Here is a 55,111-nt window from a genome sequence, read left to right on the forward strand (position 1 = left end):
GTCGATCAGTCGGCGTCCACGCTGGCCACCCGCCGCGACAGAGAGCGCCTGGGCGACGTCGTAGATGGCGTCTTCTTCCTCCAGCGGATCGAGGCCATGTTCCAGGCTGCCGAGCAGCCTGCGGGTCGCGATGTTGAGGCGAAGATCGTTGGACAGCCCGCCTTCAATGAAGGGCAACGGCTTACCGCCCAGTACTTGCTGGATCAGCGATGGCTCTATGTACGACATCCGGTAGCGGAAGCCGTCGCTTGTCCCGGCCTCACCATCATGGACCTCGTCCGGGTGCAGCACGATGGTGCCGCCCGGCTGGCTATGACGTTTGCTGTGCCGATAATTGAAGCTCTGGACACCGGAAAGGGTGAAGCCGATGGCATAGGTGTCATGTCGGTGGGTGGTGTAGCCATGCCCACTGAAATAGGCCTCGATGCGTTCCAGTCTCCTCGATTCAGGCGCGCGCATCAGCCAATCGCGACGGCTGCTTGATTGAGTCATGGGCAACGACCTCTCGCTGTTGTCCGCACACGATACCTGTCTGGTGCCTCGTGCAGCAAAAAACTCCAGCGTGAGCAAAGCTGCTCGTCTAGCTGAGCAGCTTTTCGAGGTGTGCCCGTGTCCGGCTTCAGATCTCCTTCACCGGCGTCTCGCCATGGGCGCTTTTGATCAACCCGATAACATGCAGGCAATCCGCCTTGTTCACGTAGGATTCACCACTGGCGATGGTTTCATGATTGCCGGCCCTCAAGCGCCAGCGCCATTGGCCTTGTCCGGTGTTCGGGGTACCTCGGGTCTGTCTGTAGATCTCAAAATACATCGGTTCGCTCCCTGCGATTTACTGATTCAAGGCATGTTTCGTACATGTCGTCGCAAGCCTAGCCAAGCTGAAAGTTTTCGCTATTGGGAAAACGTTTCCAATGATTGTGAGATATTTCAGAAAATTGCAGCACCTGCTCAAAACGCGAACCAGGAGCCATGGATGAATCGCAACGAACTGCGCAAGGCCGACATCAATCTGATGGTGGTTTTCGAAACGCTGATGCTCGAGCGCAACGTGACACGGGTAGCGGAGAAACTGTTCCTGGGCCAACCGACCATCAGTTCGGCGCTCAACCGTTTGCGCACGCTGTTCAACGACCCGTTATTCATTCGCGTCGGTCATCGCATGGAGCCGACTGCCCGGGCCGAGGAAATCATCCAGCACCTGTCGCCGGCCCTGGATTCGCTGTCGGTGGCCTTGAGCCTGACCCATGATTTCGATCCCGCCAGCAGCACCATGACGTTTCGCATCGGCCTGTCCGATGACGTGGAGTTTGGCCTGCTGCCGCCGCTGTTGCGCAGCTTGCGCCAGGAGGCGCCGCAGATCGTGTTCGTGGTGCAGCACGTCGACTATTGGCGCATCCCCGACCTGCTGGCGTCCGGCGACATCACTGTCGGTATCAGCCAGACTCGCGGGTTACCGGCCAACGCCAAGCGCAAGCTGCTGCGGCACATCCAGCCCTGCGTGTTGCGGGCCGATGCCTCGGACACGCCGTTGACCCTGGACGAATACTGCGCGCGGCCACACGTGCTGGTGTCCCATACCGCCAACATCGCCGGGTATGCCGATGAATGGCTGGCGGAAATCGGTCGCAAGCGCCAAGTGGTGCTGTCGGTGCCGCAGTACAGCGCATTGCCGGCGCTACTGGCAGGCACGGACCTGATCGCCAGCCTGCCGGACTATACCGCCACCGCCATGGCTGCTTCCGGCCAGTTGTTCAGCGAACCTTTTCCCTTCAAGACGCCAACCCTGGACCTGTCCATGGTCTGGCTGAGCCACGTCGACAATGACCCGGCCGAGCGTTGGCTGAGGTCCCGTCTGGAGGCGTTCATGAGTGAGCGCGTGGGTCCGATGGGCGAAACAAAACCTGCCTGAAACAGCAAAGTCGAGGTATGGTTGCGGCGGCTGTCATCTCAAGATCATATTTTCGAATTGGAGTCGAACACATGCCTCACCTGCACATGGAGTACACCGCCAACCTGACTGAGCTGAACGCCGACGTCGCGCTGTTGCGCCTGAACAACGCGCTGGTAGCGTCCGGGCAGTTCGCCGCAGAGTTCGACATCAAGAGTCGGGCCGTGAAAATCGAGACCTTTCGGGTCGGCACTGGCATCGGTGAGCGGGGGTTCGTGCATGTGAAACTGGCGCTGCTAAGCGGTCGTTCGCCGGAAATCAAGAAACAACTGGCAGACAATCTGCTGGCCGTGGTCCAGGAGCTTGGTCCGTGGCCGGCCGGGGTCAGCGTGCAGTTGTGCGTGGAGATTCTAGACATCGACCGTGGTCCTTACGCCAAGGCGGCCATCGGTCTTTGAAATACGGTGTGCACACGCCGTGGATCGATTAGGCGATGGCTGTTTGAAGTGGCCACTTAAATAATAATTTAACAGCAACTTTTTCACGAAAAATTGATGGCGGGCTATCTAGAGTTTGTGTTGCCGTAGGAAATGAATTTTTCACATTTACTGCGCCAGCCTTATAAAGAACGTTCAGGAAGTCCTCGCCATCATGTCAACTGTTAAAGCCGTGCGCCCCGAGTGGGTGACGCTGATCGCCAGTGCGTTTCTACTAGTGGGCTTTAATCTGGTGCTCTGGCAACACCTGCTCATGATCACCGCATCGGACGGTCACGGAGTTTTGCTGTGCCTGGCCTTTGGCGTGATGGTGTTCTGCGCGTTCAACCTGGTGCTGACGCTGCTGGCGTTCCGTCCGCTGCTCAAGCCTGTGCTGACGCTGCTGTTTCTGATCAGTGCCGGCGTGGCGTATTTCATGGCCCAGTATGGGGTCTTGATCGACGCCGGCATGTTGCGCAACTTCGCCGAAACCAATGCCACGGAAGTGCGTGGCTTACTGTCAATAAAATTGTTTGGCTATCTCTTTTTATTGGGCGTGCTGCCAGCCTTGCTGTTGTTCAAGACCCCCGTAAACTATCGTCGCTGGCCCAAGGAATTGTTAAGTAAGTTGATTGTCGCGGTGGTCTCGGCGGCCGTGCTCGGTGGGGTTGCATTGATCAACTACCAGGGCCTGTCTTCGTTGTTTCGCAACCACCACGAGTTGCACTTGATGGTCGTGCCAAGCAACTACATTGGCGCGTCGATCGGCTACTTGCGCGAGCAGGTCGCGTCGGCCAAGCAACCGTTCATTGCCTTGGGCGAGGATGCGAGCCGGAATCCCGCCTGGCAGACCCATGGGCGAAAATCCCTTACCGTGCTGGTCGTGGGGGAGAGTGCCCGGGCCGAAAACTTCGGCATCTTGGGCTACACCCGCGATACCACGCCGCAACTGGATAAAGAGGCGGGGCTGATCGCCTTCACCGACGTACATTCCTGCGGCACCGAAACCGCCGTGTCGGTCCCCTGCATGTTTTCCAACATGGGGCGCAAGGACTACGACGCCAGCAAGGCGAGGAACGAAGAGGGCCTGCTGGACGTGCTCAAGCGCGCCGGGCTGGAGGTGATCTGGCGGGACAATCAGTCCGGCTGCAAAGGCACCTGCGACCGGGTCACGGTGCAAGATGTGAGCAATCTCAAGGACCCGACCCTGTGCGCCAACAGTGAGTGCCGCGACGAGATTCTGCTCCAGGGCCTGCAGCATTTCATCGACACCCTCGACAAGGACACTGTGCTGGTATTGCACCAGATGGGCAGCCATGGGCCGGAGTACTTCAAGCGTTATCCCAAGGAGTACGAGCATTTCACTCCGGTGTGCGAAAGCAACGCGCTGAACAATTGCAGTCGCGAAAGCATCGTCAACGGTTACGACAACACCTTGGTGTACACCGATCACGTGCTGTCGACGCTGATCGATCTGCTGCGCGCCAATCAGGACAAAGTCGACACCGCGATGCTGTACCTGTCGGACCATGGCGAGTCCTTGGGCGAATACAACCTGTTCCTTCATGGCACGCCGTACATGCTGGCCCCGGAGCAACAGAAGCACGTGGCGATGCTGGCCTGGTTTTCCGACAGCTACCAAAAGTCCTTCGCCGTCGATACCCATTGCCTGCAACTGAGTCGGGACAAACCCCTGAGCCAGGACAACCTGTTCCATTCGATGCTTGGGCTGCTGGAGGTCAACAGCAAAGTCTACAACCAGGATCTCGACTTGTTCGCCAGCTGTCGCGGTGCGGTGATTGACGGTGTGCTGGCCCGGAAATAATGCCTACACCTTTTTTTCACGCAGCGTTGTTTAACCTGTTCTTCAATCTTTCTTCATGAGCTGTGAGCATGCCCCGGCAATCCCCATCCACTGTCGAGCTTGAGTTCGCCAGGCAGCATGACCAGGAGCATGCGCAAATTTGCCGTCAGCCGGCGCCTCGCCGCTTGCGCCTGGCGTTCTGGCGTGACGAGCAGTTGGTGCGCAACGCCTTGAAAGTGGCGGGTGAGCCTGGGCTGGTGCTGGACGTGGCGTGTGGGGCGGGGCGGTTCTGGCCGGTGTTGGGCGAACATGCCAACCGGGTGATCCTGGCGGCGGACCCGTCGCCAGGCATGCTTGAGCACGCCCGCAGCCATCATGAAGGCGCATTGCTCGAACGGGTCACGACTTTCCCGAGTTCGGCGTTTACCCTCGGCCTGTCAGCCAATGCGGTCGACTGTATTTTTTGTTTGCAGCTGTTTCTGCACGTCAAGGCCAGCGAGCATCGCCTGGCCTTGCTGCACGAATTTCATCGGGTCAGTCGCGACACGGTGATTGTCTCGGTCCAGATCGAAGGGCCTCTCAAGCTCGGCAAGCCGACACTGCGGGGCCTGGCCGATAAGGGCGACGTCGAAGCGCAGTTCATCGAGGCCGGATTCACCGTGCTGTGGCACCAGGATTTCCTGCCGGGTTTCGCGATGAAGCGAGTTTACGTATTACGCAAGGCCGGTTAACTCTGGATGTAGGACTATTCTTGCGTTTGCGCAGGCGATTTCTCTCAAGCTCTTGCTCCGTAGATGCTCGCAACCGCCGACGGCGATATATACTGCGCGCCATTCTTCAAGGGAGAGCCGTGTGGCCATCGATATTCACTGGATTCGCGACAACGATAGCCTCGGTCAGTTTTGCGCCGAATGGCAAGCGTTGCCATTCGTCGCCCTCGACACCGAATTCATGCGGGTCGACACTTTTTATCCGATTGCCGGCTTGCTTCAGATCGGCGACGGCAAGCGCGCCTACCTGATCGATCCCTTGGCCATCAATGACTGGAAACCCTTGGCCGCGCTGCTGGAGAACCCGGCGGTGCTCAAGGTGTTGCATGCCTGCAGCGAGGACTTGGAAGTCCTGCTGCGCCTGACCGGCAGCCTGCCCGCGCCGTTGTTCGACACGCAATTGGCCGCCGCCTACTTGAACCTTGGTTTTTCCATGGGCTACTCGCGGTTGGTGCAGGAAGTACTGGCCATCGAACTGCCCAAGGGCGAGACCCGTTCCGACTGGTTGCAACGGCCCTTGTCCGAGACGCAAATCAGCTACGCCGCGGAAGATGCGGTGCATCTGGCGGAAGTTTTCGTACAGCTGCGCCCGAAACTTTCCGACGACAAGTACGCCTGGGTGCTAGAGGACGGCGCCGAACTGGTGGCCAACCTGCGTCGCGAAATCGACCCGTACGAGGTGTACCGCGAGGCCAAGCTGGCCTGGAAGCTGTCCCGTGCGCAACTGGCCGTGCTGCGCGAGCTGTGTGCCTGGCGCGAGCGCGAAGCGCGGGCCCGTGACCTGCCGCGCAATCGCATCATCCGTGAGCATTCACTGTGGCCCCTGGCCCGCACGCAGCCGGATAATCTCGGCGCGCTGGCGAAGATCGAAGACATGCATCCGCGTACCGTGCGCCAGGACGGCGAATTTCTGCTGGACCTGATCAAACGTGCGGCCAGCGTGCCCCCCGAGCAATGGCCACCCGCCGTGCCCGAGCCACTGCCCATCGAGGCGTCGGCGCTGCTCAAGCGCCTCAAGGCGCTGGGGCAGGCCGAAGCCGAGCGCCTGGGCATAGCGCCGGAGCTGATGCTGCGCAAGAAAACCCTCGAAGCCCTGTTAAAAAGCGGCTTTCCCGAGGGTCCTTACCAATTGCCCGATTCGCTGCGTGGCTGGCGCCGCGAGTTGATGGGCCAGGCCCTGCTCGACAGCCTGGCCACCGCCGGAGAACAGCCTTGAAACGTATCTGCTCCATCTATCGAAGCTCGAAGAAAAACGAGATGTACCTGTATGTGCTCAAGAGCGATGCCTTGAAGCGTGTGCCGGAGCCATTAATGGCGGCATTCGGCAAGGCGATCCATGCCTTTGACCTGGTGCTGAGTCCCGAGCGGGAGCTGTCTCGGGAGGACATCAACAAGGTGCTGGAAAATCTCGACACCCAGGGTTATCACTTGCAAATGCCACCGGCCGAAGACGAGTACATCGAGCATTTGCCGGAAGAGTTGCTGCGACGCAACGACCCGATCTGACACTACCCAGGCGCCGGTCTCGGCGCCTCTTGAAACATTGAAACGATTTGGCGATGGTCCGTAGGGACGGAGCGATACTCTGTCAGCGGCCGTCTGCACTGTTTTTGAAAGGTTAGATTCATGCGCGTTCTGATTGCCGAACACGACCACGCGGTGTATGCCCAGCTTCTGCGCCAAGCTGCACCCGATATCGAAGTGCTGACCAGCGGCGATTCCGCCGAGTTGTCGCGGCTGGCCGCGGACTGCCCGGTCTGGCTCGGCCAGCCTGATCTGTTGGCGACGCTGTTGCGTCAAGGCCATCAACCCCGTTGGTTGCAATCGACCTGGGCAGGCATCACGCCGCTGCTGGCCGAGGGTTTGACACGCGATTACCGACTGACCCGCGCCGTCGGTATTTTCGGCCAGGTAATGGCTGAGTACGTGCTGACCTACATGCTGGGCCATGAGCGCGAAGTGCTTGCGCGGTTGGTCAGCCAAGTGGAGCGCAAGTGGGACAACCGCCAAGGGCAAAGCCTGGCAGGACGCAAGGTGCTGATTGTCGGGACCGGTGATATCGGTCAGTGCGTGGCGCAGTTCCTGGTGCCGTTTGGCGTGCAGTTGTACGGCATCGCCAGCGAAGCCCGGGAGCTGGCGCCGTTTGTCGAAGTCGGCGCGCTGGAAGATTTGCCACGCCTGGTGGGCGAAGTGGATTACGTGATCAATCTGCTGCCGAACACCCCGAACACCCATGACATCTATGATGCGGCGCTGTTCAAGCATTTCAAACCCACCGGGCTGTTTATCAATGTCGGCCGTGGCGTGGCCGTGGTCGATGCAGACCTGGTGCAAGCCTTGAAAGAAGGGCACTTGGCCGGCGCGGTGATCGACGTCTGCCGCCAGGAGCCATTGCCGCAGCGCCATCCATTCTGGACCGCGTGGGGCCTGCTGCTGACCGGTCACAGCTCGGCTCCGACCTCGCCGCCGATGATGGTGCAACTGTTCCTGGAAAACCTGCGGGCCTATGAGGCCGGTGATGGGTTGCGTGGGGAAGTGGATTTCAATCGGGGCTATTGAAACCCACCCCGATCAAAGGGTGGAAGCACCGTATCTACTTCAGTGCGCGGGAGCCCTTGTGGCGAGGGAGCTTGCTCCCTCGCCACGGGTTCGGCGGGCTCCTTACAGAGTGAAGTCGCCTTCGGCCACCAGCTCGCTCAACGGCCGGCGCGGGCTTGGGACTTCCCGGGCCTGGAGGTAGTCGGCCAGGGTGGATTTGTCCCCCAGCTTGCCAATCGCCACGGCGGCGGAACGTGATGACGCAACCTACGTCCCGGCGCCCGGCCTGACAAGCCCCTGTTACCGGCAGTCGCCAATGCTTGGCCTCGGGAGGTCCCGGCACTAGACTGTCGGCCTTTTCACCACGTGATGTTGATGCCCGAGCCATGGCCGCCAAAGTCGAACCGTTCTGGATACGCAAAACCCTCGATCAGCTCGATCCCCAGGAATGGGAATCGCTGTGCGACGGCTGTGGCCTGTGCTGCCTGCAAAAGCTCGAAGATGAAGACGACAACAGCGTCTACTACACGCGCATCGCCTGCAAACTGTTGGACCTGAAGACGTGCCAGTGCACCGATTATCCCAATCGCCGCGACTTTGTCCCGGACTGCATCCAGCTCACGCCGGGCAAGGCCGATGAGTTCAAATGGTTGCCGCCGACCTGTGGCTATCGACTGGTCAGCGAGGGCAAGGACTTGCCGCTGTGGCACCATCTGGTCTGCGGCGATCGGGACGCTGTGCACCACGAACGCATTTCCCAGTCGGGGCGCATGCTGGCCGAAGGCAGGGTGGCTGAAGACGATTGGGAAGATCACCTGATTTTCCGCGCAGGCTGAATCCAACGACATCGCACCACAGGGAGCGCCCATGGCGGCAGGATTGAAATGGATGCTGGCGGCTGCACTGCTGGCGTTGTGCGGGCCGCTGTGGGCGGCGCAGAAAGTCGACCTTGATTATCACGTTCACTTGTTGCCGCAGAGCGATCAGGCCGAAGTGCGCCTGACCCTCGCGCGGGGCTCGGCGGTGCGCAGCCTGGATTTCGATCTCGGCGACGAAGGCCGCTATAGCGATTTCAAGGCGGACGGCCAATGGCAGCTCACCCCCGGCCACGGCTCGCGAGGCGTTTGGCGTCCAGCCGCCGACAAGGCGAGCCTGACCTACCGCGTGCGCATCAGCGAATCGCGCAAGAACGGTTCTTTTGAGACCCGCATGTCCCCGGGATGGGCCTTGCTGCGCGGCGACGACCTGGTGCCGCCGGCCAAGCTGGATCAGCAGGACGGCATCGAGTTGGTGTCGCGCCTGGAGTTCGAACTGCCCGTCGGCTGGAAGAGCATCGAGACGTCCTGGCCGCGTATCGGCAAGCAACGCTTTCGCATCGATAACCCTTCGCGCTTGTTCGACCGGCCCACGGGCTGGATGCTCGCCGGCAAGCTCGGCAGCCGCCGCACGCGCCTGGGTGAGACCGAGGTCACCGTCGCTTCGCCCCAAGGCCAGGGCATGCGGCGGATGGACGTGCTGACGCTGCTGACCTTCGTCTGGCCGCAAGTGCAGGCAGCGCTGCCGCGTCATCCTGCCAAGCTGCTGATCGTCGGTGCGAGCGACCCGATGTGGCGGGGTGCCCAGGCCGGTCGCGATTCGGTTTACCTGCACAGCCGTCCACCGCTGGTCAGCGAACGGGGCAGCAGCCCGCTATTACGGGAATTGGTCCAGGTACTGGCGCGCATCAACGACCACGATCGTAGCGACTGGATTGGCGAAGGGTTGAACGAGTATTACGCCATCGAACTGCTGCGCCGCGCTGGCGGTATGAGCGATGAGCGTTATCAGGGCCTGAATGATCGCCTGGTCCGGGACAGCAAGGGCGTCACAACCTTGCGCGGCGAACAGGTGAGCCCTGCAATGGTGGCCAAGGCGGTGCTGTTGTTGCAGGAGCTGGACCGCGAAATCCGCCTCAAGACGCGCAACAAGCGTTCGCTCGATGACGTGCTACAGGGCGCGATGCGGTTGGAAACGGTGGATACCGAGGAGTTTGTCCAGCTCAGCGAGAGCATTCTTGGCGAACGTTCCACCGCGCTGGACACTCGGTTACTTCAGTAATTTCGCTTCATCGGTCGCACAGCCGAGATCAGAGCCCAGCCTTCGGCGAAACCAGCGAATCATTTCCGGTAACGGTGGCTGTATCGGTCGCGGCCGTTGCATTGGCCTTCATGCGCGACAACTCATCGCCCGCCTGTTCGATCCGGGCGCGGGCCTCGTGCAGATGCTGACGATTCCTTTCCAGCATACTCTTGGCCGAGCAGTGTCCGGTGATGCCGCGGGCCAGGGCCATGCCGCCGATTGCCAGTTGAGCCAGGCCGAACACTCCGCCGCGGCGCAGGCCCTTGCCCATCATCAGCACCCCACCGGCCAGTGAACCAATGCGCTCCCAGCCGTGTACGTTTTGCGGGGTACGGGATTGAAAAGGGGTGGTCTCAACCGGCCCGAACGGATTGTTATCGCTCATGATCTGTCTCCAGTGTGGGGATTTGTATAAAGCTGACTGCCAGAGCGAATCCGTCGTTCCATCAATTTCGCGCCGGTCAGCGGAATTGCGGACCCGAGCGCGTGTTGTTGCCTTTGGCCATGCGGTCGTACAACACGACATTGACCGTGGCCGCCAGGTTCATGCAGCCGTTGGTGGGGATGTAGATCACGTCTTCGCACCAGTCGCGGATGTCTTTGTCCAGCGAGCCGTCTTCCGGGCCGAAGATATACAAGGCGCGGTCCGGGTGCGTGTATTCGGGCAGCGGCCGGGCGCCTTCCACCAGCTCGACGGCCACCGGTACGCAGCCAAGGGGCAGGATCTTCTTCAGGTCGTCGATGCCGATCAGCGGGATTTCGTAGTGGACTTTCTTGGTGTCGGTGACGAAGTCGGCGGCGCGTTCATAACGCTTGCCCGTGTAGAACACCGACGCCACGCCGTAGCAACCGGCGGCGCGCATCACCGAACCGACGTTTTCCGGTGACTTGGGGTTGAACAGACCGATGCAGCTGTAGCGTTTGTTGGCCACGGACGGGGTGCCTTTGAGAAAAGGCGCGATTATACGGGGAATGCCGTTCACTTACGAAAAACGATACGCCTGTGGCGAGGGAGCAGGCTCCCTTGCCACCCGATGGCCTGCTACTCGTCTTTTTTCATCAGTCCGGCCAGTGCGGCGAAGGGGTTATGGGTCGCCTTGGCGATCTTCGGCGTGCTCAGGGAGCCCTCGCCAAAGTATTGCTGGTCGGTATAACGCGAGTGCTCGTTGTCGTGGCAGTACAAGCACAGCAGTTCCCAGTTGGAACCGTCCTGCGGGTTGTTGTCGTGGTTGTGGTCGCGGTGGTGAACGGTCAGCTCGCTCAGGCGCTTGCCGGAAAACTCACGGGCGCAGCGGCCGCAGACGTGGGGGTACATTTTCAGGGCTTTGTCGCGGTAGCCCATTTCCCGGTCGCGCTGGGCGTCGGCAAGGATGCGGTCCAGCTTGGCAGTGTTGGACGGTGGGGTGGACGAACTCATGGGTTCACCTTTGTAGAAAAGACTGATGACGGTTGGACAGAGTTTAGCTCAGCCCTTGAGCTTCTCGGCAATCCAGATGGTGTGGCGGGTGCCTTTGTTGCCGTGGGCGAAGACTTGCACCTCTTCAGCCTTGAAGCCGGCCTTCTTCAGCTTGTCGGAAAACTGCCGGTCAGCACTGGCCGACCACACGGCCAGCACGCCCTTGGGCCGCAGGGCTTTGGCGCAGGCGGCCAGGCCACCGGCCGAATAGAGCCAGCTGTTGGCTTTCTGGGTCAGGCCTTCGGGGCCGTTGTCGACGTCCAGCATGATTGCGTCGAAGCCCTGGGGCTCGGCTTGCAGTACCTTGGCGACGTCTTCCATGCGGATCACCGTGCGCGGGTCCGACAGCGGCCGTCCGGCCTTTTCGCCCAAGGGGCCGCGATTCCACTCCACCACGCCGGGAACCAGTTCGGCCACCACCACTTCGGCGCTCTTGCCCAAATGCTTGAGGGCCGAGGCGAGGGTGAAGCCCATGCCGAGCCCCCCGATCAGCACGCGCGAGCCAGGACGGCCGGCGACCTTGCGGCAAGGAATCTCGGCCAGGGCATCTTCGGAACCGTGCATGCGCGTATTCATCAACTGCCCGCCGTCACCGCCCTGGATCTTGATGACGAAGTCTTCGCCATACTCGAACAGGCACAGGGCACCGCCGTTGTCAGGGATAGGGGTGGTGTCGAGTAGAACGAAACGTTTCATGGAAATCTCATGGGAAGGGGCAGACTTGCCCGGTAGGGACTAGCCTCAAAGCAGACAATAGCCATGGAGCCATTGATGAAGTGCAGCATTCTAACGGCCATTGCCCTGGCGGCGCTCTCGATAAGTTATGCACAGGCCCAGCAACCGACGATTCCGGTATCGCCGCCGAGCATTCCCGGTTCGCCCGGCACCGCCACGCCCATGCCGTACCCGCCGGTCGCGCCCAGCGGCGTACCCAAGGCCGGCCCCGGAAGTGGCGGCCCGCCCTTGTTGCCACCGATCGAAATGCCCAGGCCGCCGAAGGACCAACCGATACCGGGCCTGGAACCTAAGCCGCCGAAGGCCAAGTCGCCTGGAGGCTAGACCTGCTGCGAGAGCAATTGCCCGTCGGCCATGCGCAGGCGCTTGGACAGGGAGACGGCGAGGGCGCGGATGATCTTGGCGGCAATCTTCGGCGCGTCGTTGAGCATTTTTTCCAGGGAGTCCTTGCCCAGGTTCAGCAACTGGCAATCAGTGGCTGCAATGCAACTGGCCGAGCGCCGTTCGCCGTCGAGCACGGCCATCTCGCCGAACGCCCGGCCGCTGCGCAGTGTAGCGATGGTGACGGGTTGGCCGTCAGGGCCGGTTTTCTGCACGGCGACCTGGCCGGTATGGAGGATACACATGAAGCTACCGGCATCGCCCTCGCGAAAAATCGCTTCGCCTTGGGCGATGGTGCTGACGCTGAAATAGCCCGCCGCCGCCGCGAAGTCGACGGGCAGCAATTGGTCGAACAGGCCGCAGTCCATCAGCCAATCGCGAATCTGGTTGTTCAGTAAAGTCGGTTCTGACATGTCGTCACGGTCTTTTTCTTGTGTTTACAGGGTCAACCTGGCCTGGGAGAGAACAGATGGGATGCCAGGCCAATGGAGCTAAGACCCGGCCATCCCACAGAGTTCCTCAGGCCCGTCCCAAAACCTTCAGCACAAACGCATATTCGAGCGCTACGTCACGCAATCCCTGGTAGCGACCGCTCATTCCACCGTGGCCGGCGCCCAGTTCGGTCTTGAGCAGCAGCGGGTTGTCATCGGTCTTGGTGGCCCGAAGTTTGGCCACCCATTTCGCCGCTTCCCAATATTGCACGCGGCTGTCGTTGTAGCCGGCGATCACCAGCATCGCCGGATACGCCTGGGCGCGAACATTTTCATAGGGGGCGTAGGCCCTGATCCGATCATAGACCTGCGGCTCTTCGGGATTGCCCCATTCGTCGTATTCCGTGACGGTCAGCGGCAGCTCGGGGTCGAGCATGGTATTGAGCACATCGACGAACGGCACTTCGGCAACTGCCACCTTGAACAGCTCGGGGCGCTGATTGAGCACCGCGCCGATCAACAGGCCACCGGCGCTACCACCGCTGATTGCCAACTGATCGGCCGTGGTGAAACCCTCGGCGATCAGGTGTTCGGCGCAGGCGATGAAGTCGCTGAAGGTGTTGTGTTTGTGCTCTTGCTTGCCGGCGCGGTACCAGGCTTCTCCCAGCTCGCCGCCGCCGCGTACATGGGCGATCGCAAACGCCACGCCACGGTCCAGCAGGCTCAGCCGCGCGTGGGAAAACCACGGGTCGAGGCTCTCGCCATAGGCGCCGTAGCCATACAGATACAGCGGCACCGGCTGGCCGAGGGCTTCACGCTTGACCACCAGGCTGATGGGCACCTGCGTGCCGTCCGGTGCGGTCGCCCAGAGCCGCTGGCTAACGTAGGCATCGGCGTCAAACGGACCCAGCACCGGGGTTTGCTTGAGCACGACTTGTGCGCCGCTGGCCAGGTCTAGCTGACGGATTTGCGCCGGACGGTTCAGGGCCTCGTAGCGCAGGCGAATCCGCTCGCTGACGAATTCCAGGCTGTTCTGCACATGCAGGCTGTAGGCCGCGTCCGGCAACTGCACCCGATATGCCGGCAAGCCATGTGGATGAACTTCGATGGTCGGCAGGCCGCCTTCGCGCAGGCTCAACGTCATTGCGCTGGCGTTCAGGCTCAGGCCATCGATCATCACTGTGTCGCTGTGGGGGATCAGGTTCTGCCAGTCGGCCTCGGTCGGCGCTTCGCCCGTATCGGCGGCCTGGTACAGCGCGTAATTGATGCCGTCGCGGTTGCTGCGGATGAACCAGGTCCACTGACCGTCGAGCAAGCCGTGATCGACATCATATTCATGGTGCTCGACCCGTGGCGCCAGGCAGGTAAACGGCAGTTGCGGTTGCGTGGCGTCCAGCACCCAGATCTCGCTGGTGGTCTTGCTGCCCAGGGACAGGATCAGCTGGCGCTCCGAACTCGAACGGTAGCAGTGCAGGAAGAAACGCCCGTCCGGCTCATGGAACACCTCTTCGGCGGCGGTGCCGTCCAGGCGATAGCGCAGCAGCTTGTGCGGGCGATGGGTGTCGTCCAGTTCGCCAAAGAACAGCGTCAGGCTGTCGTTGGCCCAGGTCATGCTGCCGTCGCAGTTTTCGAAGGAGAGTTCGCTGACCTTGTCGTTGGACAATTCCTTCACGAACAGGGTGTAGATCTCATCGCCCGTGGTATCCAGGCTGTAGGCCAGGCGCTGATGGTCGGGGCTGATGCTGAACGCACCCAGGGAAAAGAACCCGCCGCCGGCCAGCGCGTTCGGGTCCAGCAAGAGTTGTTCATGAGTTTCATCGACGGTCAGGCTGTCGTCGGCCGGACGCGGGCAGCGGTAATGGCGCGGATATTCGTCACCGGCCGTGGTGCGCGTGTAATACAGGTACGGGCCCCAGGGCGAGGGCAGGGACAGGTCGGTCTCGAGGATCCGTCCCTTGATTTCCTGGAACAGCGTTTCGCGCAATTCGGCCTGATCGGCGAGTCGGGTTTCCTGATAACGGTTTTCGGCCTTGAGGTATTCGAGCACGGCGTCGGTGTCGCGCTCCTGCAGCCAGGCATACGGGTCGACACCGGCGTCCTTGCGGGCAATCGGTGCGTCGGGAACGTGGGCGGATAGGGGCATGAAAAAATTCTCGGGCTGGATACGAAAAGGGACAAGGGGCCGGCGGCGTCAGTTCTGTTGCCGGACCGAAAAACTCACCACGCCAGCCAAGGGGCAGACGCCGGGGCAGCCTGACGAGCGAAAAGCCGTTACTATAAGCGCCTCTTTGCCTGCCTTGCCATGGACACCATGACCGAGAACGACTATCTGATTGCCTGGGGCCTCTACGCCTTCGCCGCCTTGGGCTGCCTGCTGGTATGGATGCGCATGACCCGCTTCATGTGGCGCTGGTTGCGCGAGCCGCTGCGGCTGTTGATGGCGGTGCTGCTGTTCAGCCCGACCATCGTCGACCCGGTGAAGGAAAAGGTTGCGCCGGCGCTGGCGATTGTCGCCCTGGATGTGCTGTTCAAGGTTGGCAACAATCTCTGGCGCGCAGCGTCGGACCTGCTCATGTACGGCATGATCGCCTTCGGCCTCTACCTGATTGTCGTGCTGATCCGCTTCCCTATCGAACGTGCTTCAAAGGCCCGCAAGGAGCGAGCTGCCGCCGCGAAAGCCGCTGAGGCAGCCGAGCCTGACGACGAACCGCCGTTCGGCGTCGCCGGCGATGACCGCTACGGTCGCCCGCCCGTGCCGAGCAACCCTCAGCGTTCGCGTATCGAACCGCGCCTGTAGCCAGGCCTCCCATTCCTTTGAGGGTTCGAGCATGTGTGAATTATTGGGCATGAGTGCCAATGTGCCGACCGACATCGTGTTCAGTTTCACCGGTTTGATGCAACGCGGGGGCAAGACCGGACCGCATCGCGATGGCTGGGGGATCGCCTTCTATGAAGGCCGCGGCTTGCGCCTGTTCCAGGACCCGGCCGCGAGCAGCGAGTCGGAAGTGGCAAACCTGGTGCAGCGATATCCGATCAAGAGCGAAGTGGTGATCGGGCACATCCGCCAGGCCAACGTCGGCAAGGTCTGTCTCTCCAACACCCACCCGTTCGTGCGCGAGTTGTGGGGGCGCAACTGGTGTTTCGCCCACAACGGCCAGCTCGCCGATTTCCAGCCGGGTGTGAGCTTCTACCGCCCCGTGGGCGATACCGACAGCGAAGCGGCTTTCTGTGATTTGCTCAACCGGGTGCGCCAAGCCTTTCCGGAACCGGTGGACGTGGAGCATTTATTGCCATCGTTGATCGAAGCCTGCAGCGAATATCGCAGCAAAGGCGTGTTCAATTGCCTGCTCAGCGACGGTGACTGGCTGTTCTGCTATTGCTCGACCAAACTGGCGCAGATCACCCGGCGCGCGCCGTTCGGTCCGGCGCGGCTCAAGGATGTCGACGTGATTGTCGATTTCCAGGCCGAAACCACGCCCAACGACGTGGTCACGGTGATTGCCACCGAACCCCTGACTGAAAACGAAACCTGGACCCGCTACGAACCGGGCCAATGGAGCCTGTGGCGACGCGGTGAATGCGTCAGCCACGGTCGGACCGAATAAGGACGTCACGCTATGTTGCTCAGTTATCTACGGTTGGTGTTGTTCGCGGTGGGCCTGCTGGTCGGGGTCCAGGTGCCAGGCTTTGTCAGCGACTATGCCAAGCGGGTCGAGGCTCACCTGATCGAGGCGCAAACCGGGCTCCAGGGTTTCCAGGGCACCGCGAATCAGTTTTTCAAGGGCGACATGCAAGCCCTGGTAGCGCATTACCGCGCCAGCGAAGACCCGATCTTTCGCAGCGATGCCGACAGCCTGAACACCTTGCTGGTGCGTCAGCAGGCGTTGGACAAGCAATTCCAGGCGATGCAAGGCCCGTGGTACATCCGCCTGCTGCAAGTGGCCTTGGCCGCCGACCCGGACATCCGCAAGGAAACCTGGAACGGCTACAGCTACCAGATCCTGCTGACCCCCGAGGCCATGATCTGGGGCATCAGCGGTGCCCTGTTGCTGTCGTTCGGCCTGGAATGCCTGTTCCGGTTGATCGACTGGGTCGTGCTGGGCGGCAAGCGCCTGCGCCAGAGCCGGCCAATCGAAGAGCGCGACCTGCGCGGGCTCTGACAGCGCTTTTCGTGGCGAGGGAGCTTGCTCCCGCTGGGCCGCGCAGCGGCCCCAAAACCAGACGCTGCGCAGTGTCAGGCTGATGATGCCCGGCCGTTTTGGGTCTGCTTCGCAGACCAGCGGGAGCAAGCTCCCTCGCCACAAAAGCGGTCCGCCTTTCCTGGCGATGCTCCGCCCAATCAAATTTTTCTTATGACCCGGCCAAGGTTTTATTCGTTGGACGGGATCGGCTGCGCGCTCAAGAATCGGGGCAACGGTCTCCACGCCAGCGTCGTCGAGACTCACAACAATAAAACCGTGGAGAACCACCATGAGTGCACCCGACACGCTCGGCGTCCCCCAGCCGCAGGCCCGTTCCGGCCCGTTCGACTGGTACCGCAACATCAACCAGCAGGAACGGCGCACGTTCTGGAGCTGCAAGATCGGTTATGCCCTGGACGGCATGGACACGCAAATGCTCAGTTTCGTGGTGCCGACCCTGATCGCCATGTGGGGCATCACCACCGGTGAAGCGGGGCTGATCCACACCAGCACGCTGATCGCTTCGGCCATCGGCGGTTGGGTCGCGGGTATTCTCTCGGACCGCATCGGCCGGGTGCGCACCTTGCAACTGACGGTGTTGTGGTTCGCCTTCTTTACCTTCCTCTGCGGCTTCGCCCAGAACTACGAACAGTTGTTGATCGCCCGCACATTGATGGGTTTCGGCTTTGGCGGCGAGTGGACCGCCGGCGCGGTGTTGATGGGCGAGGTGATCCGCGCCAAGGACCGTGGCAAGGCGGTGGGCATGGTGCAATCGGGTTGGGCGCTGGGCTGGGGCATGACGGCGATTCTGTATGCGCTGTTGTTCTCGGTCTTGCCGCCGGAAGACGCTTGGCGCGCGTTGTTCATCCTCGGCATCGTGCCGGCGGTGTTCGTGATTTTCGTCCGCCGGTTGGTCAAGGATCCGGAAATCTACAACCAGACCAAGGCCCGACTGACGCCGGAGAATCCGGCCAAGTTCTACGAGATCTTTGCCCCCGGCATCCTCTTCACCACCATCCGGGCTTCGCTGCTGACGACAGGCGCGTTGGGCGGTTACTACGCGATCACCTCCTGGCTGCCGACATTCCTGAAAAACGAGCGAGGTTTGAGCGTGCTGGGCACCGGCGGATACCTGGCGATGGTTATCGTCGGTTCCTATGTGGGATACGTTATCAGCGCGTACTTGAGCGACATCCTCGGTCGCAAGAAAAACTTCGTCCTGTTCGCCGTCGGCTCATTCACGATCGTGCTGCTGTACACCCAAGTGCCGGTGAGTAATACCGTGATGCTTTGGCTGGGCTTCCCGCTGGGTTTCTTCGCTTCGGGAATGTTCAGCGGCATGGGCTCGTTCCTTACCGAGTTATTCCCGACCCGCATCCGGGGCTCGGGCCAGGGTTTCTGCTACAACATTGGCCGGGCAGTGGCGGCGCTGTTCCCTCTGTTGATTGGTATTCTCAGCCAGAAGGTGCCATTGAGCGTCGGTATCGGTGCGTTCGCGGCGGTGTCCTACGGAGTGGTGATCCTCGCGGCCCTGAGCCTGCCGGAAACCCAAGGCAAGCAGTTGGAAGCCGAGTAACTGATAACCTGTGGGGCCAAATGCCCCATAGCTAAAAAGAAAGAGCCTACAGGAGCGTTCACCGTGAACCGCCTGCTATTGAATTGCGACATCGGCGAAAGCTTCGGCAACTGGACCCTGGGTCTGGACGCCGAGGTGATGCCCTTTATCGATTGCGCCAACATCGCCTGCGGCTTCCATGCCGGCGACCCGAGCATCATGCGCAAGACCGTCAGCCTGGCCCTGAGCCATGGCGTACGGATCGGCGCGCACCCGGCCTATCAGGATCTGGCGGGCTTCGGCCGACGTTCCATGGCCTATGGCGCCCAGGAATTGCAGGACCTGCTGCACTATCAGGTCGGCGCCCTGGACGGTATCTGCCGCGCCCAAGGTGGTCGGGTCAGCTACGTCAAACCCCACGGCGCGATGTACAACGACATGATGGCCAACCCGGCGCAACTGCGCGCGGTAATCCAGGCAGTCGCCGCTTATGACCGGCAATTGCCGTTGATGCTGATGGCGACTCGGGACAACAGCGCCGCCCAAGCCTTGGGCGATGAGTATGGCTTGACGCTGTGGTTCGAGGCCTTCGCCGACCGAGCCTATGACAGTGCCGGTCACCTGGTTTCCAGGCAATTGCCCGGGGCGGTGCATCACGATCCCGAGATCATCATCGGGCAGGCCCTGACCATCGCCCGCGGCGATGCGCTAACGGCCAGCGATGGCAGCCCCTTGAATCTGCACGCCAACACCTTGTGCGTGCATGGCGACAACGCCAGTTCCGTAGCCGCCGTGCAGCGTATCCGCCAGGCCCTGGATGGGCAGAACGCGCCATGAAGCCGCGCTTGGAAGTGGTGGCGGTGGACTGCCTGATGGTTCGCCTGTTCGATGAGATCGCCGAGACCAACATGCCGTGGATGCTCGCCGCCAGCGAGCGTTTGCGTGAGGTTTTTGCCGGCGACTTGATCGACCTGGTGCCGTCCTACACCACGCTGATGGTGCATTACGATTTGCTGGCCCTGACGCCGACCCAGGCTCGCGAGCTGATCGGCGAGGCGCTGAACAATCTTTCGCCGGACGCCGGCTCTGTCGGTCAATGCCATGTGTTGCCGGTGTGGTACGACCTTAGCGTCGGGCCTGAGCTGGTCCTGCTATCGAGCCGCAGCGGGTTGACGGTGGAGCAAGTGATCCGTCGCCACACCGAGCGTGAGTACCAAGTGTTTGCCCTGGGTTTCGCGCCGGGCTTCGCCTTCATGGGGCTGGTTGACGAAGAACTGGCCGCGCCGCGCCTCGATACGCCGCGCAAGCGGGTGGCAGCGGGCAGCGTGGGCATCGCCGAGCGCCAGACCGCGGCGTACCCGGTGGTCTCGCCCGGCGGCTGGAACCTGATCGGTCGCACCCCGGCCAGACTGTTCGACCGTGAGCGCGACGGCTACAGCTTGATGCGACCCGGCGACACGGTGCGTTTTGCCGCCATCGATCACGCTGAATTCATCGCCCTGGGCGGCGACGACAGCCCGTTGGAGGTCCAGGCATGAGTCGTTTGTTGATCGAGGCCAGCACACCGCTGTGCCTGTTGCAGGACACCGGCCGTTTCGGCGTAAGGCACTTGGGCGTGACCCAGGGCGGGGCGGCGGACTGGCTGTCGATGAGCTGGGCCAATTGGATGTTGGGCAACGCGCCCGACGCGGCGGTGGTGGAAATCACCCTCGGCGGCTTTACCGTGGTGGCCGAGGAAGATTGCGTGCTGGCGCTGGCCGGGGCTGATCTGGGCGCGCGGGTGGATGGCCAGGCGGTGGCGTCGTGGCGGTTTTTTAGCCTGCGCCGAGGCCAGACCCTGGCGCTCACCCAACCGGTGCTTGGCGCCCGGGCTTACCTGGCGGCGCCCGGCGGGTTCGACGCGCCCGCGGTGCTGGGCAGCCGGGCGACGGTGGTGCGCGAAGAACTGGGTGGCCTGGATGGGCGGGGGCGGGCGTTGAGTCGCGGCGAACACTTGAGTTATTCAGGCGCGGCGACGCCTCGGCCCATGCCGTACGCGCTGATTCCAGATTTTCAACAAGCGCAGCCGCTGGACCTGATCCTCGGCGCGCAGAATGGCGCGTTCAGTGGACGCAGCCTGTTCGATGCGTTCAACACTGCGTGGACGCTGGACAGTCGCGCCGATCGCATGGGCATGCGCTTGCTGGGCACGGCGCTGGAATATCAGGGGCCGGCGATGATTTCCGAGGGCATTCCGCTGGGGGCCGTGCAGGTGCCGCCGGACGGCCAGCCGATCGTGCTGCTCAACGATCGGCAAACCATCGGCGGCTATCCGCGCCTGGGCGCCCTGACACCGCTGTCCCTGGCCCGGCTGGCGCAATGCCTGCCGGGGGCGCAGGTGCAGTTGCGGCCGGTGGTGCAGGAGGTTGCGCATCGGCAGCAGGTTGAATGTCTTCAGGCGTTCTTGAGGGGTTGAAAAGCTTCGCGATCCGCCGGGGTCGCGAAGAGACATCACTGGCGCGAAGTGCTTATTTGGAGAGAAACCGCATCCCTTCTTCCAAGCCTCGCAAGGTCAGCGGATACATCCGGTCTTCCACCAACTCCCGCACGATGTTGGTCGAGGCGGTATAACCCCAGGTGTCCTTCGGGTACGGATTGATCCAGATGAGCTTCTTGTATTTCTCCATGAAGCGCTGCATCCACACATAACCGGCTTCTTCGTTCCAGTGCTCGACGCTGCCGCCGGCCTGGGTGATTTCGTAAGGGGCCATGGCGGCGTCGCCGATGAAGATTACTTTGTAGTCGGCGCCGTACTTGTGCAGCAAGTCCTGGGTCGATGTGCGCTCCGAGGTGCGGCGCAGGTTGTTCTTCCACACCGATTCGTAGACGAAGTTGTGGAAGTAGAAGTACTCCAGGTGCTTGAACTCGGTCTTGCAGGCCGAGAACAGTTCTTCGCAGATTTTCACGTGGGCATCCATCGAGCCGCCGATGTCGAACAGCAGCAAGAGCTTGACGGTGTTGCGTCGCTCGGGGCGCATCTGGATGTTCAGCAGGCCGGCGTCCCGGGCGGTGTGGTCGATGGTGCCGTCGATGTCCAACTCTTCGGCCGCACCTTGGCGAGCAAATTTGCGCAGGCGTCGCAGGGCGATCTTGATGTTGCGGGTGCCCAGTTCGACCTGGTCGTCGAGGTTCTTGTACTCGCGCTGGTCCCAGACCTTCACGGCCTTGCCCTGGCGCTTGCCGGCGTCGCCGACACGGATGCCCTCGGGGTTGAAACCGCCGGAGCCGAACGGACTGGTGCCGCCGGTGCCGATCCACTTGTTGCCGCCAGCGTGGCGTTCCTTCTGTTCCTCCAGGCGCTTCTTGAACTCTTCGATCAGTTTGTCCAGGCCACCGAGGGACTGGATTTGAGCCCGTTCTTCATCGGTCAGCGAGCGCTCGAACTCCTTGCGCAACCAGTCTTCGGGAATCAGCGCCTGGAGGTGATCGTCGAGTTTTTCCAGGCCGTTGAAGTAGGCGGCAAACGCCCGGTCGAATTTATCGAAATGCCGTTCGTCCTTCACCAGGATCGCTCGGGACAGGTAGTAGAACTCATCCATGTCGGCAAAGATCACCCGCTGTTTCAGCGCGTTGATCAGGTCCAGCAATTCACGCACCGACACGGGCACCTTGGCGGCGCGCATCTCATTGAACAGGTTTAGCAGCATGGCAATCGCCCTCGCTCTTGTTAGACGAAGAGGATCAGCGAGTGCCGCGACGGCTCATGAACGCCAGGCGTTCGAGCAATTGCACGTCCTGCTCGTTCTTGACCAGGGCACCGGCCAGCGGCGGAATGGCCTTGGTCGGATCACGCTCGCGCAGCACCGCTTCGCCGATGTTGTCGGCCATCAGCAGCTTGAGCCAGTCCACCAGTTCGGAGGTGGAAGGTTTTTTCTTCAGGCCCGGCACCTTGCGTACGTCGAAAAACACGTCCAGCGCTTCGCTGACCAGGTCTTTCTTGATGTCCGGGTAATGCACATCGACGATTTTTTGCAGGGTGACGCGGTCGGGGAAGGCGATGTAGTGGAAGAAGCAGCGGCGCAGGAAGGCGTCCGGCAGTTCTTTTTCGTTGTTGGAGGTAATGATGATGATCGGGCGCTGCTTGGCCTTGATGGTTTCGTCGGTCTCGTAGATGTAGAACTCCATCTTGTCGAGTTCCTGGAGCAGGTCGTTGGGGAACTCGATGTCGGCCTTGTCGATCTCGTCGATCAGCAGGATTACCCGCTCCTCGGATTCAAACGCTTCCCAGAGCTTGCCTTTCTTCAAGTAGTTGCGCACGTCATGGACTTTGTCTACGCCCAATTGCGAGTCCCGCAGGCGGCTGACCGCGTCGTACTCGTACAAGCCCTGGTGAGCCTTGGTGGTTGACTTGATGTGCCAAGTGATCAGGCGCGCGCCGAAGGACTCGGCCAGTTGTTCGGCAAGCATGGTCTTGCCGGTGCCCGGTTCGCCCTTGACCAGCAGCGGCCGCTCCAGGGTGATGGCTGCGTTCACGGCCAGTTTCAGGTCATCGGTGGCCACGTAGGCGCGGGTGCCTTCGAACTTCATCGGTATTTCCTCGAACGGTGTCGCCGGCCCGGCGAGGCAAGGCGCGCGAAATAGATATCGTGCCCGACTATAACGCGAGCCCCCGCCGACTGTGAACGCAGACGCTGTATTCAGTCTCTGAATGGGGCGTCACATGTTGACTCAGTCTCGGCCGCTTGCCAGTATTGCGTATCGCCAATTTGGCGATACAGTTCCGGATTCATACTTTTCTAACGGTCAGCCGCACTTGTGGCGAGGGAGCTTGCTCCCGCTCGAGTGCGCAGCGCTCGCAGGCTTTTAGGGCCGCTTCGCGGCCCAGCGGGAGCAAGCTCCCTCGCCACAAGTGCGCTACACGTAAGCCATGTGTTGGTCGTTGGACTGGGTCAGGGCTCATCAGGCGCAACTGCTGGAGGATTGGCAACGATGCTACCCATGAAACGACCGCGGCTATTGGCCGTGCAGCCTTTATTACCGTGCATTCTCGAACTGACTTTTATCGATGGTCAGCAACTGACGCTGGACCTGAGCGCCGATGTGCAACATTTTCCGGGCCTGCGACCTTTGCTGGAGGAGGGCGCGTTTGAAGGCGCGGTGCTGGGTGACGACGGCTGGAGCGTCGAGTGGCCGGCGCTGGATATTCAGATCGGCGCCGACACTTTGTACCTGGATGCGCTGGCGCAGAATGCAGAAGATGAAAACACCCGCATCTTCATCAGTTGGCGCGCCCGCACCGGCTTGCCGTTGAACCAGGCGGCCGAAGCGCTGGGGGTCAGCGCCCGTAGCATCAGCCGCTACAGCAGTGGCCGCGAGGCGGTGCCGCGTTCGCTGGCCCTGGCCTGCCTGGGCTGGGACTCGCTGCAACGCACCACAGCCGTAGCGGCGGCGGAGCAGAGCGGCCGCTACACCGTCACCCGCAAGCCTTAATCCTCGGACGGTGGCGGTTGCTCGTAGCGGGCGCTGAAGGCCTGGACAAAACCGTTGCGCAGGATCTGCAGGAAGGCTTCGAACGCACCTATGTCCTGTTGGTGGACGTTGCCGCTGAGTTCCACGCGGGTGGCAAACTGGTTTTTGCGCTGGTTCTTGAGGGCCGTTTCACCCCCTCCGACCAACGCTTCCCAGACGGAGCGGAAGATGTTCTTGTTTTTGTTTTCCACGTCCTGCTGCCAGTCGAACACATCCACGTCGCGCAGCAGCGGCTTGATATAGCCGCTGAGCTTGGCGTTGTTGGCTTCGGCTTCGACCACCAGGTCGCCGTGGCCGGCGTTGAAGTCAAACTTGCCGTAGGCCGCGGCGAAGTCGTTCAGTCGTTTGAGTTCGATGTTCCTGGCCCGCAGGCGGAAATCGAAGTCCTCGAAGTCGCTCAGCGGGTCGAACGTGGCCTGGACTTCCAATGGCGCGTGTTCGGCCACCAGGGCCTTGCCCTCGAAGCGGGCGTCGCGCTTGCCTTCGGTGTCGACCACATTGGTCAGGTTATGGAGAGTGGCATTCACGTTGGTGGCTCGCAGGTTGACCGGCGGCTTGGAGTTGAAGTTGCGGAAGGTCACCTTGCCATCGTTGATCCGCACCTCGTTGAGGGTGATGGGCATCAGCTTGCTCAACTGCTCGCGCCAGTCGGTGCCTTGGCCGGTCTGGGAGTCTTGTCGGTTGGCGCCACCGTCGACGAAATTGACTTCGGGATGGGCGAACTCCACCTCGGCCACGACCGCGTGGTCATGCCACAGTGAGTGCCAGCTCACGGACAAGTCGACCAGTGGCGCATCGACGAATGGCACCGGGACCTTACCGTCAACCTTGACGATTCGCAGGCCGTTGATCCGATAGGCACCGCGCCAGAGGGCCAGGTCGACATCGGTCACTTGACCACGGTAACTGCCCATGTCGGCCAGTTTGTCGTTCAGGTAGTTGCGCACCAGATAAGGCAAGGCGAAATGCAGGGCCACCAGTAGCGCAACGATGGCGACGAAGGCCCACAGTGGCCAGCTGTATCGACGCTTCATGTCAGTAGTCTCCGTTGTTAAACCATTGACTGTTGTCACAGCGGGAACGTTCGGTGCAACTGGACGCCCTTTGGCAACAGGCTTACCTTAAAGCGCTAAATTCCCTCTGCATTAAGGACCCGGTCATGAGTCGTATATACGCTGACAACGCCCATTCCATCGGCAATACGCCGCTGGTGCAGATCAACCGCATCGCCCCTCGTGGTGTGACCATCCTGGCCAAGATCGAAGGGCGCAACCCGGGCTATTCGGTCAAGTGCCGGATCGGCGCGAACATGATCTGGGACGCTGAAAGCTCGGGCAAACTCAAGCCTGGCATGACTATCGTCGAGCCAACCTCGGGCAACACCGGGATCGGCCTGGCGTTCGTGGCGGCTGCCCGTGGCTATAAACTGATGCTGACCATGCCGGCGTCCATGAGCATCGAGCGGCGCAAGGTCCTCAAGGCCTTGGGCGCGGAACTGGTGCTCACCGAGCCGGCGAAAGGCATGAAAGGCGCCATCGAGAAAGCTGCCGAAATCCTCGCCAGCGACCCGTCGAAGTATTTCATGCCGCAGCAGTTCGATAACCCGGCCAACCCGGCCATCCACGAGAAAACCACCGGTCCGGAAATCTGGAACGACACCGACGGCGCCGTCGATGTGCTGGTCGCGGGCGTGGGGACCGGCGGAACCATTACCGGCGTTTCGCGGTATATCAAGAACACCTGCGGCAAACCGATCCTGTCCGTGGCGGTAGAGCCCGAAGCGTCGCCGGTGATTACCCAGGTGATGGCGGGGCAAGAGATCAAGCCCAGTCCGCACAAAATCCAGGGGATCGGTGCGGGTTTCGTACCGAAGAACCTCGATCTGTCGATCGTGGACCAGGTCGAGCGGGTCACCGACGATGAGTCCAAGGCCATGGCCCTGCGCTTGATGCAGGAAGAGGGGATTCTCTGCGGCATCTCCTGCGGCGCGGCGATGGCAGTGGCTGTGCGCCTGGCGGAAAAACCGGAAATGCAGGGCAAGACGATCGTGGTGATCCTGCCGGACTCGGGCGAGCGCTACCTGTCGAGCATGCTGTTCAGCGACTTGTTTACCGAGCAGGAGACTCAGCAGTAACTGAGCGCCGGTTTAACGGGGAATTTTAGCCGAAAGAGCAGGCTCTTGTGGCGAGGGAGCAAGCTCCCTCGCCACAAGAAGCATCTCGCCCATTTGGAAGGCAGATTGGGATTCGTTCGGTGCGTCAGCCAAGGTTCAGCTGACGCATGTTAACAAGGGCTTTGTTGCGTAATCCTCAACAGTGAATGTCGCGTCTGTCGATGTTTCATCTGGACGAGGATATTTAACATGGCTTGCCGCCGCGTCGGGCTGATGGCGCTGCGCAATTCAAACAAGGAGTTGAAAGAAATGACCGTTTCGTTTGTCGCCAAGGCCTCGGTGTTGCTGCTGTTCCTGGGCAGTACGCTGTTTGTGCATTTGCGTGGCAAGGCGCGTCTGCCGGTGTTGCGCCAGTTCGTCAATCACTCCGCGTTGTTCGCCCCCTACAACGCCTTGATGTACCTGTTTTCCGGGGTGCCTGCCAAGCCGTACCTGGATCGCAGCAAGTTCCCCGAACTGGATGTGCTCAAGGACAACTGGCAGGTGATCCGCGACGAAGCCATGCACTTGTTCGACGAGGGTTACATCCGCGCCGCGGAGAAAAACAACGACGCTGGTTTCGGTTCGTTCTTCAAGAAGGGCTGGAAGCGTTTCTACCTCAAGTGGTACGACAAACCGCTGCCTTCGGCACAGCTGTTGTGCCCCAGAACCGTCGAGCTGGTGAATCGGATCCCCAACGTGCGAGGCGCGATGTTCGCGCTGCTGCCGGGCGACAGCCACCTCAATCCTCATCGCGATCCGTTCGCCGGGTCGCTGCGTTATCACTTGGGACTGTCCACGCCCAATTCCGACGATTGCCGGATCTTCGTCGACGGGCAGATCTATGCCTGGCGCGACGGCGAAGACGTCATGTTCGATGAAACCTATGTGCACTGGGTCAAGAACGAAACACCGCAGACTCGCGTGATCCTGTTCTGTGATGTTGAGCGGCCCCTGAAAAATCCGCTGATGACTCGCTTCAACCGCGCCATCAGCGCCTTCCTCGGACGCGCCACCGCACCGCAGAACCTGGACGATGAGCACGTCGGCGGCATCAACCGGGCCTATGCCTGGAGCAAATCGCTCAGCGACTGCATCAGCGGCCGGGTCAAGCAATTCAAGCGCAAGCACCCCAAGGCCTACCGGGTGATGCGGCCCGTGCTGGCGGTGGCCGTGTTGACGGCGCTGGGCTATTGGTTGTTTGTTTAAACATTGCGTAGTTCATAGGACGCTGGTTATAGTCAGCGCTCTCCGGGTTTTCGAACCCACCTTCCAAGAGATCGGCTCATGCCTGCATTCCCTTTCACCGCGGTTGTGGTTCCAGCGTTCGACGCTGGCGTCGTGCCGTGCGGGAACCCGCCGCCTGAGCAGATCGGTCAATACCCCCCACCTGTCAGTCGCTCTTCGGTGTACGCCTGCGTATCACCGCCGGGTGTTGGCGTTCAGGGCTGACCGGCAACGGCTGCCGTTCCCTGTGCCCGCCTGAAAAAACGACTGGATTTCAGCTTCGGCTGAGTTGGCTTTTTGCCTGACTACAGGTGGTTTTCATGTTTTCCTTTTCCAAAAACGCCTTATTGGCGACGGCTTCCACGAGCCTGTTCGTTTTGCTGTGGAGCAGCGGGGCGATCTTTTCAAAATTGGGCCTGGCCCATGCGTCACCGTTCGCTTTCCTGCTGATCCGTTTCGCTATCGCCCTGTGTGCGTTGGTGCTGTTGGTCCCGTTGCTGAAGTTCAAGCTGCCACGGCCCGGCAAGCCGATGCTCTATGCGGCGGTGACCGGCCTGGTGTTGTTGGGGGCCTATCAGATTTTCTATCTGCTGGCGCTGCAACTGAACGTTACCCCCGGCGTGATGGCCACGCTGATGGGTGTGCAGCCGATCCTCACCGTGGTGCTCATGGAGCGTCAACGTTCCTGGCAACGGATGTTCGGCCTGGCGCTGGGCTTGGTTGGACTGGTGATGGTGGTGTACCAAGGCATCGGCCTGGCGGGCATGTCCCTGGCGGGGATGCTCTGTGGGTTGCTGGCGCTGGTGAGCATGACCGCGGGTTCGATCATGCAGAAGCGCATCACCGACAATCCGCTCGGCACCCTGCCGGTGCAATACCTGGCCGGGCTCATCCTGTGCGCGGTGTTCGTGCCGTTCCAGCCGTTTCACTTCGAACACAGCATGGGTTTTATCGTGCCGGTGCTGTGGATGGGGCTGGTGGTTTCGGTGCTGGCGACCCTGCTGCTGTATCGGCTTATCGCCCGGGGCAACCTGGTCAACGTGACCAGTCTGTTCTACCTGGTGCCGGCGGTGACAGCGATCATGGACTACCTGGTATTCGGCAACCGGCTGGCGTTGTTGAGCTTGCTGGGGATGGTGCTGATTATCATCGGCTTGGTGTTTGTATTTCGTAAGAGTCGCTAGCTGATTCCTGTCGGACCAATGCCATCGCGAGCCTGCTCGCGATGGCATTTTCAGGTTCGCCGAAAGACTAGCGGGCAGAAATCTCAACCGGTTTCGCCGCTCCAGGCTTGAGCACCAGCCACAACGCCGCGGCAATCAACACTCCGCCATACAGGTGCGCCATTCCCAACGGTTCATCCAACAACAACGCCCCCCATAGCACGCCGAACGGCGGGATCAGGAAGGTCACGGTCATGGACTTGACCGGGCCGATGGAACTGAGCAGGCGGAAATAAAGAATGTACGCCAGCGCTGTGCACACCAGCCCCAATCCGAGCAGCGAAAGCCAGACGCTCCAACCGCCCCAACTGGCCGGTGGTTGGCTGATGACGCTGTAGCCAAACAGTGGCAGCAGAAAAACCGTGGCGCCAAACATACTGCCCAAAGCCGACAAGCGACTGTCCAGCCCACCTTGGTGATCGAGCCAGCGACGGGTGAGGAAACCGGCAAAACCGTAGCAGGTGGTGGCGAGCAGGCAGGCGAGGGCGCCCATCAGCAATTGCAGGTCGAAGGCCACCGGGCCGGCGCCGGTCAGGATGCCGACGCCAAAGAGCCCAAGGAACACGCCGCTGACCTTGGCCAGGGTCAGTTTTTCGCTGAAGAACAACCCGCCGATCAACACCCCCATCAGCGGTGTGGTGGCGTTGAAGATCGCCGAGTACCCGGCCGGCAGGACTTGTGCGGCCAGGGAATAAAAGGTCGCCGGAATGCCTGAGTTGATCAGGCCCAGCACCATCACGATTTTCAGTTTGCCGCGGAAATTCCAATCGATACGCATCAGCGCGAGGATCACCAGCAGTCCGACGAAGGCGATGGAAACGCGAAAAAACGCCGTGGGAATCGTGCCAATTACCGGAGCGATAATGCGCATGAAAAGGAAACTCGCCCCCCAGATGGCGGCCAGTGATAGCAAACGCAAGATATCGACGGGGTTCACGGGGATTTCCTTCCTTGATGGGGTCGCAAGTGTCGCCGCCCCCAAGACCAATGGCAATGGTTGCGTTGCCGCGCAATTGGCCTCTAAGCTCAGTCGCCAATAACAAGCATGACCCGCCGAGGTTTTCCCTATGTCGCAGCCATGGCCCGCCACCGATATCGCCCGTTCGATCCTCGACGGCTTCGACGATTATCGTGAGCATTTCCGGCAAATCACCGACGGTGCCCGTGCCCGGTTCGAGCAGGCGCGGTGGCAAGAGGCGCAGACGGCTTCGGCGGCGCGCATCAGCTTGTACGAAGAAAAAGTCTTCGAAACCGTGGCCAGGCTGCGCGAGGCCTTCGCTGCCGATGCCCTGATGGATGTCGGTTGCTGGCCCCTGGTGAAAAGCGCCTACATCAGCCTGATCGACCTGCGCTTCGACGATGAGTTGTCCGAGACCTGGTACAACTCGATCTTTTGCGGCCTGTTCAGTCATGACCTGATCAGCGACGGCACGATGTTCATTCACACGACCCGGCCGAGCCTGCGTCGTGCCCGCGCCGCCCAGACTCGTACCTATAAACCCGAAGGGCAGCTGGACAAGATGCTGGCGCAGATGTTCGCCGATTATCGCTTCAGCGAAGACTACGCCGACCTGCCCGGCGACCTGAAACGCCTCGAAACCCAACTGCGCGACAACCTGCCGGACTGGGTTTGCAAAGACCCCGAGCTGACGGTGGAATTGTTCTCCTCGGTGCTTTATCGCAACAAGGGCGCTTACCTGGTGGGGCGCATCTACACCCGGGACGACCAATGGCCGCTGGTGATTCCTTTGCTGCACCGCGAAGGCCGGGGTATCCAGATCGACGCGCTGATCACCGATGAGGCGCAGGTGTCGATCATCTTTTCCTTCACCCGTTCGTACTTCATGGTGGACGTGCCGGTGCCAGCGGAATTCGTCGGCTTTCTCAAGCGCATCCTGCCGGGCAAGCACGTTGCCGAGCTGTACACATCCATCGGCTTCTACAAGCATGGCAAGTCGGAGTTCTACCGGGCCTTGATCAATCACCTGGCGAACACCGACGACCAGTTCATCATGGCACCCGGCGTGCGCGGCATGGTCATGAGCGTGTTTACCCTGCCGGGCTTCAACACCGTGTTCAAGATCATCAAGGACCGGTTTTCGCCGTCGAAAAACGTCGACCGGGCCACGGTCATCGAGAAATACCGGCTGGTGAAAAGTGTCGACCGGGTCGGGCGCATGGCCGATACCCAGGAGTTCGCCGATTTCCGCTTTCCCTTGAGCAAGTTCGAGCCAGCGTGCCTGGAGGAACTGCTGGAGGTGGCACCGTCCACGGTGTCGGTGGACGGCGACACGGTGTTGGTCCGCCACTGTTGGACTGAACGCCGGATGACGCCGCTGAACCTTTACCTGGAAAACGCCAACGAAGCCCAGGTGCGCGAGGCGCTGGAGGATTATGGCCTGGCGATCAAGCAGCTGGCGGCCGCCAACATCTTCCCTGGCGACATGTTGCTCAAGAACTTCGGCGTGACCCGCCATGGCCGCGTGGTGTTCTACGACTACGATGAAATCTGCTTCCTGACCGAAGCCAACTTCCGCCACATCCCCCAGCCGCGCACGCCGGAAGACGAAATGGCGTCCGAGCCCTGGTATTCCATCGGGCCGCTGGATGTCTTCCCCGAGGAATTTCCACCCTTCCTGTTCGCCGACGCCGGACAGCGCAAGCTGTTCGATCAGTTGCATGGCGAGCTGTACAACGCCGACTACTGGAAAAGCCTGCAAGAGGCGATTCGGGCTGGCAAGGTAATCGACGTGTTCCCGTATCGGCGCAAGGACCTGGACAACGAATAACTCGGCGGCTGAACGAATCCCCCGTGGCGAGGGAGCTTGCTCCCGCTGGTGTGCGAAGCGCACCCCGGCGATTTGATGACCGGCGTTAAATCCAGGCGCCTGCTTCGCAGTCGAGCGGGAGCAAGCTCCCTCGCCACAAAAGCGCTAGCGCTCGGCGTCCTGGACACAAATCTGCGACAATCGCTCCCTTGCACAAACCGACGACCCTTGCGTACCTGATGACTGACCAAGCCCCCGCTATCGACAAACTGTTGAAAAACCTCGATCACGCCATGCTCGCCGACCGTAACCGGTTGCGGCGGCAGTTGTTCGAGCTGCGCAAGAAGCCCGACGAGACCAAGCTGGCCCAGTGGGTGACGCGCATGCAAGCGTCGTGCGATCAGGTGTTGGCGCGCAAGGCGAGCCTGCCGGTGATTCGCTACGACGACAATTTGCCGATTGCCGCCAAGCGCGACGAAATCAAAGAGGCGCTGCTCAAGCACCAGGTGTTGATCATCGCCGGCGAGACCGGCTCGGGTAAGACCACGCAGTTGCCGAAGATCTGCCTGGAAATCGGTCGCGGCCAGCATGGCTTGATCGGCCACACCCAGCCGCGCCGGATCGCTGCCCGCAGCGTGGCGAGCCGCGTGGCCGACGAGCTGGGCACTCCGTTGGGCGCGCTGGTCGGTTATCAGGTGCGGTTCGAGGACCAGAGCGATGCCAACACCCTGATCAAGTTGATGACCGACGGCATCCTGCTGGCCGAAACCCAGAACGACCGCTACCTCGAGCGCTACGACACGATCATCGTCGACGAAGCCCACGAACGCAGCCTCAACATCGATTTCCTGCTCGGCTACCTCAAGACCCTGCTGCCGCGTCGTCCGGACCTGAAGGTCATCATCACTTCGGCGACCATCGACCTGGAGCGCTTTTCCAAGCACTTCGATGATGCGCCGATCGTCGAAGTCTCGGGCCGCACCTTCCCGGTGGAAACCTGGTACCGCCCGCTGACCCTGGAACAGGACGAGGAGGGCAACCGGGTCGAAGACGACTTGACCGTCGACCAGGCGATCCTAGCCACCCTCGATGAAATCGCCGCCTACGAACGTAGCGAGCGCCGCAGCCCTGGCGATGTGCTGGTGTTCCTGCCGGGCGAGCGGGAGATTCGTGACGCCGCGGACATGCTGCGCAAGGCCCAGCTCAAGCACACCGAGATCCTGCCGCTGTACGCACGCCTGTCGCCGGCCGAGCAACAGCGGATTTTCCAGTCCCACCCAGGTCGGCGCGTAGTGCTGGCAACCAACGTCGCCGAAACCTCGCTGACCGTGCCGGGCATCCGCTACGTGATCGACAGCGGCACCGCGCGCATCAGCCGCTACAGCTATCGCGCCAAGGTCCAGCGTCTGCCCATCGAAGCGATTTCCCAGGCCAGCGCCAACCAGCGCAAGGGTCGCTGCGGGCGGGTCGAGCCAGGGATCTGCATTCGGCTGTACAGCGAAGAAGATTTCCTTGGCCGACCGGAATTCACCGACCCCGAGATCCTGCGCACCAACCTGGCAGCGGTGATCCTGCAGATGCTGCACCTGCGCCTCGGCGAGATCACCGACTTCCCGTTCATCGAGCCGCCGGACGGCAAGGCCATCAGCGACGGTTTCAACCTGCTGCAAGAGCTCTCGGCAGTGGACCGCAACAGCCAGTTGACGCCGTTGGGTCGGCAGTTGGCGCGGCTGCCAGTGGACCCGCGCATGGGCCGCATGCTGCTGGAAGCGGCAAAACTGGGCAGTTTGCAGGAAGTGCTGATCGTCGCCAGCGCCATGTCGATCCAGGACCCGCGCGAGCGCCCGCCGGAACGCCAGCAAGCGGCCGACCAGGCCCACGCTCAATGGAAGGACGCGGACTCGGACTTCGCCGGGCTGGTCAATCTATGGCGCGGTTTTGAAGAGCAGCGCCAAGCCCTGACGGCCAGCCCGCTGCGCAATTGGTGCCGGAAGAATTTCCTCAATTACTTGCGCCTGCGCGAGTGGCGCGATTCCCACCGCCAGTTGAGCCTGATCTGCCGCGACATGCAGCTGAGCCTCAACAAAGATCCGGCTGATTACCCGAAGCTTCACCAAGCGGTGCTCTCGGGCCTGCTGAGCCAGATCGGCCAGAAGACCGAAGACGGCGATTACCTCGGCGCTCGTCAACGGCGTTTCTGGGTTCATCCATCGTCGGGCCTGGGCAAGAAGCGTCCGCAGTGGCTGATGACCGCCGAGTTGGTGGAAACCACCAAGCTGTACGCGCGCATGGTGGCGAAAATCGAACCGGACTGGATCGAACCGCTGGCCGGGCACTTGATCAAGAAAAACCACTTCGAGCCCCATTGGGAGAAGAAGCGCGGGCAAGTGGTGGCGTACGAGCAGATCACCTTGTTCGGCCTGATCGTCGTCGGTCGCCGGCCGGTGCATTACGGGCCGGTGGACCCGGTGGTGTCCCGTGAACTGTTCATCCGCGAAGCGCTGGTGCGCGGCGAGATCCAGTCCAAGGCCAAGTGCCTGAGCGCCAACACCCGCCTTTTGGAACAACTCGACGAACTGGAAGCCAAGGCGCGCCGGCGAGATATCCTGGCGGACGAGGAAACCCTCTTCGCGTTCTACGATGCGCGCCTGCCCGCGGAGATCCACCAGACCGCGACCTTTGATAGTTGGTATCGGATCAACAGCCAGAAAGATCCGCAATTGCTGATCATGCGTGAAGAAGACGTGCTGGCGCGCGAGGCCAGCGAGGTGACGGCCGCTCAATACCCCGACACCTTGCGCGTCGGCGAGCTGACCTTGCCGTTGAGCTACCACTTCGAGCCCAACCACCCGCGCGATGGTGTGACCTTGCGCGTGCCGGCGCCACTGCTGCCGATGTTGCCGCCGGAGCGCCTGGAATGGCTGGTGCCGGGGATGATCGAGGCCAAGTGCATCGCCCTGGTGCGCAACCTGCCCAAGGCCTTGCGCAAGAACTTCGTGCCGGTGCCGGATTTCGTCAAGGCCGCGCTGCAACGCATGACATTCGCCGAGGGCTCGTTGCCCCAGGCGCTGGGACGCGAGTTACTGCGCATGACCGGCGCGCGGGTCAGCGACGAAGCCTGGACCGAAGCGGCGCAGCAGGTGGAGAGCCACCTGCGCATGAATCTGGAAATCGTCGATGGCCAGGGCAAGTTCCTCGGCGAAGGACGTGACCTGGCCGAGCTGACGGCGCGTTTTGCCGAAGCCAGCCAGGCCGCGTTGGCCGTACCGCAAACGGCGAAAAGCCAGGCGCCGGTGGAGGCGAAAGTCTTTGCGCCGGTGGCGGAGAAAACCCAGCAGAAGATCGCCGGGTTGTCGATGACGGTGTATCCGGCGCTGGTGGAAGAAGGCGGCGTGGTCAAGGAAGGGCGCTTCCCAACGCCGGCCGAAGCCGAGTTCCAGCACCGTCGCGCCTTGCAGCGCTTGCTGATGCAGCAACTGGCCGAACCGGCGAAGTTCCTCCGTGGCAAGCTGCCAGGCCTGACGGAGCTGGGCCTGCTGTACCGCGACTTGGGCCGCATCGACGGCCTGGTGGAAGACATTCTGCTCGCCAGCCTCGACAGTTGCGTGCTCGAAGGCGAGCCGAGCCTGCCCCGTGACGGCGCCGCACTGGCGGCCCTGGCCGAGCGCAAGCGTGGCGGCTGGACCGAACACGCCGAACGCCTGGCGAAGCTGACGCTGGACATTCTCAAGCTCTGGCACGGCCTGCAAAAACGCTTCAAAGGCAAGATCGACCTGGCCCAGGCCGTGGCCCTGAACGATATTAAACAGCAGCTCAGCCACTTGGTGTATCCGGGTTTCGTACGTGAAACCCCGCATCAGTGGCTCAAGGAACTGCCGCGCTACCTCAAGGCCGTCGAGCAACGCTTCGAGAAACTCGGCAGCCAGGTGCAGAAAGACCGGGTCTGGAGTGGCGAGTTGTCAAACCTCTGGGCGCAATACCAGGCCCGCGCGGGCAAACACGCCCAGGAAGGCAAGCGCGATCCGCAGTTGGAGCTGTATCGCTGGTGGTTGGAAGAATATCGGGTGTCGCTGTTCGCCCAGCAGTTGGGCACCAAGGTGCCGATTTCCGACAAGCGCCTGGGCAAGCAGTGGGGACAGGTGGAACCCTGAATGAATTCGGTTAGCGCGACCGATCCTATTTCATAGGGACGGCCAGGGAGAATGGGCCAAACGCCAGCGTTTATGGCAAACTTCGCGCCTATAAATGCCGGTCCCGTGGTTTTGAGCTTCAAGGCCACGGGCGGATCGGAATAAAGCGATGCCTGGGCTGCTTCCCCTGGATGGGAAAAGTCCCTTTGCGTATTGGTACGTCGGTGCCAATACTTTCTGCCTGAACAGATCAGAGAAACGACCATGCATAACGTCGTCATCAGCGGCACCGGCCTGTACACCCCGGCCAACAGCATCTCCAACGAAGAGCTGGTGCAATCTTTCAATACCTATGTCGCGCAGTTCAACGCCGACAACGCCGAGGCCATCGAACGCGGCGAAATCCAAGCATTGACCGAATCCAACGCGGCGTTCATCGAAAAGGCTTCGGGCATCAAGAGCCGTTTCGTGATGGACAAGGAGGGCATCCTCGATCCGCAACGCATGACGCCGCGCCTGCCTGAGCGTTCCAACGACGAGTGGTCGGTGCTCTGCGAAATGGCCGTAGGCGCCGCGAAGCAGGCCCTTGAGCGCGCCGGCCGCACCGCTGCCGACATCGACGGCGTGATCGTCGCTTGTTCCAATCTGCAGCGTCCTTATCCGGCCATTGCCATCGAAGTCCAGGAAGCCCTGGGCATCGAAGGGTTCGGCTTCGACATGAACGTAGCCTGTTCTTCGGCGACCTTCGGCATCCAGGCCGCGGCCAACAGCGTGCAACTGGGCCAGGCCCGGGCGATCCTGATGGTCAACCCGGAAGTCTGCACCGGTCACTTGAATTTCCGCGACCGCGACAGTCATTTCATCTTCGGCGATGCGGCCACCGCGGTAATCATTGAGCGCGCGGACCAGGCGACATCGCCGTACCAGTTCGACGTGGTCAGCACCAAGCTGCTCACCAAGTTCTCCAACAACATCCGCAACAATTTCGGCTTCCTCAACCGCGCGGCGGAAGAGGGCCTCGGCACCCGAGACAAACTGTTCGTCCAGGAAGGCCGCAAGGTGTTCCGTGACGTCTGCCCGATGGTGGCGGAACTGGTCGGCGCTCATTTGGCGGAAAACCAGCTGAACGTCGGCGAAGTGAAGCGTTTCTGGCTGCATCAGGCCAACCTGAGCATGAACCAGCTGATCGTGCGCAAGCTGCTGGGGCGCGAGGCTAGCGAAGAGGAAGCCCCGGTGATCCTCGACCGCTACGCCAACACCAGCTCGGCCGGTTCCGTGATTGCATTCCACATGTATCAGGATGACCTGCCCAGCGGCTCGGTCGCAGTGCTCAGCTCGTTTGGCGCCGGCTACTCGATTGGCAGCGTGATCCTGCGCAAGCGGTGACCTGAACTGCTCGATCTACCCGTGGTGAGAGCGCTTGCTCTCACCACGATGGCAACCTGATTTCTCCGCCAACGCTCTAGCTTGCCGCTTGCAGCTCACCTCTCGAAGCTGCCCTTCAGTTATTCCGATTCGAAGTAAAAAGTTCCGCTGTCATAAAATCTTTATGTGATAGCAACTTGCCTGACACACCCCGTCGCCAAGATCCCCTCCCAACACCAGCGGGCCCAGTTCCGCGTGTTTTCTAACGCATAGACTACCAACTAGGGGAATTCTTCGATGATCCGTAAGCACTTCGCAGGTGTTGCCGCCAGCGCACTGGCAATGGCAGTAACCGCCCAGGCTTTCGCCGGCACCGTCACCACCGATGGCGCCGATATCGTGGTCAAGACCAAGGGCGGCCTTGAGGTCGCTACCACTGACAAAGAGTTCAGCTTCAAGCTCGGCGGTCGTTTGCAGGCTGACTACAGCCAGTTCGACGGTATCTACACCGACAATGGCGACAAGGCCGATGCCGCTTACATCCGCCGCGGCTTCCTGGAGCTGTCCGGCGTGCTGTACACGGACTGGGCCTACACCATCAACTACGATTTCTCCCACAACAGCGGCGATTCCGACAACGGTTACTTCGACGAAGCGTCCCTGGCCTACAACGGCTTCAAGCCGGTGTCGATCAAGGTCGGTCGTTTCGACCCGGACTTCGGCCTGGAAAAAGCCACCAGCTCCAAGTGGGTCACCGCGCCCGAGCGTAACGCCGCCTACGACCTGATCGACTGGGCGAACGGCCACCAGAACGGCCTGGGCCTGCAAGCCTCCGGCGTCTTCGCCGATTCGTTCTACGCGTCGGCCGGTGTATTCAGCAAAGACACCGACGACACCGACGGCAACAGCATCAAGCAGGCCAACGGTCGCTTCGTGTTCGCCCCGATGCACGAAGCCGGCAACGTGCTGCACTTCGGTTTGAACGTGGCCTCCCGCGACGTTTCCGACACCGCATTCGACGCCCGTTATCGCTCCCGTCTGGGCATGCGTGGTGTCGAGACCCTGGGTGGCAACGACGCCGGTCCTAACGGTAACCGTCCGGTCCTGGGCGGCGCCAACAACTCGCCGGCCGGTTCCTACGACACCGATACCGCTTTCGGCCTGGAAGCCGCGTTCGCCATGGGTCCAGCCTCGATCCAAGGTGAATACATCACCCGCAAGACCAAGGCTGACAGCGACGCCTTCGAAGACCTCAAGGGCCATGGCTTCTACGTGCAGGGTGCCTACACCATCACCGGTGAGTCCCGTGGTTATAAAATCGGCAAGTTCGATTCGATCAAGCCTCAGAACAAATCCATCGGTGCCTGGGAAGTGTTCTACCGCTTCGACAGCATGACCGTCGAAGACGACAACATCACCACCGCCACCGCGACCCGTGATGTGGGCGATGCCGAAGCCAAGGTGCACAACCTGGGCGTCAACTGGTACGCCAACGAAGCGGTGAAGATCTCTGCCGCCTACGTCAAGGCCAAGACCGACAACGTGACCAACGTCAACGGCGACGACGACGGCAAGGGTGTGGTGGTACGTGCCCAGTACGTGTTCTAAATCGCTTTGACTTGATACACCGCTCCACTTTCATCTGTTACAGCTCCTTTCGACCCCGCCACTGGCGGGGTTTTTTTTAGCCCGCACGGTCCGAATCGGCGATACTCGCCCCATCACCTGGATCACGGGGAACTGCATGCCGCTTCACGTTCTGGACAGTCTGTCCGCCATCGCGCCACATGAGTGGGACGCGCTGGTGCCCGCCAATCAACCTTTCTTGCGCCACGCCTTTCTAAGCGCCCTCGAAGACAGCGCCAGCCTGGGCGCGCATTCCGGTTGGCAGCCCGAGCACCTGTTGCACATCGAAGAGGGACGCTTGCTGGCGGCCTTGCCCAGTTATCGCAAGTGGCATTCCTACGGTGAGTATGTGTTCGATCACGGCTGGGCCGATGCCTGCGCCCGGGCCGGCATCGAGTATTATCCCAAGCTGTTGACGGCGGTGCCGTTCAGCCCGGTCAGCGGTCCGCGGTTGTTGGCGGCGTGTGTGGAGGATGGCTTGGAATTGCTCGGCAGCCTGCCGGGTTATCTGGAAATCGAAGCGCTCTCCAGCGCCCACATCAACTTCACCGATCCTTTCACCGACGCGGCGCTGGCTGGGCAGGAGGGCTGGCTGCAGCGGATCGGTTGCCAATACCACTGGCAGAATCGCGGTTACCGGGACTTCCAGGATTTCCTCGATGCGCTCAGTTCCCGCAAGCGCAAGCAGATGCGCAAGGAACGCGAGCAAGTGGCGGGGCAGGGCATAGAATTCGAGTGGCTTGAAGGCCATCAACTGGACGAGGCGCAGTGGGATTTTGTCTACGCCTGCTACGCCAACACCTACGCAGTGCGACGGCAGGCGCCGTACCTGACCCGGGCGTTTTTCAGCCTGTTGGCCGAGCGCATGCCCGAGGCCATTCGCGTGGTCCTGGCCAAGCAAGGTTCGCGGCCGGTGGCAATGGCGTTCAGTCTGGTGGGGGGCGACAGCTTTTATGGGCGGTACTGGGGATGCTTGGCGGAGTTCGACCGCCTGCACTTCGAAACCTGTTTCTACCAAGGCATGGACTATGCGATAGCCAACGGTTTGCAGCGCTTTGACGCCGGCGCCCAGGGTGAGCACAAGTTGATCCGCGGCTTCGAACCGGTGATTACCCGCTCGTGGCACTACTTGCGTCATCCGGGCCTGAAAGCGGCTGTGGCGGATTTCCTCATGCGCGAGCATGAAGGGGTGCTGGCGTATGCCGAAGAGGCGAAAGCAGCACTGCCTTATCGGCAGTGCTGAGGTTGCTAATGGTCATTACAACACCCTGTGGCGAGGGAGCAAGCTCCCTCGCCACAGGTTTTGTGCAGACTCCGGGCTCAGTCGATCCCCACAAATCCACCCGTCTGGTGCTGCCAAAGCCGCGCATACAACCCGCCATGGGCCAGCAGTTCTGCATGGCTGCCGGTCTCGGCGATGCGGCCGTTTTCCAGCACCACCAGGCGATCCATCCGGGCGATGGTCGAGAGGCGGTGAGCGATGGCGATCACGGTCTTGCCTTGCATCAGCGTCTCGAGGCTTTCCTGGATCGCCGCCTCGACTTCCGAGTCCAGCGCGGAAGTCGCTTCGTCCATGATCAGGATCGGCGCGTCCTTGAGCAGCACCCGCGCGATGGCGATGCGCTGGCGCTGGCCGCCGGAAAGCTTCACGCCGCGTTCGCCCACATGGGCGTCGAAACCGGTGCGGCCTTCGGCGTCCGATAGCAGCGGGATGAACTCATCGGCGCGGGCCTTGTGCACCGCTTCCCAGAGTTGCGCATCGGTCGCGTCGGGCTTGCCGTAAAGCAGGTTGTCGCGAATCGAACGGTGCAGCAGCGAGGTGTCCTGGGTGATCATGCCGATGCGCTCGCGCAGGCTTTCCTGGCCGACGTGGGCGATGTCCTGGCCGTCGATGAGGATGCGCCCGCCTTGTACGTCGTAGAGGCGCAGCAGCAGGTTCACCAGCGTCGACTTGCCCGCGCCGGACGGGCCGATCAGGCCGATTTTCTCGCCTGGCTTGATGATCAGGTTCAGGTCGCCGATGACGCCGCTTTTCTTGCCATAGTGGAAATCCACATGCTCGAAACGCACCTCGCCCTGGGCCACGGCCAGCGGCTTGGCCTCGTCGCGGTCGGTGACGCTGACGGGCTGGGAGATGGTCTGCAGACCGTCCTGGACCATGCCGATGTTTTCGAAGATGCCGGTGACCACCCACATGATCCAGCCGGACATGTTGACGATGCGAATCACCAGGCCGGTGGCCAGGGCAATGGCACCGACGCTGATCAGCGATTGCGTCCACAGCCACAGCGCCAGGGCGGTGGTGCCGACGATCAGCAGCCCGTTCATGCTGGTGATGACGACGTCCATGCTGGTCACCACACGGCCGGCCAGTTGAGCCTTTTCAGTTTGCTCCTCGATGGCTTCGCGCGCGTATTGCTGTTCGAAGTTGGTGTGGGCGAACAGCTTCAGAGTGGTGATATTGGTATAGCCATCGACAATCCGTCCCATGAGCTTGGAGCGGGCATCGGAGGAGACCACGGAGCGTTCCTTGACCCGTGGCACGAAATAGCAGAGCGCGCCGATGTAGCTGGCGATCCACATCAGCAGCGGGATCATCAGGCGCCAATCGGCTTCGGCGAACAGCACCAGGGAGCTGATGGCATAGATCAGCACGTGCCACAACGCATCCACCGCCTGCACCGCCGAGTCGCGCAGTGAGTTGCCGGTCTGCATGATGCGCTGGGCGATACGCCCGGCGAAGTCGTTCTGGAAGAAGTTCAGGCTCTGCTTGAGCACGTAGCTGTGGTTTTGCCAGCGGATCAGGCTGGTCATGCTGGGGCTCAGCGTCTGGTGCACCAACAGGTCATGCAGGGCCACGAAGATCGGTCGGAACACCAGCGCCACCACGGCCATCCAAGCCAGCTCCACGCCGTGGAGCTTGAAGAAGTCTGCGCTGGGCGTGGCTTGGGTCAGGTCGATGATGCGACTCAGGTAGCTGAACAGCGCGACTTCTATCAGTGCGCCGATCAGGCCCACCAGCAGCAGCGCGGCGAAGCTGGGCCAGACCTGTTTCAGGTAATAGGTATAGAAGGGCAGGACGCGGTTCGGCGGGGCCGAGGTCGGCGCGTCGCGGAAGATGTCGATCAGTTTTTCAAAACGGCGGTAAACCATGGGGTACATAGCCCGGGCGAGGGCTCTCCTTCTTTGCTGTGAGCGGCGCGGGGTTGCCGGCGCCGCTCAGGCTTGCCCTGTGCGTTTAGTCGATGCGCTTGGCCGACTTGATGATCACAGGATCGATCGGCACGTTTTGCATGCCTGACTTAGTGGTGGTCTGGGAGTTGACGATGACGTCTACCACGTCCATGCCCTTGACCACTTTGGCGAACACCGCGTAGCCGGCGTCGCGGCCCGGATCGAGGAAAGCGTTGTCAGCCACGTTGATGAAAAACTGGCTGGTGGCCGAATCCGGGTTGGAAGTGCGAGCCATCGACAAGGTGCCGCGAACGTTGTGCAAGCCGTTGCTGGCTTCGTTCTTGATCGGCGCCTTGGTGTCTTTCTGTTGCATCTGCTGGGTAAAGCCGCCGCCCTGGGCCATGAAGCCTGGGATCACGCGGTGGAAAATCGTGTTGTTGTAGAAGCCGCTGTCAACGTACTCAAGGAAATTCTTGGTACTGATGGGCGCCTTGACCGGGTCCAGTTCGATTTCGATCTGGCCGTTGGTGGTATCCAGCAAGACGTGTGGCGCCTTGGCTGGTTGCGCGGCCATCAGGTTGGCGGCAAACAGGACGGAGCCGGCGGCGAGGGCGATTTTTTTCAGCATGGGTTCAGTGATCCTGGGTAGTGGAATCGATTGCGGTCAAGAATTCGAGCAGGGTCTGGTTGAAGCGTTCGGGTTGATCCAGCGGTGTAGCGTGCCGTGAATCGGCGATGACCGCCAGTCGTGCGTCAGGCAAAAGCTTCGTATAAGCCTCTTTCAGCGCCACCGGGGTGTAGTCGTGGTCGGCGCAAATGATGAGGGTTGGACAGGCGATGTGCGACAGGTGTTCCTGCACACCCCAGCCGACGATGGCGTCGAAACTGGCGAGATAGGCGCGTTTGTCGTTCTGTGCCCAGCGTCGGGCCATTTCCAGGCGCAGCTCGGTTTGCTCGGGCTTGGGGAACAATTTGGCGCCGAGGGCCTTGCCGATGGTTTCAAGGCTCAGCAGGCGCATCAAGCTCCAGCGCTTGAACCATTGCCAGCAATCGTCGGGCGTGCGGACTTTGACTTCAGGGGCGCTGTTGACAATGCACAGGCTCTTGACCCGTGCGGGTTCATCCACGGCCAACTGGAAACCAATCATGCCGCCCATGGACCAGCCCACCAAGTGCACCGGGCCTAGGTCGAGGTGGTCGATCAGGGCGCACAGGTCGGCGCTGAAGCCTTCGATGCTGTAGCGCTCGCGGGGCTTGTCGGAGCGACCGTGGCCGCGCACATCGGGCACGATCAGGCGATAACGGGCGGACAACACCGGGATCTGTCTTTCCCAGTCCCGCGTGCTCGAGCCCAACCCGTGGACCAGCACCAGGGGCGCGCCGTGGCCGTACTCTTCGTAATGCAGGTTGCAACCTTCGTGCTCGAAATAGGCCATCGGCGAAATCCTTGTCAGGCTTGTTCAGGGGCGGCGAACGGCGCATCCAGCGGCGCGGTGTCAAAGGTGCGCAGCAGTTCGATGAGGATTTGCGTGGCCGGGCCCAGGGGTTTTTCCTTGTTTGAGAACAGATAGAAGGTCGAGTTGCGGCTGCCTCCCTGTTCCAAGGGTAGACGCTTGAGCAAGCCTTCCTTGAGTTCTCGCTCGATCATATGGCGGGGCAGCCAGGCGAATCCCAACCCGCTGCCGACAAAACTCGCGGCGGTAGCCAGGCTGCCGACGGTCCAGCGCTGTTCGGCACCGAGCCAGCCGACATCTCGGGGTTGCTGGCGGCCGGAGTCGCGGATGACTACTTGCAACTGGCTTTCCAGGTCCTGGAAGTTCAGCTCGCGATTGAGGCGGTGCAAGGCATGTTCGGGATGGGCCACCGCGATGAACTCCACATCGCTCAGTTCCGCGCCCAGGTATCCGGGAATGCTGAAACCGCTGATGGCCAGGTCCGCCACGCCTTCGAGCAGCACTTCTTCGACCCCCGACAACACTTCCTCGCGCAGCCGCACCCGGCAGCCACGGCTTTGCGGCATGAATGCCGTCAGGGCGCGCACGAGGCGGGCGTTGGGGTAGGCCGCGTCGACTACCAGCCGGACTTCGGCTTCCCAGCCTTGCTCCATGTGGTGGGCCAGGTCTTCCAATTGGCTGGCCTGTTTCACCAATTGCCGGGAGCGGCGCAACAGCACACCACCGGCTTCGGTCAGCACGGCCTTGCGCCCGTCGATGCGCAGCAACGGTACGCCGAGCTGATCCTGCATGCGCGCGACGGTGTAGCTCACCGAGGATTGGGAGCGGTGCAGCACTTCGGCAGCCTGGGCGAAACCACCGTGGTCCACCACCGCCTGCAACGTTCGCCACTGATCAAGGGTCACGCGGGGCGCTTTCATATTGAGCTCCTCTTGTCCTAAGCTGGCGGTCCCTTGGTGGAGACTGCCGAATGAAGAAAATCTGTTGTGCGTTGCTGGCCCTGTTGCCATTGACCGCGTTCGCCTACCCGATCGATGTGGAAAAACACCTCAACGGCCTGAGCATCGACTACACCGCCTACGACACCGATGCCGATATTGGCTCGATCCAAGTCAACAACTACGGCAACACGGACGCGGCTTGCGCCGTGGTTTTCCGCAACGGCCCCGAAGCGCCGCGCACCCGCAAGATCGAAGTCGCCGCCGGCAAATTCAAGAACGCCACCGCCAAGTTCAACCGCAACATCATCAAGCTGCGCATCGAGCTGACCTGTAAGCCGAAGTAGCCAACGGCGGGCAGCGTCGCTAGGCGTGCTCCGCTTATAAACGAAAATATCGATGCATTGCAGCAATTATTTGCGCTTTTTCATCGATATGATCGCGCTTAACCTTCACTCCATCGACTGACAACATTCTCAGATGGAGCCTACAAAGCCATGTCCCGCGTCCTGATCATCGAAAGCAGTGCCCGCCAGCAAGATTCGATTTCCCGCCAACTGACCCAGACCTTCATCAACCAGTGGAAAGCCGCACACCCGGCCGATGAGATCAGCGTTCGTGACCTGGCCGTCAATCCGGTGCCGCACCTGGACGCCAACTTGCTGGGTGGCTGGATGAAACCGGCCGAGCAGCGCAACGACATCGAGAACGCTTCGCTGGAGCGCTCCAACCAACTGACCGACGAACTGCTGGCCGCCGACGTACTGGTGATGGCCGCGCCGATGTACAACTTCGCGATTCCCAGCACCTTGAAAGCCTGGCTGGACCACGTATTGCGTGCTGGCGTGACGTTCAAGTACACCCCCACCGGTCCCCAGGGTTTATTGACCGGCAAGCGCGCCTTCGTCCTGACCGCCCGCGGCGGCATCCATGCAGGCGGCAGCACCGACCACCAGGAACCGTACCTGCGCCAGGTGATGGGCTTCGTCGGTATCCACGATGTCACGTTCATCCATGCCGAAGGCTTGAACCTGGGCGGTGACTTCCAGGAGAAGGGCTTGAATCAGGCCAACGCCAAGCTGTCCCAAGTCGCCTGATCCGTTAATCCTCGGGTAATCGCCAAGTGGTCTAGTGACTCGGCGCTTCCCTTCAAACTGTTTTGCGCATCGAACCTCCCTTTGCACTTATTGCTCCCTGAGTGCATCAGCCCGATTGAACGCTTAAGCGAGATCGGGCTTTTTTTTGCCTGCGATCTCATGGCTCCCACTGTTCAAAACCGTTATCTTCGCCGCCATTCGAAACGAGGGCGGTATGGGCTATCTACTTTTTGTGACATTGATCCAGGCGTTTTCCTTCAGCCTGATCGGCGAATACCTGGCCGGCCACGTCGACAGTTATTTCGCGGTGCTGGTGCGGGTCGTGCTGGCGGGGCTGGTGTTCATTCCGTTGACGCGCTGGCGCCAGGTGGAACCGTCGTTCATGCGCGGCATGCTGCTGATCGGCGCCTTGCAGTTCGGCGTGACTTACGTTTGCCTTTACCTGAGTTTCCGAGTGCTGACGGTCCCAGAGGTATTGTTGTTCACCATCCTCACGCCGCTGCACGTGACCTTGATCGAAGATGCCCTCAACCGCCGCTTCAATCCCTGGGCGTTGATCGCGGCGCTGGTGGCCGTGGCCGGCGCGGCGGTGATTCGCTACGACCGGATCAACCCGGATTTCTTCATGGGGTTCTTGCTGCTGCAACTGGCCAACTTCACCTATGCGGCGGGGCAGGTGTTGTACAAGCACTTGGTAGCGCGGCATCCGAGTGACCTGCCGCATTACCGACGTTTCGGCTATTTCTACCTGGGCGCGCTGATGGTTGCGTTGCCGGCGTTCCTGCTGTTCGGCAAGGCGGATTTCTGGCCTGAAGCGCCGTTGCAGTGGGGCGTACTGGTATTCCTCGGGCTGGTTTCCACCGCGCTCGGTTTGTACTGGTGGAACAAAGGCGCTTGCCTGGTCAACGGCGGCACGCTGGCAGTGATGAACAACCTGCACGTGCCGGTGGGGCTGCTGGTGAACCTGTTGATCTGGAACCAGCACGAGGCGTTGGGGCGGTTGCTGCTGGGCGGGTCGGTGATACTGGCGGCAGTGTGGATCAGTCGGTTGGGGGTTCGCCGACCTAAGCCTTCGCCCTGAATATCGTGGTGGTTCAGACCACCTGCTTCTCCGTCTCCGGCAGGTGGCTCGCCCCCAGCACTGCCGGCAGCAGTCCCGAGCGCAGATCCGTGCCGCTTGGCTGCTGGTACAGGTTCAATCCAAACTCCGGCATCACCGCCAGCAGGTAATCGAAAATATCCCCCTGGATGCGTTCGTAGTCGGCCCACACGGTGGTGCCAGTGAAGCAGTAGATTTCCAGCGGGATGCCTTGGGCGGTGGTTTGCAGCTGCCGGACCATGCAGGTCATGTTCGGCTGGATCTCGGGGTGGCTTTTCAGATAGGCCAGGGCATAGGCACGAAAGGTGCCCAGGTTGGTCATCCGCCGGCGGTTGGCCGACATCGCCGCGACGTTGCCCTGGGCTTCGTTCCAGGCCTTGAGCTCGGCCTGCTTGCGGCCGATGTAGTCGGTCAGCAGGCGCACCTGGGTCAGGCGCTGTTCCTCCTCGTCGTGGAGGAAGCGCACGCCGCTGGCGTCGATGAACAGGCTGCGCTTGATCCGCCGCCCGCCGGATTGCTGCATGCCGCGCCAGTTCTTGAACGACTCGGACATCAGGCGCCAGGTCGGGATCGATACGATGGTCTTGTCGAAGTTCTGCACCTTGACCGTGTGCAGGGTGATGTCCACCACGTCACCGTCGGCGCCGACCTGGGGCATCTCGATCCAGTCACCGACCCGCAGCATGTCGTTACTGGTCAACTGCACGCTGGCGACGAACGACAACAGCGTGTCCTTGTAGACCAACAGGATCACGGCCGACATCGCACCCAGGCCCGACAGCAGCAACAGCGGCGAACGGTCGATCAGCGTGGCGACGATGATGATCGCGCCGAACACATACAGCACCATTTTCGTCAGTTGCACGTAGCCTTTGATCGAGCGAGTGCGGGCATGCTCGGTGCGGGCGTACACATCCAGCAGGGCGCTGAGCAGGGCACTGATGGCGAGCACCATGAACAGAATGGTGAAGGCCAGCGCCACATTACCCAGGAACACCGTGCTGGTCTTGCTGAGCCCCGGCACCAGGTGCAGGCCGAACTGGATGATCAGCGACGGCGTCGTCTGAGCCAGTCGATGAAAGACCTTGTTCTGGCGCAGGTCGTTGACCCAGTGCAGGGCCGGTTGGCGGCCGAGTAGCTTGGCGCCGTGCAAGATCAGGTAGCGCGCCACGCGCCCGAGCACCAGCGCAATCGTCAGCAGCAGCGCCAGGGCGAGGCTGGAATGCAGGAGCGGATGCTGATCCAGGGCGCCCCAGAAATCTTGTAGGTTGAGCCAGAGCTGTTTGATATCCATGAACGAGACGGTTCTTCTATAGGCGCGATGGGGCGAATTAGAGCATTTAAGCCCGATAAAGTGACCGTTGATGACAAATCCGTTAATAAAAACACGCTGATTTGGCGCCGTTTGTATAAAGAAACTCGGCCTTCGCGCTCGAAACCGTTACCCTATGCAGCTGTTTTTTTGCATTTCTTCGAGGTAGCACCCGTGTTTTCCCAATTCGCCCTGCACGAACGCCTGCTCAAAGCCGTGGCCGAGCTTAAATTTGTCGAGCCAACGCCGGTGCAGGCAGCGGCTATTCCGCTCGCGCTCCAAGGGCGTGACCTGCGGGTGACGGCGCAAACCGGCAGCGGCAAGACCGCCGCGTTCGTGTTGCCGATCCTTAACCGCCTGATCGGTCCGGCCAAGGTTCGCGTCAGCATCAAGACCCTGATCCTGCTGCCGACCCGTGAGCTGGCCCAGCAGACCTTGAAGGAAGTGGAGCGTTTCTCGCAGTTCACCTTCATCAAGTCCGGCCTGATCACCGGCGGCGAAGACTTCAAGGTCCAGGCCGCCATGCTGCGCAAGGTGCCGGACATCCTGATCGGCACGCCGGGGCGGATGATCGAGCAACTGAACGCCGGCAACCTCGACCTCAAGGAAGTCGAAGTGCTGGTGCTGGATGAAGCCGACCGCATGCTGGACATGGGCTTTGCCGAAGACGTGCAGCGCCTGGTGGAAGAGTGCACCAACCGCCAGCAGACCATGCTGTTCTCCGCCACCACGGGCGGTTCTGGCCTGCGCGAGATGATCGCCAAGGTCCTGAACAACCCTGAGCACTTGCAGCTCAACGCGGTCAGCCAGCTGAACGCCACCACGCGCCAGCAAATCATCACCGCCGACCACAACCAGCACAAAGAGCAGATCGTCAACTGGCTGCTGGCCAACGAAACCTATGAAAAGGCCATCGTATTCACCAACACCCGGGCCATGGCAGACCGTATCTACGGCCGTCTCGTTGCCCAGGAATACAAAGCCTTCGTGCTGCACGGCGAGAAAGACCAGAAGGACCGCAAGCTGGCCATCGACCGCCTCAAGCAGGGCGGCGTGAAAATCCTCGTCGCCACCGACGTCGCGGCCCGTGGCCTGGACGTGGATGGGCTAGACATGGTCATCAACTTCGACATGCCCCGCAGCGGCGACGAATACGTGCACCGTATCGGCCGCACCGGTCGCGCCGGCAACGACGGCCTGGCGATCTCGCTGATCTGCCATGGCGACTGGAACCTGATGTCGAGCGTCGAGCGCTACCTCAAGCAGAGCTTCGAGCGTCGCACCATCAAGGAAGTCAAAGGCACCTACGGCGGACCGAAAAAGGTCAAGGCCTCGGGCAAGGCCGTTGGCGTGAAGAAGAAAAAAGTCGACGCCAAGGGCGACAAGAAAAAAACCGGCGCCAAGGCCCCGACCAAGCGCAAGATCGCCAACCGCCCGAAGACCGACGCCTTGTCGCTGGTCAGCAAGGACGGCATGGCCCCGCTCAAGCGCCGCAAGCCAGAGACGCCGGCGGCTGAGTAAAATCGGCGTTAGCGCTTGATGAAAAAAACCGGACCTTGGGTCCGGTTTTTTTATGAGCAGTTGAATCTGACGCAAAACCCTGTGGCGAGGGAGCTTGCTCCCGCTGGGCTGCGCAGCAGCCCCAATAAAAGCACCCGTTTGCCCCTGGCACACCGAGTTACTGACTTCAGGGCTGCTTCGCACCCCAGCGGGAGCAAGCTCCCTCGCCACAGAAGCGGGGTGTGCTGAGCTCGGCGCTCACTCCGCCTTCTTCTGCGCCTCCTCCAGTTCCCGCAGTCGCTTATCAATCAACTCGCATTTGTCCGGCACCTCCTTGCTGGATGTCTCGATGTTCATGGCCTGCAGTTCGGCATTCATTTCCTTGGCTTTGGACGGATCCTGCTCGGTGAGCTTGGCGACCTTATCCGCCAGTTGCTCGCGCTTGATGGTGGCTTCTTCGGGTGTGCAAGCGGCCCAGGCGGGCAGGGCGCAGGTGAGGGTGGCGGCGAGGGTGAGTGTGATCAGGGTTTTCATGGCTCGGGCCTCGTATTCCTTTGTTGGGCAGATAAACGGTTGAGGCTGATGGCGGGGAGAAAGTTCAGTGATTGCAAGGTGGGCTGCTGATTTAGGGAGTCCTACCGCGGCGCAGGATCTTTTTGTACCTACAGATCAGGTCCGTTTGATGCAAGATGCGCTGCAGCGCGATCAGTTGACCGGGACAGGGCGCTTCGTTGACGAGGTAGAGCGGATTGTTGGCATACGAGTAGAACAACGAGGGCAGCGGCGGCCAAGGGGCAGACAGCAAAATAAATCTGTCCTCGTTTCCTGCGCTGCTTCCGTTATGGCTACGACGTAGTGTGGGTGTGGGGCCGAGCCGTCATGTCGACGCCAAGTGCTTTCATGACCGCCAGGAGTGTTTTCAGAGTGGGATTACCATGCTCGCTGAACGAGCGGTATAGCTGTTCGCGCGACAGGCCAGTTTCCCTGGCCAATTCCGCCATCCCCTTGACTCGTGCGACTACCCCCATCGCTTTGGCGATATAGCTTGCATCGCCGGTTTCCAGGGCATCGCTCATAAACTCCGCGATGGCCTCGGGAGTGCTGAGGTATTCTGCGGGGTCGAATTCTGTAAAAGTCTCAGTCATTCTGTGCTCTCCACGCCTGCATTATCTGGTGGGCGGTTTCAATGTCGCGGCTCTGACTGCCCTTATCGCCGCCACAGAGTAGAATCACCAGCACGTCGCCCTGCTGGTGGAAGTACACCCTGTAGCCAGGCCCGTAATGAATTCGTAGCTCACTGATACCATGGCCGACTGGAGCGACATCGCCAGGTAACCCCTCTGTCAGTCGATTGATCCGTCAGGTGATACGAGCTCTGCCGGTGTCATCCGAGCTTTTTCAGCCAGGATCGGAATTTGCTGGATTCGATCTTCTTCATAAAATGTAGTCTATAAAATACAGAAAAAGCAAGGCTGCATATTCAGGGTCAAGCGTGTGCCTGGTTATTCCATAATTCGAAAGTGAAACGGGCGGCCAAAGGTCGCCCATTTGCGTTACTCAGCAGCTTGCGCCCGCAACCGTCTCCCAATCACATCCATCACATCACACCCGTCGCGCAACGCTATCGTCAGCAATTTGCAAAAATCAGAAAGCACCACCGTATCGGAGCTGATATCCGAGCGGAACGCGATGTTTTCCAGCAGCTGGGTCACGGTGCGGATTCGGTAGTCGGCGGTTTCGAACAGGACGTCGAGTGGGGCCTCGGTGTCGATGAGCAGGGTGGCGGGTGTGCAATCGACGCCAGTGATGGGCATGTATCTGGTCATAGCAAGAGCTTCGGAAGTTGATGAGCCTCTCTGTTGATTCGGGTCGCCAAACCCGGTCGTCTTTTGGGCGACGAGGGACTATAGGCTGGCCTGCTCCACTGCCATAAGACACCGCTTTCCGAGCTTCATGTAGGACGTTTGGCCTGGTATTTGGAGGCTTAAAGCAAGCGACTGCTGCGCAGTCGAGCGGGAGCAAGCTCCCTCACCACAGGGCTCGCGCTCGACTGGGCGGGTTGGCGTATCAGCTGTGGCAGCAACTATGGGGCTTGGCCTCTTCGTATTTATCGTGATACCGCACCCAGTCCATGATTTCGTCTTCGTTGCGGCCCTTGGGCGTCAGGTCGAGGTAGTTATAAGTGCCGACCAGGATGTCCAGGCCGCGGGCGTAGGTGGAGTAGGTGTGGAAGATGTCGCCGGTTTCGTTGCGATAGAAGACACTCAGGCCGGGGAGTTCGCCTTCGGTGGTGTCGGTTTTTTCGTAGTTGTAGGTGGCTTTTCCGGCGGCGGTGTCTTCGGTCTTGAAGCTGACGCCGAAGTCGTAGTTGAAGTCGCAGCCTTCTGACGAGACCCAGTCGAAGGCCCAGCCCATGCGGCGTTTGAAGGGCTGGAATTCGGCCAGGGGCGCGCGGGAGACGGCGACAACGGCGACGTCGTGGTGGGCCAGGTGTTGGTTGGCGCCGTCGATGTGGTCGGACAGGAACGAGCAGCCTTGGCAGCCTTCGGTCCAGGCGGGGCCGAACATGAAGTGGTAGATGATCAGTTGGCTGCGACCGCCGAACAGGTCGGCCAGGCTCAGTTCGCCGTGCGGGCCTTGGAAGCGGTAGGACTTGTCGATTTTTACCCAGGGCAGGGCGCGACGTTCGGCGCTGAGTTTGTCTCGTTCGCGGGTGAAGGCTTTTTCGTGAGCCAGGTGTTGGGTGCGGGCGGCGAGCCATTCTTCCCGCGACACGACTGGATGGTGTTCGATGTTCATGGGCTGCTCCTCAGAGATTCGTTTATCGACGGTTGCTCTGCCTAGTCGTTTGGTTGGCGTCGGATTCGACATGCCGTTGGTCGGCTCGGGGAGAGGACCGGTCGTGAACCCGGCTGAACGGCGCGGCGCCGCCTCGGTCACAAAACAAGTAGGCATCTCACTCTTTAGAGGATGGACCAGGATGACGACTTATAACTGGGACTTGATCGAACGGTTGCTTCACGAAGTGCAGAACGGCGCCGGCCACAGTTTTACCCCTCGGCCCTATGCGGAGCAGCACGCGGCGGCGAAAGCAGCTGAGGGCGAAGAAATCGAGAACCTCGATCATCTGAAAGCGGTCGCCGGGGAGTACGAGAAGTTACTGCTGGAGCGCGGCTATATTGAACCTCGTCCGGAGGAAGAAGGCGGCAATGGCGAGAATTTTGTGCTGACGCCGCGTGGCTCGCGGTTGTTGAGCCTGATCGACAGCAGCATTCCGGGTAACGATCATCCGCGTCAGGTGCTGGATGAACAGGAAGATGCGCTGGATGAGTTTACGTTCGATGATTTGGCTTCGAAGGCGCAGATTGCCTAGATCCAGTCCTATATCACCTGGGAGCGGGCTCGTCCGCTTCCAGGTGATGGCTTGTCCTACCGTTGCGCTGCCTTCAAGCATTTCAAATCACTGAAGTCCTTTTTCACTCCGTCGATTTTTTGCAACAACCGTTCACGCTGCGCCGGGGTGCTGTCGGCCATAAGGTCCACTAGCAAACTGCGGGCCTGGGCTTCGGTTTTGTTGTAGGCCTCGCGGTAGGCGGGGGTCCACAGGCTCTCACGGTTCACCAGCAATTGTTCGATGCGTTTTGGGAAGTCGGGGCTGTGGCGCTGGGCCACGGCTTGGCTGAATTGGTTCTGCCAGTGAGCGCGGTTGGCGATCCATTGCTGGTTCTGGTCGCCGAGGGCGGTGGACCAGGCCACTACTCGTTGGCGTTGGGCGATATTGAGCGGGCCGACCCAGTCATTCAGGCGTTTTTCCATGCGCTCGGCACGTTCCTTGATCTGCTGCTGCAGCGTCGGCTTGAGGTATTCCCGCTGGCGTTTGCGTTGATCCTTGACGAACGCGGCGTCCATGTCGGCCACTTGGTCGTCGCTCAGGCCTTGCAGCAGTTCGATGGTCGACGGGGTGATTTCCCGGGCGGTTTCGGCGATGGCGGCCTTGGCCTCGCGGGTGCGTTGCTGCAGGGCTTCGTCGGTGACCTGATTGGTTTGTACCATGGTCTTCAGGCGATCAAGCCAGTCAAGGTAGCCGGGCAATTGCGTGGTGCAATGCCAGCTCAGGTGCTCCTTGAGGCGATCGTCGAACCAGTCTTTTTGCTCTCCGTTGATCTCCAAATAGTCGTTGAGCGTCCAGGGGATGATCAGGTCGAGGTTGCGGTACGCCAGCCCGACGCGGCTGCAAGCGGTGAGCACGAAGAGCATGGCGATGAACATGGCGGTGCGAATTAACCAGCGCGACATGAGCGAGTCCTTGCGAAAGCGTAGGTGCTTTGTTGGAGCATGGCAGGGGCGCGGCAGTTCAGCCTATTGAATACGTAACGCTTAGTAAAAAGGGTGGGCCATCTTCAGTGTGACCAGTCCGTCGCATTCACTGTTGTGACCCGAATACGCCGAGCAACTGTTGCCGCTGAGGCTCGAATCGCTGTAGATCAGGTCCAGGTCAATGCCTCTCCAGGGGCGGGAGATTTTCAACGACCAGTCGCTGAAGCTGCTGATGTAGCCATTATCCACAGACACCGGCGAGTTGAGCTGATGAGTGGTGTATTTGGCACTGATGCCAATGCCGAACGGCACGTTGCCGCCCAGGTCGGCAAACAGGGTGCTGTTCTGTTTGTCCGGGTCGTTGCTCAGGGCGGCGCCGAAGCGACTGCCGAGCAGGGTCAGGCCGCCATAGAATTCCTGGCTGTCGAGGGTATCGACGGTGGGGTAGCTGTAATGGATGAGGCCGACTTCATAGCCGAGGGTCTGGTCGAAAGGCTGTTTGAAACCCATGTAGGAATCGACTTCAAGGTCGGCGGACACCCCCGCGCTGGGCGACCACTGTCCGATGTACCAGCCGCTGTCGTGGCTCAGGTCCAGGCCGCCATGGAACGAACCGGTGCTCGATGGCGTGACGAGGCCCTGGGCCATGCTGCGGCTGGGCGTGGTACCGAGTTTAAGGTCGAAGTCACCGAGCTCGCGCTGGAACACCTGTCCCTGGACGAGAGGGCAGGCCAATAGGCTGGTCAACAGCACGACCGTGTGAATGCGCATGCTTCACTCCATGAATAGCGAGGAGCAGGGAATCGTAACCAAGCTGAAACGCTTGAGCTAGAGAGGTGCAAGCATACCGGCGAATGCTCGACCGCGATGGCCGTTCGTCGATTTTTTTAGAGAGGGGGGTAAGCAGAGGGGTTCCAGTCCAAGCGCTTCGAGCGTCAAAGCGCTTTGGGACCAGGTGCTGCGGGAATTACTTTTTGCCCAGGCTGATCTGCTTGGACGGGCCGAATGTCTGGCCGCTGACACCTTTGGCAATTTGCTGGATTTCACCGCCGGACTTGAGGAACGCAGCGATCTGGTCGTTGATCGACTCGCTGGTTTCAACGGCTGGAGCTGGCTTTGATTTGCTGTTGGATGCTTTTACGCGCATGACGACCATTAACCTGTAGATAATTAATTGGGCCAGGCATCGTACAGGAAATACTTGACAATTGCTTGGCAAATATCCTCCTGAATTATTATCGCTGAAACCGGAATATCGGCTGGGTTATCCGTATTTATGACCCTAAGTCGCTGTTTTAAATAAGATCACCTGAGCAAGCCCAGCGCCGACGGGAAGCGACGCGAACCGTCGGCCGTCTGACGAATGGCCACGCCTTGGACGAAAACCCAGGAAAATCAAAGGCCGCGCGGCGAAGCTCGTCGTCGGCCACGAATCGCGCCGCAAAACCGGGTAGAATGCCGCCCACGCAATGAGGGTATTGGAAATGGCTTTAGTCGGGCGCTACAACAGTTTGCAAGTGGTTAAACATACCAACTTCGGTTTATATCTGGACGGTGGAGCGGACGGTGAAATCCTGCTGCCCAATCGTTATATCCCCAAGGATATTCCCAGCGAAGATGAAGACTGGCTCAATGTTTTTATTTATCTGGACAGCGACGACAAACTGATCGCCACCACTGAAAAGCCGAAAGTCCAGGTAGGCGAATTTGCCAGCCTGAAAGTGGTTGAGGTCAACAGCATCGGCGTGTTCCTGGACTGGGGGCTGCCCAAGGATCTGCTGCTGCCGTACTCCGAAGAGAAGCGCCAGATGACCGCCGGCGAATATTGCGTGGTGCACGTCTACCTCGACAAACACACCCGCCGCATCACCGCTACGGCGCGCTTGGA

General features: G+C 60.9%; 56 protein-coding genes and 3 pseudogenes (2 of these 59 cut by a window edge). 33 read left to right on the plus strand and 26 right to left on the minus strand.

Annotated elements, in window-relative coordinates:
- Both HU742_RS06470 and HU742_RS06475 read right to left on the minus strand, forming a co-directional pair.
- Positions 1-492: the 5' portion of an AraC family transcriptional regulator gene (locus HU742_RS06470; RefSeq protein WP_186643718.1), read on the minus strand. It extends 315 nt beyond the left edge of the window; 492 of the gene's 807 nt are visible here — the first part of the coding sequence; its start codon is at positions 490-492; the stop codon falls past the left edge of the window.
- A gap of 127 nt (positions 493-619) precedes the next feature.
- Positions 620-811, minus strand: a complete 192-nt coding sequence (locus HU742_RS06475; protein ID WP_186636019.1) for a YegP family protein — start codon at positions 809-811, stop codon at positions 620-622.
- 162 nt (positions 812-973) lie between these two features.
- On the opposite strand from HU742_RS06475, the gene HU742_RS06480 reads away from it, so the two are divergent.
- From HU742_RS06480 to HU742_RS06510, 7 genes are all read left to right on the plus strand, one after another.
- Entirely contained in the window at positions 974-1,909 is a 936-nt protein-coding gene (locus HU742_RS06480; RefSeq protein WP_186636022.1) for a LysR substrate-binding domain-containing protein, read from the plus strand.
- A gap of 71 nt (positions 1,910-1,980) precedes the next feature.
- The gene (locus HU742_RS06485; protein ID WP_186636026.1) at positions 1,981-2,346 is read left to right on the plus strand and encodes a 5-carboxymethyl-2-hydroxymuconate Delta-isomerase; all 366 of its coding nucleotides are present in this window, start codon (positions 1,981-1,983) and stop codon (positions 2,344-2,346) included.
- Positions 2,347-2,539: 193 nt separating this feature from the next.
- Positions 2,540-4,189, plus strand: coding sequence for a phosphoethanolamine transferase (locus HU742_RS06490; RefSeq protein ID WP_186643719.1), 1,650 nt, complete (start codon positions 2,540-2,542; stop codon positions 4,187-4,189).
- A gap of 68 nt (positions 4,190-4,257) precedes the next feature.
- The gene (locus tag HU742_RS06495; protein ID WP_186643720.1) at positions 4,258-4,899 is read left to right on the plus strand and encodes a class I SAM-dependent methyltransferase; all 642 of its coding nucleotides are present in this window, start codon (positions 4,258-4,260) and stop codon (positions 4,897-4,899) included.
- Positions 4,900-5,020: 121 nt separating this feature from the next.
- Positions 5,021-6,154 carry a ribonuclease D gene (gene rnd, locus HU742_RS06500; protein ID WP_186636034.1) on the plus strand — a complete coding sequence of 378 codons (1,134 nt, stop codon included), beginning with the start codon at positions 5,021-5,023 and terminating at the stop codon, positions 6,152-6,154.
- Complete coding sequence (locus HU742_RS06505) at positions 6,151-6,444, plus strand: YcgL domain-containing protein (protein WP_186614117.1); 294 nt, start codon at positions 6,151-6,153, stop codon at positions 6,442-6,444. The genes rnd and HU742_RS06505 overlap by 4 nt, the downstream gene beginning before the upstream one ends.
- Before the next feature lie 120 nt (positions 6,445-6,564).
- Complete coding sequence (locus tag HU742_RS06510; protein WP_186636037.1) at positions 6,565-7,497, plus strand: D-2-hydroxyacid dehydrogenase; 933 nt, start codon at positions 6,565-6,567, stop codon at positions 7,495-7,497.
- 102 nt (positions 7,498-7,599) lie between these two features.
- Here the strand turns inward: HU742_RS06510 and HU742_RS06515 are convergent.
- Positions 7,600-7,725: pseudogene (locus HU742_RS06515) on the minus strand (nitroreductase family protein); the annotation flags it as partial.
- A 137-nt stretch (positions 7,726-7,862) separates the two neighbouring features.
- Between HU742_RS06515 and HU742_RS06520 the strand changes: the two are divergent.
- Both HU742_RS06520 and HU742_RS06525 read left to right on the plus strand, forming a co-directional pair.
- Positions 7,863-8,312 carry a YcgN family cysteine cluster protein gene (locus HU742_RS06520; RefSeq protein WP_186643722.1) on the plus strand — a complete coding sequence of 150 codons (450 nt, stop codon included), beginning with the start codon at positions 7,863-7,865 and terminating at the stop codon, positions 8,310-8,312.
- Between the two features lie 31 nt (positions 8,313-8,343).
- The gene (locus tag HU742_RS06525; protein ID WP_186643724.1) at positions 8,344-9,573 is read left to right on the plus strand and encodes a hypothetical protein; all 1,230 of its coding nucleotides are present in this window, start codon (positions 8,344-8,346) and stop codon (positions 9,571-9,573) included.
- A gap of 28 nt (positions 9,574-9,601) precedes the next feature.
- Here the strand turns inward: HU742_RS06525 and HU742_RS06530 are convergent, their stop codons facing one another.
- The 4 genes from HU742_RS06530 to HU742_RS06545 all read right to left on the minus strand — a co-directional run bounded on the left by HU742_RS06530 (position 9,602) and on the right by HU742_RS06545 (position 11,746).
- The gene (locus tag HU742_RS06530) at positions 9,602-9,979 is read right to left on the minus strand and encodes a YgaP family membrane protein (protein WP_186614109.1); all 378 of its coding nucleotides are present in this window, start codon (positions 9,977-9,979) and stop codon (positions 9,602-9,604) included.
- 76 nt (positions 9,980-10,055) lie between these two features.
- Entirely contained in the window at positions 10,056-10,526 is a 471-nt protein-coding gene (locus HU742_RS06535; protein ID WP_186643726.1) for an RNA methyltransferase, read from the minus strand.
- A gap of 110 nt (positions 10,527-10,636) precedes the next feature.
- Positions 10,637-11,011 carry a YajD family HNH nuclease gene (locus HU742_RS06540; RefSeq protein WP_025212393.1) on the minus strand — a complete coding sequence of 125 codons (375 nt, stop codon included), beginning with the start codon at positions 11,009-11,011 and terminating at the stop codon, positions 10,637-10,639.
- Positions 11,012-11,059: 48 nt separating this feature from the next.
- On the minus strand, positions 11,060-11,746 hold the full coding sequence (locus tag HU742_RS06545) for a spermidine synthase (protein ID WP_030141186.1): 687 nt from the start codon (positions 11,744-11,746) through the stop codon (positions 11,060-11,062).
- 75 nt (positions 11,747-11,821) lie between these two features.
- On the opposite strand from HU742_RS06545, the gene HU742_RS06550 reads away from it, so the two are divergent.
- Entirely contained in the window at positions 11,822-12,109 is a 288-nt protein-coding gene (locus HU742_RS06550; RefSeq protein ID WP_186636043.1) for a hypothetical protein, read from the plus strand.
- Here HU742_RS06550 and HU742_RS06555 read toward each other — a convergent pair.
- The gene (locus HU742_RS06555) at positions 12,106-12,579 is read right to left on the minus strand and encodes a cyclic nucleotide-binding domain-containing protein (RefSeq protein WP_186614101.1); all 474 of its coding nucleotides are present in this window, start codon (positions 12,577-12,579) and stop codon (positions 12,106-12,108) included. The genes HU742_RS06550 and HU742_RS06555 overlap by 4 nt on opposite strands.
- A gap of 106 nt (positions 12,580-12,685) precedes the next feature.
- Entirely contained in the window at positions 12,686-14,740 is a 2,055-nt protein-coding gene (locus tag HU742_RS06560) for a S9 family peptidase (protein ID WP_186643728.1), read from the minus strand.
- A 159-nt stretch (positions 14,741-14,899) separates the two neighbouring features.
- Here HU742_RS06560 and HU742_RS06565 point away from each other — a divergent pair, with 159 nt between their 5' ends.
- The 7 genes from HU742_RS06565 to HU742_RS06595 all read left to right on the plus strand — a co-directional run bounded on the left by HU742_RS06565 (position 14,900) and on the right by HU742_RS06595 (position 20,788).
- Entirely contained in the window at positions 14,900-15,394 is a 495-nt protein-coding gene (locus HU742_RS06565) for an MFS transporter (protein WP_186636048.1), read from the plus strand.
- 31 nt (positions 15,395-15,425) lie between these two features.
- Positions 15,426-16,202, plus strand: coding sequence for a class II glutamine amidotransferase (locus HU742_RS06570; protein WP_186636051.1), 777 nt, complete (start codon positions 15,426-15,428; stop codon positions 16,200-16,202).
- A 12-nt stretch (positions 16,203-16,214) separates the two neighbouring features.
- Positions 16,215-16,757, plus strand: a complete 543-nt coding sequence (locus HU742_RS06575) for a DUF2937 family protein (RefSeq protein ID WP_025212399.1) — start codon at positions 16,215-16,217, stop codon at positions 16,755-16,757.
- 310 nt (positions 16,758-17,067) lie between these two features.
- Positions 17,068-18,354 carry an MFS transporter gene (locus HU742_RS06580; RefSeq protein ID WP_186636054.1) on the plus strand — a complete coding sequence of 429 codons (1,287 nt, stop codon included), beginning with the start codon at positions 17,068-17,070 and terminating at the stop codon, positions 18,352-18,354.
- Between the two features lie 63 nt (positions 18,355-18,417).
- A complete protein-coding gene (locus HU742_RS06585) occupies positions 18,418-19,170 on the plus strand; it encodes a 5-oxoprolinase subunit PxpA (protein WP_186636057.1) in 753 nt (250 codons plus the stop codon).
- The gene (gene pxpB, locus HU742_RS06590) at positions 19,167-19,871 is read left to right on the plus strand and encodes a 5-oxoprolinase subunit PxpB (RefSeq protein WP_186643732.1); all 705 of its coding nucleotides are present in this window, start codon (positions 19,167-19,169) and stop codon (positions 19,869-19,871) included. The genes HU742_RS06585 and pxpB overlap by 4 nt, the downstream gene beginning before the upstream one ends.
- Positions 19,868-20,788, plus strand: coding sequence for a 5-oxoprolinase subunit C family protein (locus tag HU742_RS06595; protein WP_186643733.1), 921 nt, complete (start codon positions 19,868-19,870; stop codon positions 20,786-20,788). The genes pxpB and HU742_RS06595 overlap by 4 nt, the downstream gene beginning before the upstream one ends.
- A 52-nt stretch (positions 20,789-20,840) precedes the next feature.
- Here the strand turns inward: HU742_RS06595 and HU742_RS06600 are convergent, their stop codons facing one another.
- Both HU742_RS06600 and HU742_RS06605 read right to left on the minus strand, forming a co-directional pair.
- The gene (locus HU742_RS06600) at positions 20,841-22,019 is read right to left on the minus strand and encodes a vWA domain-containing protein (RefSeq protein ID WP_003198888.1); all 1,179 of its coding nucleotides are present in this window, start codon (positions 22,017-22,019) and stop codon (positions 20,841-20,843) included.
- 34 nt (positions 22,020-22,053) lie between these two features.
- Entirely contained in the window at positions 22,054-22,899 is an 846-nt protein-coding gene (locus tag HU742_RS06605) for an AAA family ATPase (protein WP_186636066.1), read from the minus strand.
- Positions 22,900-23,301: 402 nt separating this feature from the next.
- Here HU742_RS06605 and HU742_RS06610 point away from each other — a divergent pair, with 402 nt between their 5' ends.
- Complete coding sequence (locus tag HU742_RS06610; protein WP_186636068.1) at positions 23,302-23,802, plus strand: helix-turn-helix domain-containing protein; 501 nt, start codon at positions 23,302-23,304, stop codon at positions 23,800-23,802.
- Here the strand turns inward: HU742_RS06610 and HU742_RS06615 are convergent.
- Positions 23,799-24,875 (minus strand): DUF748 domain-containing protein, encoded by a 1,077-nt coding sequence (locus HU742_RS06615; protein ID WP_186643734.1) that lies wholly within the window; start codon positions 24,873-24,875, stop codon positions 23,799-23,801. The two genes, HU742_RS06610 and HU742_RS06615, sit on opposite strands and share 4 nt — an antisense overlap.
- Positions 24,876-25,000: 125 nt before the next feature.
- On the opposite strand from HU742_RS06615, the gene cysK reads away from it, so the two are divergent.
- The 3 genes from cysK (at position 25,001) to HU742_RS06630 (ending at position 28,404) form a co-directional block, all read left to right on the plus strand.
- Positions 25,001-25,975 (plus strand): cysteine synthase A, encoded by a 975-nt coding sequence (gene cysK, locus HU742_RS06620; protein WP_186614079.1) that lies wholly within the window; start codon positions 25,001-25,003, stop codon positions 25,973-25,975.
- A 288-nt stretch (positions 25,976-26,263) separates the two neighbouring features.
- Positions 26,264-27,202: an aspartyl/asparaginyl beta-hydroxylase domain-containing protein gene (locus tag HU742_RS06625; protein WP_186643791.1), complete on the plus strand. Its 939-nt coding sequence runs from the start codon at positions 26,264-26,266 to the stop codon at positions 27,200-27,202.
- A gap of 338 nt (positions 27,203-27,540) precedes the next feature.
- On the plus strand, positions 27,541-28,404 hold the full coding sequence (locus HU742_RS06630) for a DMT family transporter (protein WP_186636074.1): 864 nt from the start codon (positions 27,541-27,543) through the stop codon (positions 28,402-28,404).
- 67 nt (positions 28,405-28,471) lie between these two features.
- Here the strand turns inward: HU742_RS06630 and HU742_RS06635 are convergent, their stop codons facing one another.
- On the minus strand, positions 28,472-29,380 hold the full coding sequence (locus HU742_RS06635) for an EamA family transporter (RefSeq protein ID WP_186636077.1): 909 nt from the start codon (positions 29,378-29,380) through the stop codon (positions 28,472-28,474).
- Positions 29,381-29,510: 130 nt separating this feature from the next.
- Between HU742_RS06635 and aceK the strand changes: the two genes are divergently transcribed.
- From aceK to HU742_RS06660, 5 genes are all read left to right on the plus strand, one after another.
- Positions 29,511-31,232, plus strand: a complete 1,722-nt coding sequence (gene aceK / locus HU742_RS06640) for a bifunctional isocitrate dehydrogenase kinase/phosphatase (protein ID WP_186643735.1) — start codon at positions 29,511-29,513, stop codon at positions 31,230-31,232.
- Between the two features lie 218 nt (positions 31,233-31,450).
- Positions 31,451-35,362 (plus strand): ATP-dependent RNA helicase HrpA, encoded by a 3,912-nt coding sequence (gene hrpA, locus HU742_RS06645; protein WP_186643737.1) that lies wholly within the window; start codon positions 31,451-31,453, stop codon positions 35,360-35,362.
- A gap of 243 nt (positions 35,363-35,605) precedes the next feature.
- Positions 35,606-36,727, plus strand: a complete 1,122-nt coding sequence (locus tag HU742_RS06650) for a beta-ketoacyl-ACP synthase III (RefSeq protein WP_186636087.1) — start codon at positions 35,606-35,608, stop codon at positions 36,725-36,727.
- Between the two features lie 276 nt (positions 36,728-37,003).
- A complete protein-coding gene (locus tag HU742_RS06655) occupies positions 37,004-38,314 on the plus strand; it encodes an OprO/OprP family phosphate-selective porin (protein WP_186636090.1) in 1,311 nt (436 codons plus the stop codon).
- Positions 38,315-38,450: 136 nt separating this feature from the next.
- Positions 38,451-39,575, plus strand: coding sequence for a GNAT family N-acetyltransferase (locus HU742_RS06660; protein ID WP_186636093.1), 1,125 nt, complete (start codon positions 38,451-38,453; stop codon positions 39,573-39,575).
- Between the two features lie 77 nt (positions 39,576-39,652).
- Here HU742_RS06660 and HU742_RS06665 read toward each other — a convergent pair whose 3' ends face one another.
- The 4 genes from HU742_RS06665 to HU742_RS06680 all read right to left on the minus strand — a co-directional run bounded on the left by HU742_RS06665 (position 39,653) and on the right by HU742_RS06680 (position 43,880).
- Positions 39,653-41,485, minus strand: coding sequence for an ABC transporter ATP-binding protein (locus tag HU742_RS06665; RefSeq protein WP_186636096.1), 1,833 nt, complete (start codon positions 41,483-41,485; stop codon positions 39,653-39,655).
- An 85-nt stretch (positions 41,486-41,570) separates the two neighbouring features.
- Positions 41,571-42,134: a peptidylprolyl isomerase gene (locus HU742_RS06670; RefSeq protein WP_186636099.1), complete on the minus strand. Its 564-nt coding sequence runs from the start codon at positions 42,132-42,134 to the stop codon at positions 41,571-41,573.
- A 4-nt stretch (positions 42,135-42,138) separates the two neighbouring features.
- On the minus strand, positions 42,139-42,942 hold the full coding sequence (locus HU742_RS06675) for an alpha/beta fold hydrolase (RefSeq protein ID WP_186636102.1): 804 nt from the start codon (positions 42,940-42,942) through the stop codon (positions 42,139-42,141).
- A gap of 14 nt (positions 42,943-42,956) precedes the next feature.
- Entirely contained in the window at positions 42,957-43,880 is a 924-nt protein-coding gene (locus HU742_RS06680) for a PA3225 family LysR-type transcriptional regulator (RefSeq protein ID WP_109755825.1), read from the minus strand.
- Between the two features lie 50 nt (positions 43,881-43,930).
- Between HU742_RS06680 and HU742_RS06685 the strand changes: the two genes are divergently transcribed.
- The 3 genes from HU742_RS06685 (at position 43,931) to HU742_RS06695 (ending at position 46,076) form a co-directional block, all read left to right on the plus strand.
- Positions 43,931-44,245 (plus strand): 3-phosphoglycerate kinase, encoded by a 315-nt coding sequence (locus HU742_RS06685; protein ID WP_186636105.1) that lies wholly within the window; start codon positions 43,931-43,933, stop codon positions 44,243-44,245.
- Between the two features lie 150 nt (positions 44,246-44,395).
- A complete protein-coding gene (locus HU742_RS06690) occupies positions 44,396-44,995 on the plus strand; it encodes an FMN-dependent NADH-azoreductase (protein WP_186643739.1) in 600 nt (199 codons plus the stop codon).
- A 214-nt stretch (positions 44,996-45,209) separates the two neighbouring features.
- Entirely contained in the window at positions 45,210-46,076 is an 867-nt protein-coding gene (locus HU742_RS06695; RefSeq protein WP_186643741.1) for a carboxylate/amino acid/amine transporter, read from the plus strand.
- A gap of 13 nt (positions 46,077-46,089) precedes the next feature.
- On the opposite strand, the gene HU742_RS06700 is transcribed toward HU742_RS06695, so the two are convergent.
- On the minus strand, positions 46,090-47,388 hold the full coding sequence (locus HU742_RS06700; protein ID WP_186643743.1) for a mechanosensitive ion channel family protein: 1,299 nt from the start codon (positions 47,386-47,388) through the stop codon (positions 46,090-46,092).
- Between the two features lie 192 nt (positions 47,389-47,580).
- On the opposite strand from HU742_RS06700, the gene HU742_RS06705 reads away from it, so the two are divergent.
- Positions 47,581-48,927, plus strand: a complete 1,347-nt coding sequence (locus HU742_RS06705) for a DEAD/DEAH box helicase (RefSeq protein WP_186643745.1) — start codon at positions 47,581-47,583, stop codon at positions 48,925-48,927.
- Positions 48,928-49,164: 237 nt separating this feature from the next.
- On the opposite strand, the gene HU742_RS06710 is transcribed toward HU742_RS06705, so the two are convergent.
- Positions 49,165-49,440 carry a hypothetical protein gene (locus HU742_RS06710; protein WP_186636121.1) on the minus strand — a complete coding sequence of 92 codons (276 nt, stop codon included), beginning with the start codon at positions 49,438-49,440 and terminating at the stop codon, positions 49,165-49,167.
- Between the two features lie 124 nt (positions 49,441-49,564).
- Here HU742_RS06710 and HU742_RS27015 point away from each other — a divergent pair.
- Positions 49,565-49,762 (plus strand): annotated as a pseudogene (locus HU742_RS27015) (hypothetical protein); the annotation flags it as partial.
- Here HU742_RS27015 and HU742_RS06715 read toward each other — a convergent pair.
- The 4 genes and pseudogenes from HU742_RS06715 to HU742_RS06730 form a co-directional block, all read right to left on the minus strand.
- A complete protein-coding gene (locus tag HU742_RS06715) occupies positions 49,752-50,051 on the minus strand; it encodes an addiction module antidote protein (RefSeq protein WP_186636124.1) in 300 nt (99 codons plus the stop codon). The pseudogene HU742_RS27015 and the gene HU742_RS06715 overlap by 11 nt on opposite strands.
- Positions 50,044-50,344: pseudogene (locus HU742_RS06720) on the minus strand (type II toxin-antitoxin system RelE/ParE family toxin). Before HU742_RS06720 ends, HU742_RS06715 begins: the two are co-directional and overlap by 8 nt.
- Positions 50,345-50,459: 115 nt before the next feature.
- A complete protein-coding gene (locus HU742_RS06725) occupies positions 50,460-50,732 on the minus strand; it encodes a hypothetical protein (RefSeq protein WP_186636126.1) in 273 nt (90 codons plus the stop codon).
- A gap of 241 nt (positions 50,733-50,973) precedes the next feature.
- Positions 50,974-51,705, minus strand: coding sequence for a DUF899 domain-containing protein (locus tag HU742_RS06730; protein ID WP_186643747.1), 732 nt, complete (start codon positions 51,703-51,705; stop codon positions 50,974-50,976).
- 181 nt (positions 51,706-51,886) lie between these two features.
- On the opposite strand from HU742_RS06730, the gene HU742_RS06735 reads away from it, so the two are divergent.
- Complete coding sequence (locus tag HU742_RS06735; RefSeq protein WP_186614036.1) at positions 51,887-52,279, plus strand: transcriptional regulator; 393 nt, start codon at positions 51,887-51,889, stop codon at positions 52,277-52,279.
- A gap of 56 nt (positions 52,280-52,335) precedes the next feature.
- Here HU742_RS06735 and HU742_RS06740 read toward each other — a convergent pair whose 3' ends face one another.
- The 3 genes from HU742_RS06740 to HU742_RS06750 form a co-directional block, all read right to left on the minus strand.
- Positions 52,336-53,202, minus strand: coding sequence for a DUF6279 family lipoprotein (locus HU742_RS06740; protein WP_186643749.1), 867 nt, complete (start codon positions 53,200-53,202; stop codon positions 52,336-52,338).
- 81 nt (positions 53,203-53,283) lie between these two features.
- On the minus strand, positions 53,284-53,994 hold the full coding sequence (locus HU742_RS06745; RefSeq protein ID WP_186636135.1) for a TorF family putative porin: 711 nt from the start codon (positions 53,992-53,994) through the stop codon (positions 53,284-53,286).
- A 196-nt stretch (positions 53,995-54,190) separates the two neighbouring features.
- A complete protein-coding gene (locus HU742_RS06750; RefSeq protein ID WP_172436054.1) occupies positions 54,191-54,379 on the minus strand; it encodes a PFL_1563 family small protein in 189 nt (62 codons plus the stop codon).
- Positions 54,380-54,707: 328 nt separating this feature from the next.
- On the opposite strand from HU742_RS06750, the gene HU742_RS06755 reads away from it, so the two are divergent.
- Positions 54,708-55,111: the start of a CvfB family protein gene (locus HU742_RS06755; RefSeq protein ID WP_186636138.1), read on the plus strand. The gene runs 433 nt beyond the window's last position; only the first 404 of its 837 coding nucleotides appear in the window; it begins with the start codon at positions 54,708-54,710; the stop codon falls past the right edge of the window.

The sequence above is a fragment of the Pseudomonas marvdashtae genome, assembly GCF_014268655.2.
Classification (GTDB): Bacteria; Pseudomonadota; Gammaproteobacteria; order Pseudomonadales; family Pseudomonadaceae; genus Aquipseudomonas; species Aquipseudomonas marvdashtae.

Excerpts from the sequence above, each read along its gene's own strand:
- HU742_RS06475 (WP_186636019.1), bottom strand. The coding sequence starts at position 811 with ATGTATTTTGAGATCTACAGACAGACCCGAGGTACCCCGAACACCGGA.
- HU742_RS06480 (WP_186636022.1), top strand. The coding sequence starts at position 974 with ATGAATCGCAACGAACTGCGCAAGGCCGACATCAATCTGATGGTGGTT.
- HU742_RS06485 (WP_186636026.1), top strand. The coding sequence starts at position 1,981 with ATGCCTCACCTGCACATGGAGTACACCGCCAACCTGACTGAGCTGAAC.
- HU742_RS06490 (WP_186643719.1), top strand. The coding sequence starts at position 2,540 with ATGTCAACTGTTAAAGCCGTGCGCCCCGAGTGGGTGACGCTGATCGCC.
- HU742_RS06495 (WP_186643720.1), top strand. The coding sequence starts at position 4,258 with ATGCCCCGGCAATCCCCATCCACTGTCGAGCTTGAGTTCGCCAGGCAG.
- HU742_RS06510 (WP_186636037.1), top strand. The coding sequence starts at position 6,565 with ATGCGCGTTCTGATTGCCGAACACGACCACGCGGTGTATGCCCAGCTT.
- HU742_RS06520 (WP_186643722.1), top strand. The coding sequence starts at position 7,863 with ATGGCCGCCAAAGTCGAACCGTTCTGGATACGCAAAACCCTCGATCAG.
- HU742_RS06525 (WP_186643724.1), top strand. The coding sequence starts at position 8,344 with ATGGCGGCAGGATTGAAATGGATGCTGGCGGCTGCACTGCTGGCGTTG.
- HU742_RS06530 (WP_186614109.1), bottom strand. The coding sequence starts at position 9,979 with ATGAGCGATAACAATCCGTTCGGGCCGGTTGAGACCACCCCTTTTCAA.
- HU742_RS06540 (WP_025212393.1), bottom strand. The coding sequence starts at position 11,011 with ATGAGTTCGTCCACCCCACCGTCCAACACTGCCAAGCTGGACCGCATC.
- HU742_RS06545 (WP_030141186.1), bottom strand. The coding sequence starts at position 11,746 with ATGAAACGTTTCGTTCTACTCGACACCACCCCTATCCCTGACAACGGC.
- HU742_RS06550 (WP_186636043.1), top strand. The coding sequence starts at position 11,822 with ATGAAGTGCAGCATTCTAACGGCCATTGCCCTGGCGGCGCTCTCGATA.
- HU742_RS06555 (WP_186614101.1), bottom strand. The coding sequence starts at position 12,579 with ATGTCAGAACCGACTTTACTGAACAACCAGATTCGCGATTGGCTGATG.
- HU742_RS06560 (WP_186643728.1), bottom strand. The coding sequence starts at position 14,740 with ATGCCCCTATCCGCCCACGTTCCCGACGCACCGATTGCCCGCAAGGAC.
- HU742_RS06565 (WP_186636048.1), top strand. The coding sequence starts at position 14,900 with ATGGACACCATGACCGAGAACGACTATCTGATTGCCTGGGGCCTCTAC.
- HU742_RS06570 (WP_186636051.1), top strand. The coding sequence starts at position 15,426 with ATGTGTGAATTATTGGGCATGAGTGCCAATGTGCCGACCGACATCGTG.
- HU742_RS06575 (WP_025212399.1), top strand. The coding sequence starts at position 16,215 with ATGTTGCTCAGTTATCTACGGTTGGTGTTGTTCGCGGTGGGCCTGCTG.
- HU742_RS06580 (WP_186636054.1), top strand. The coding sequence starts at position 17,068 with ATGAGTGCACCCGACACGCTCGGCGTCCCCCAGCCGCAGGCCCGTTCC.
- pxpB (WP_186643732.1), top strand. The coding sequence starts at position 19,167 with ATGAAGCCGCGCTTGGAAGTGGTGGCGGTGGACTGCCTGATGGTTCGC.
- HU742_RS06595 (WP_186643733.1), top strand. The coding sequence starts at position 19,868 with ATGAGTCGTTTGTTGATCGAGGCCAGCACACCGCTGTGCCTGTTGCAG.
- HU742_RS06600 (WP_003198888.1), bottom strand. The coding sequence starts at position 22,019 with ATGCTGCTAAACCTGTTCAATGAGATGCGCGCCGCCAAGGTGCCCGTG.
- HU742_RS06605 (WP_186636066.1), bottom strand. The coding sequence starts at position 22,899 with ATGAAGTTCGAAGGCACCCGCGCCTACGTGGCCACCGATGACCTGAAA.
- HU742_RS06610 (WP_186636068.1), top strand. The coding sequence starts at position 23,302 with ATGCTACCCATGAAACGACCGCGGCTATTGGCCGTGCAGCCTTTATTA.
- HU742_RS06615 (WP_186643734.1), bottom strand. The coding sequence starts at position 24,875 with ATGAAGCGTCGATACAGCTGGCCACTGTGGGCCTTCGTCGCCATCGTT.
- cysK (WP_186614079.1), top strand. The coding sequence starts at position 25,001 with ATGAGTCGTATATACGCTGACAACGCCCATTCCATCGGCAATACGCCG.
- HU742_RS06625 (WP_186643791.1), top strand. The coding sequence starts at position 26,264 with ATGACCGTTTCGTTTGTCGCCAAGGCCTCGGTGTTGCTGCTGTTCCTG.
- HU742_RS06630 (WP_186636074.1), top strand. The coding sequence starts at position 27,541 with ATGTTTTCCTTTTCCAAAAACGCCTTATTGGCGACGGCTTCCACGAGC.
- aceK (WP_186643735.1), top strand. The coding sequence starts at position 29,511 with ATGTCGCAGCCATGGCCCGCCACCGATATCGCCCGTTCGATCCTCGAC.
- hrpA (WP_186643737.1), top strand. The coding sequence starts at position 31,451 with ATGACTGACCAAGCCCCCGCTATCGACAAACTGTTGAAAAACCTCGAT.
- HU742_RS06650 (WP_186636087.1), top strand. The coding sequence starts at position 35,606 with ATGCATAACGTCGTCATCAGCGGCACCGGCCTGTACACCCCGGCCAAC.
- HU742_RS06655 (WP_186636090.1), top strand. The coding sequence starts at position 37,004 with ATGATCCGTAAGCACTTCGCAGGTGTTGCCGCCAGCGCACTGGCAATG.
- HU742_RS06660 (WP_186636093.1), top strand. The coding sequence starts at position 38,451 with ATGCCGCTTCACGTTCTGGACAGTCTGTCCGCCATCGCGCCACATGAG.
- HU742_RS06665 (WP_186636096.1), bottom strand. The coding sequence starts at position 41,485 with ATGGTTTACCGCCGTTTTGAAAAACTGATCGACATCTTCCGCGACGCG.
- HU742_RS06670 (WP_186636099.1), bottom strand. The coding sequence starts at position 42,134 with ATGCTGAAAAAAATCGCCCTCGCCGCCGGCTCCGTCCTGTTTGCCGCC.
- HU742_RS06675 (WP_186636102.1), bottom strand. The coding sequence starts at position 42,942 with ATGGCCTATTTCGAGCACGAAGGTTGCAACCTGCATTACGAAGAGTAC.
- HU742_RS06680 (WP_109755825.1), bottom strand. The coding sequence starts at position 43,880 with ATGAAAGCGCCCCGCGTGACCCTTGATCAGTGGCGAACGTTGCAGGCG.
- HU742_RS06685 (WP_186636105.1), top strand. The coding sequence starts at position 43,931 with ATGAAGAAAATCTGTTGTGCGTTGCTGGCCCTGTTGCCATTGACCGCG.
- HU742_RS06690 (WP_186643739.1), top strand. The coding sequence starts at position 44,396 with ATGTCCCGCGTCCTGATCATCGAAAGCAGTGCCCGCCAGCAAGATTCG.
- HU742_RS06695 (WP_186643741.1), top strand. The coding sequence starts at position 45,210 with ATGGGCTATCTACTTTTTGTGACATTGATCCAGGCGTTTTCCTTCAGC.
- HU742_RS06700 (WP_186643743.1), bottom strand. The coding sequence starts at position 47,388 with ATGGATATCAAACAGCTCTGGCTCAACCTACAAGATTTCTGGGGCGCC.
- HU742_RS06710 (WP_186636121.1), bottom strand. The coding sequence starts at position 49,440 with ATGAAAACCCTGATCACACTCACCCTCGCCGCCACCCTCACCTGCGCC.
- HU742_RS06715 (WP_186636124.1), bottom strand. The coding sequence starts at position 50,051 with ATGACTGAGACTTTTACAGAATTCGACCCCGCAGAATACCTCAGCACT.
- HU742_RS06725 (WP_186636126.1), bottom strand. The coding sequence starts at position 50,732 with ATGACCAGATACATGCCCATCACTGGCGTCGATTGCACACCCGCCACC.
- HU742_RS06730 (WP_186643747.1), bottom strand. The coding sequence starts at position 51,705 with ATGAACATCGAACACCATCCAGTCGTGTCGCGGGAAGAATGGCTCGCC.
- HU742_RS06735 (WP_186614036.1), top strand. The coding sequence starts at position 51,887 with ATGACGACTTATAACTGGGACTTGATCGAACGGTTGCTTCACGAAGTG.
- HU742_RS06740 (WP_186643749.1), bottom strand. The coding sequence starts at position 53,202 with ATGTCGCGCTGGTTAATTCGCACCGCCATGTTCATCGCCATGCTCTTC.
- HU742_RS06745 (WP_186636135.1), bottom strand. The coding sequence starts at position 53,994 with ATGCGCATTCACACGGTCGTGCTGTTGACCAGCCTATTGGCCTGCCCT.
- HU742_RS06750 (WP_172436054.1), bottom strand. The coding sequence starts at position 54,379 with ATGGTCGTCATGCGCGTAAAAGCATCCAACAGCAAATCAAAGCCAGCT.